Annotated in this window: 53 protein-coding genes (1 of these 53 only partly in view); 39 read left to right on the plus strand and 14 right to left on the minus strand. The window is 63.1% G+C overall.

The window, feature by feature from the left end; all coding sequences use genetic code 11:
- The 14 genes from JKL45_RS09860 to JKL45_RS09925 form a co-directional block, all read left to right on the plus strand.
- Positions 1-641, plus strand: the 3' portion of a protein-coding gene (locus JKL45_RS09860; RefSeq protein ID WP_201860958.1) for a deoxyguanosinetriphosphate triphosphohydrolase. Its footprint begins 568 nt before the window's first position; the window shows 641 of its 1209 coding nt (coding positions 569-1209); the start codon falls outside the window, past its left edge; the stop codon is at positions 639-641.
- A gap of 49 nt (positions 642-690) precedes the next feature.
- Positions 691-2451 carry an arginine--tRNA ligase gene (gene argS, locus JKL45_RS09865; RefSeq protein WP_201860959.1) on the plus strand — a complete coding sequence of 587 codons (1761 nt, stop codon included), beginning with the start codon at positions 691-693 and terminating at the stop codon, positions 2449-2451.
- Positions 2452-2559: 108 nt separating this feature from the next.
- Entirely contained in the window at positions 2560-3996 is a 1437-nt protein-coding gene (locus JKL45_RS09870; protein ID WP_201860960.1) for an SPOR domain-containing protein, read from the plus strand.
- A gap of 74 nt (positions 3997-4070) precedes the next feature.
- The gene (nagZ, locus tag JKL45_RS09875) at positions 4071-5090 is read left to right on the plus strand and encodes a beta-N-acetylhexosaminidase (RefSeq protein ID WP_201860961.1); all 1020 of its coding nucleotides are present in this window, start codon (positions 4071-4073) and stop codon (positions 5088-5090) included.
- A 40-nt stretch (positions 5091-5130) separates the two neighbouring features.
- Entirely contained in the window at positions 5131-5931 is an 801-nt protein-coding gene (locus JKL45_RS09880) for a segregation and condensation protein A (protein ID WP_201860962.1), read from the plus strand.
- A 1-nt stretch (position 5932) separates the two neighbouring features.
- Positions 5933-6652, plus strand: coding sequence for an SMC-Scp complex subunit ScpB (scpB, locus tag JKL45_RS09885; RefSeq protein WP_201860963.1), 720 nt, complete (start codon positions 5933-5935; stop codon positions 6650-6652).
- A complete protein-coding gene (locus JKL45_RS09890; protein ID WP_201860964.1) occupies positions 6649-7773 on the plus strand; it encodes an ABC transporter ATP-binding protein in 1125 nt (374 codons plus the stop codon). Before scpB ends, JKL45_RS09890 begins: the two co-directional genes overlap by 4 nt.
- A gap of 59 nt (positions 7774-7832) precedes the next feature.
- Positions 7833-8078: a twin-arginine translocase TatA/TatE family subunit gene (locus JKL45_RS09895; RefSeq protein WP_201860965.1), complete on the plus strand. Its 246-nt coding sequence runs from the start codon at positions 7833-7835 to the stop codon at positions 8076-8078.
- 71 nt (positions 8079-8149) lie between these two features.
- Positions 8150-8716, plus strand: a complete 567-nt coding sequence (gene tatB / locus JKL45_RS09900) for a Sec-independent protein translocase protein TatB (RefSeq protein ID WP_201860966.1) — start codon at positions 8150-8152, stop codon at positions 8714-8716.
- On the plus strand, positions 8713-9516 hold the full coding sequence (gene tatC / locus JKL45_RS09905; RefSeq protein WP_201860967.1) for a twin-arginine translocase subunit TatC: 804 nt from the start codon (positions 8713-8715) through the stop codon (positions 9514-9516). The genes tatB and tatC overlap by 4 nt, the downstream gene beginning before the upstream one ends.
- Before the next feature lie 98 nt (positions 9517-9614).
- Complete coding sequence (serS, locus tag JKL45_RS09910; protein ID WP_201860968.1) at positions 9615-10976, plus strand: serine--tRNA ligase; 1362 nt, start codon at positions 9615-9617, stop codon at positions 10974-10976.
- Positions 10977-10979: 3 nt separating this feature from the next.
- On the plus strand, positions 10980-11741 hold the full coding sequence (surE, locus tag JKL45_RS09915) for a 5'/3'-nucleotidase SurE (RefSeq protein WP_201860969.1): 762 nt from the start codon (positions 10980-10982) through the stop codon (positions 11739-11741).
- Between the two features lie 13 nt (positions 11742-11754).
- Entirely contained in the window at positions 11755-12441 is a 687-nt protein-coding gene (locus tag JKL45_RS09920) for a protein-L-isoaspartate O-methyltransferase family protein (protein ID WP_201860970.1), read from the plus strand.
- 281 nt (positions 12442-12722) lie between these two features.
- Positions 12723-13748 (plus strand): peptidoglycan DD-metalloendopeptidase family protein, encoded by a 1026-nt coding sequence (locus JKL45_RS09925; protein WP_312896936.1) that lies wholly within the window; start codon positions 12723-12725, stop codon positions 13746-13748.
- A gap of 85 nt (positions 13749-13833) precedes the next feature.
- Here the strand turns inward: JKL45_RS09925 and JKL45_RS09930 are convergent, their stop codons facing one another.
- The gene (locus tag JKL45_RS09930; protein WP_201860972.1) at positions 13834-14709 is read right to left on the minus strand and encodes an ATP-binding protein; all 876 of its coding nucleotides are present in this window, start codon (positions 14707-14709) and stop codon (positions 13834-13836) included.
- 202 nt (positions 14710-14911) lie between these two features.
- Here JKL45_RS09930 and yajC point away from each other — a divergent pair, with 202 nt between their 5' ends.
- The 5 genes from yajC to JKL45_RS09955 all read left to right on the plus strand — a co-directional run bounded on the left by yajC (position 14912) and on the right by JKL45_RS09955 (position 19124).
- A complete protein-coding gene (yajC, locus tag JKL45_RS09935) occupies positions 14912-15244 on the plus strand; it encodes a preprotein translocase subunit YajC (RefSeq protein WP_246498443.1) in 333 nt (110 codons plus the stop codon).
- Positions 15245-15330: 86 nt separating this feature from the next.
- Entirely contained in the window at positions 15331-16938 is a 1608-nt protein-coding gene (secD, locus tag JKL45_RS09940) for a protein translocase subunit SecD (protein ID WP_201860973.1), read from the plus strand.
- A 12-nt stretch (positions 16939-16950) separates the two neighbouring features.
- Entirely contained in the window at positions 16951-17889 is a 939-nt protein-coding gene (secF, locus tag JKL45_RS09945) for a protein translocase subunit SecF (RefSeq protein WP_201860974.1), read from the plus strand.
- A gap of 4 nt (positions 17890-17893) precedes the next feature.
- Positions 17894-18280, plus strand: a complete 387-nt coding sequence (locus JKL45_RS09950; RefSeq protein ID WP_201860975.1) for an Mth938-like domain-containing protein — start codon at positions 17894-17896, stop codon at positions 18278-18280.
- A 1-nt stretch (position 18281) separates the two neighbouring features.
- On the plus strand, positions 18282-19124 hold the full coding sequence (locus JKL45_RS09955; protein WP_201860976.1) for a phytoene/squalene synthase family protein: 843 nt from the start codon (positions 18282-18284) through the stop codon (positions 19122-19124).
- 297 nt (positions 19125-19421) lie between these two features.
- Here the strand turns inward: JKL45_RS09955 and trmFO are convergent, their stop codons facing one another.
- Both trmFO and JKL45_RS30465 read right to left on the minus strand, forming a co-directional pair.
- Positions 19422-20840: a methylenetetrahydrofolate--tRNA-(uracil(54)-C(5))-methyltransferase (FADH(2)-oxidizing) TrmFO gene (gene trmFO, locus JKL45_RS09960; RefSeq protein ID WP_201860977.1), complete on the minus strand. Its 1419-nt coding sequence runs from the start codon at positions 20838-20840 to the stop codon at positions 19422-19424.
- Positions 20841-20989: 149 nt separating this feature from the next.
- Complete coding sequence (locus tag JKL45_RS30465) at positions 20990-21565, minus strand: calcium-binding protein (protein ID WP_201860978.1); 576 nt, start codon at positions 21563-21565, stop codon at positions 20990-20992.
- Between the two features lie 226 nt (positions 21566-21791).
- On the opposite strand from JKL45_RS30465, the gene JKL45_RS09970 reads away from it, so the two are divergent.
- The gene (locus JKL45_RS09970) at positions 21792-22550 is read left to right on the plus strand and encodes a glucose 1-dehydrogenase (RefSeq protein WP_201860979.1); all 759 of its coding nucleotides are present in this window, start codon (positions 21792-21794) and stop codon (positions 22548-22550) included.
- A gap of 68 nt (positions 22551-22618) precedes the next feature.
- On the opposite strand, the gene JKL45_RS09975 is transcribed toward JKL45_RS09970, so the two are convergent.
- On the minus strand, positions 22619-22774 hold the full coding sequence (locus JKL45_RS09975) for a DUF1127 domain-containing protein (protein ID WP_196264018.1): 156 nt from the start codon (positions 22772-22774) through the stop codon (positions 22619-22621).
- Between the two features lie 475 nt (positions 22775-23249).
- On the opposite strand from JKL45_RS09975, the gene JKL45_RS09980 reads away from it, so the two are divergent.
- Positions 23250-24062, plus strand: a complete 813-nt coding sequence (locus JKL45_RS09980; protein WP_201860980.1) for a hypothetical protein — start codon at positions 23250-23252, stop codon at positions 24060-24062.
- Between the two features lie 78 nt (positions 24063-24140).
- Positions 24141-24464 (plus strand): hypothetical protein, encoded by a 324-nt coding sequence (locus JKL45_RS09985; RefSeq protein WP_201860981.1) that lies wholly within the window; start codon positions 24141-24143, stop codon positions 24462-24464.
- 45 nt (positions 24465-24509) lie between these two features.
- On the opposite strand, the gene JKL45_RS09990 is transcribed toward JKL45_RS09985, so the two are convergent.
- A complete protein-coding gene (locus tag JKL45_RS09990) occupies positions 24510-24794 on the minus strand; it encodes a porin (RefSeq protein WP_201860982.1) in 285 nt (94 codons plus the stop codon).
- 57 nt (positions 24795-24851) lie between these two features.
- Positions 24852-25403 (minus strand): DUF2231 domain-containing protein, encoded by a 552-nt coding sequence (locus JKL45_RS09995; RefSeq protein WP_201860983.1) that lies wholly within the window; start codon positions 25401-25403, stop codon positions 24852-24854.
- Between the two features lie 184 nt (positions 25404-25587).
- Here JKL45_RS09995 and JKL45_RS10000 point away from each other — a divergent pair, with 184 nt between their 5' ends.
- Positions 25588-26727, plus strand: a complete 1140-nt coding sequence (locus JKL45_RS10000; protein ID WP_201860984.1) for a GGDEF domain-containing protein — start codon at positions 25588-25590, stop codon at positions 26725-26727.
- Positions 26728-26746: 19 nt separating this feature from the next.
- Here JKL45_RS10000 and JKL45_RS10005 read toward each other — a convergent pair whose 3' ends face one another.
- Positions 26747-28483 carry a right-handed parallel beta-helix repeat-containing protein gene (locus tag JKL45_RS10005; RefSeq protein ID WP_201860985.1) on the minus strand — a complete coding sequence of 579 codons (1737 nt, stop codon included), beginning with the start codon at positions 28481-28483 and terminating at the stop codon, positions 26747-26749.
- 468 nt (positions 28484-28951) lie between these two features.
- Here JKL45_RS10005 and JKL45_RS10010 point away from each other — a divergent pair, with 468 nt between their 5' ends.
- Both JKL45_RS10010 and JKL45_RS10015 read left to right on the plus strand, forming a co-directional pair.
- Positions 28952-29362 (plus strand): hypothetical protein, encoded by a 411-nt coding sequence (locus tag JKL45_RS10010; RefSeq protein ID WP_312896937.1) that lies wholly within the window; start codon positions 28952-28954, stop codon positions 29360-29362.
- Between the two features lie 84 nt (positions 29363-29446).
- On the plus strand, positions 29447-29674 hold the full coding sequence (locus JKL45_RS10015) for a DUF6894 family protein (protein ID WP_201860987.1): 228 nt from the start codon (positions 29447-29449) through the stop codon (positions 29672-29674).
- A gap of 189 nt (positions 29675-29863) precedes the next feature.
- Here the strand turns inward: JKL45_RS10015 and JKL45_RS30640 are convergent, their stop codons facing one another.
- The 3 genes from JKL45_RS30640 to JKL45_RS10030 all read right to left on the minus strand — a co-directional run bounded on the left by JKL45_RS30640 (position 29864) and on the right by JKL45_RS10030 (position 33773).
- Positions 29864-31963, minus strand: coding sequence for a hybrid sensor histidine kinase/response regulator family protein (locus JKL45_RS30640; RefSeq protein WP_201860988.1), 2100 nt, complete (start codon positions 31961-31963; stop codon positions 29864-29866).
- A 184-nt stretch (positions 31964-32147) separates the two neighbouring features.
- Complete coding sequence (locus JKL45_RS10025) at positions 32148-32957, minus strand: class I SAM-dependent methyltransferase (protein ID WP_201860989.1); 810 nt, start codon at positions 32955-32957, stop codon at positions 32148-32150.
- Positions 32958-33032: 75 nt separating this feature from the next.
- Positions 33033-33773: a DUF4336 domain-containing protein gene (locus JKL45_RS10030; protein ID WP_201860990.1), complete on the minus strand. Its 741-nt coding sequence runs from the start codon at positions 33771-33773 to the stop codon at positions 33033-33035.
- Positions 33774-33951: 178 nt separating this feature from the next.
- Between JKL45_RS10030 and JKL45_RS10035 the strand changes: the two genes are divergently transcribed.
- On the plus strand, positions 33952-35028 hold the full coding sequence (locus JKL45_RS10035; RefSeq protein ID WP_201860991.1) for an NAD(P)H-dependent flavin oxidoreductase: 1077 nt from the start codon (positions 33952-33954) through the stop codon (positions 35026-35028).
- Positions 35029-35047: 19 nt separating this feature from the next.
- Here the strand turns inward: JKL45_RS10035 and uvrA are convergent, their stop codons facing one another.
- Positions 35048-38044, minus strand: coding sequence for an excinuclease ABC subunit UvrA (uvrA, locus tag JKL45_RS10040; RefSeq protein ID WP_201860992.1), 2997 nt, complete (start codon positions 38042-38044; stop codon positions 35048-35050).
- A 209-nt stretch (positions 38045-38253) separates the two neighbouring features.
- Complete coding sequence (locus tag JKL45_RS10045) at positions 38254-39588, minus strand: calcium-binding protein (RefSeq protein WP_201860993.1); 1335 nt, start codon at positions 39586-39588, stop codon at positions 38254-38256.
- Positions 39589-39813: 225 nt separating this feature from the next.
- On the opposite strand from JKL45_RS10045, the gene ssb reads away from it, so the two are divergent.
- From ssb to JKL45_RS10065, 4 genes are all read left to right on the plus strand, one after another.
- A complete protein-coding gene (gene ssb, locus JKL45_RS10050) occupies positions 39814-40335 on the plus strand; it encodes a single-stranded DNA-binding protein (protein ID WP_201860994.1) in 522 nt (173 codons plus the stop codon).
- Between the two features lie 226 nt (positions 40336-40561).
- A complete protein-coding gene (locus JKL45_RS30785; RefSeq protein WP_376771020.1) occupies positions 40562-40768 on the plus strand; it encodes a DUF6894 family protein in 207 nt (68 codons plus the stop codon).
- A gap of 302 nt (positions 40769-41070) precedes the next feature.
- Positions 41071-41850: a hypothetical protein gene (locus tag JKL45_RS10060; RefSeq protein WP_201860996.1), complete on the plus strand. Its 780-nt coding sequence runs from the start codon at positions 41071-41073 to the stop codon at positions 41848-41850.
- 21 nt (positions 41851-41871) lie between these two features.
- Entirely contained in the window at positions 41872-43881 is a 2010-nt protein-coding gene (locus JKL45_RS10065) for a cadherin domain-containing protein (protein WP_201860997.1), read from the plus strand.
- 70 nt (positions 43882-43951) lie between these two features.
- Here the strand turns inward: JKL45_RS10065 and JKL45_RS10070 are convergent, their stop codons facing one another.
- On the minus strand, positions 43952-45382 hold the full coding sequence (locus JKL45_RS10070; RefSeq protein WP_201860998.1) for a calcium-binding protein: 1431 nt from the start codon (positions 45380-45382) through the stop codon (positions 43952-43954).
- Positions 45383-45578: 196 nt separating this feature from the next.
- Here JKL45_RS10070 and JKL45_RS10075 point away from each other — a divergent pair, with 196 nt between their 5' ends.
- Positions 45579-46697 (plus strand): M20 family metallopeptidase, encoded by a 1119-nt coding sequence (locus JKL45_RS10075; protein ID WP_201860999.1) that lies wholly within the window; start codon positions 45579-45581, stop codon positions 46695-46697.
- Positions 46698-46713: 16 nt separating this feature from the next.
- Here JKL45_RS10075 and JKL45_RS10080 read toward each other — a convergent pair whose 3' ends face one another.
- Positions 46714-47352, minus strand: a complete 639-nt coding sequence (locus tag JKL45_RS10080) for a MarC family protein (RefSeq protein ID WP_201861000.1) — start codon at positions 47350-47352, stop codon at positions 46714-46716.
- A gap of 69 nt (positions 47353-47421) precedes the next feature.
- Here JKL45_RS10080 and JKL45_RS10085 point away from each other — a divergent pair, with 69 nt between their 5' ends.
- The 8 genes from JKL45_RS10085 (at position 47422) to tgt (ending at position 57310) form a co-directional block, all read left to right on the plus strand.
- Positions 47422-48276 carry a protein phosphatase 2C domain-containing protein gene (locus JKL45_RS10085; protein WP_201861001.1) on the plus strand — a complete coding sequence of 285 codons (855 nt, stop codon included), beginning with the start codon at positions 47422-47424 and terminating at the stop codon, positions 48274-48276.
- Between the two features lie 1387 nt (positions 48277-49663).
- Complete coding sequence (gene gyrA / locus JKL45_RS10090) at positions 49664-52354, plus strand: DNA gyrase subunit A (RefSeq protein WP_246498455.1); 2691 nt, start codon at positions 49664-49666, stop codon at positions 52352-52354.
- A gap of 338 nt (positions 52355-52692) precedes the next feature.
- Positions 52693-53193, plus strand: a complete 501-nt coding sequence (coaD, locus tag JKL45_RS10095; protein ID WP_201861003.1) for a pantetheine-phosphate adenylyltransferase — start codon at positions 52693-52695, stop codon at positions 53191-53193.
- A 31-nt stretch (positions 53194-53224) separates the two neighbouring features.
- Entirely contained in the window at positions 53225-53773 is a 549-nt protein-coding gene (locus tag JKL45_RS10100; protein ID WP_201861004.1) for a peptidylprolyl isomerase, read from the plus strand.
- A gap of 8 nt (positions 53774-53781) precedes the next feature.
- Positions 53782-54279 carry a UCP034077 family protein gene (locus JKL45_RS10105; protein WP_201861005.1) on the plus strand — a complete coding sequence of 166 codons (498 nt, stop codon included), beginning with the start codon at positions 53782-53784 and terminating at the stop codon, positions 54277-54279.
- A 116-nt stretch (positions 54280-54395) separates the two neighbouring features.
- Entirely contained in the window at positions 54396-54863 is a 468-nt protein-coding gene (locus tag JKL45_RS10110) for a peptidylprolyl isomerase (protein ID WP_201861006.1), read from the plus strand.
- Positions 54864-54986: 123 nt separating this feature from the next.
- Complete coding sequence (gene queA, locus JKL45_RS10115) at positions 54987-56063, plus strand: tRNA preQ1(34) S-adenosylmethionine ribosyltransferase-isomerase QueA (protein ID WP_201861007.1); 1077 nt, start codon at positions 54987-54989, stop codon at positions 56061-56063.
- A 65-nt stretch (positions 56064-56128) separates the two neighbouring features.
- Complete coding sequence (gene tgt, locus JKL45_RS10120; protein ID WP_201861008.1) at positions 56129-57310, plus strand: tRNA guanosine(34) transglycosylase Tgt; 1182 nt, start codon at positions 56129-56131, stop codon at positions 57308-57310.
- The last annotated feature ends 101 nt before the right edge of the window (positions 57311-57411 follow it).

Consider the following 57411-nt stretch of genomic DNA (forward strand, 5'->3'; position numbering starts at 1 on the left):
ACGCCCAGCAGGATCTGGAACTGGCCACTCATGCCGGTGGCGAGGCCCAGGCAGCGGCCATTGCCGATGATATCGCTTACGATGCCCACGATCTCGACGATGGCCTCAGGGCCGGACTGTTCCAGATCGAGGACCTGCGCGAGGTACCGTTCCTCGCAGGTCTCCTGGCCGAGATCGATGGCCGCTATCCCAACCTCGATCTCTCCCGCCGAATCCACGAATTGACCCGGCGCGTCATCACCCGCTTCGTAGAGGATGTGGTGGCGGAAGGGGAGCGCAGGATCGCCGCCCTGGCGCCACAGAGCGCAGGCGACATCCGGCAGGCGGGGAGCACCATGGTCTGCTTCTCGAAGGCCATGACGGAGGCCGATGCCTCGATCAAGCGTTTCCTCTATGCTCGCATGTACCGCCATTCGGATGTGATGCGGGTTCGGGCCCAGGCCGACGACGTACTGCGCGATCTCTTTCGCCGCTTCAAAGCCGAGCCGGAGCTCATGCCGGAGGAGTGGCAGGTCGACCTCCCAAGAGGCGACGAGCCGCGTCTTGCCCGCCGCGTGGCGGATTACATCGCCGGCATGACGGACCGGTATGCGATCCTCGAGCACCGGCGCCTGTTTGACGTGACGCCGGACCTGCGTTAGGCGGCTCCACGGATTTCCAGGGCCAAGGGCCCTTCAGAGACAAAGTACCATGAACATTTTTGGGCTGTTCGAGAAGCGGGTTGCGGAAGCGCTTGGCCGGTTGGCCGAAGGGGCTAAGATTCCCTCGGGGCTGGATGTCAGCCGCGTGGTGGTCGAGCCGCCGCGCGATCCGTCCCACGGCGATCTCGCCACGAACGCCGCCATGGTGCTGGCCAAGGAAGCGCGCATGAACCCGCGCGCCCTGGCCGAGCTGCTCGTCGCGGACCTCCAGGACGATCCGCGCGTCACCAAGGTGGAGATCGCCGGTCCCGGCTTCATCAACATCCGCCTGAACGCAGCTGTGCTGCACGAGGTGCTGCGCGCGGCCGTCGTCGATGGCAACGGCTTCGGGCGCAGCGGCCAGGGGGAGGGCACTCCCGTCAACGTGGAATATGTCTCGGCCAATCCCACCGGCCCGATGCATGTGGGCCATTGCCGTGGCGCGGTGTTCGGTGATGCGCTGGCCGGGCTGCTGGATTTTGCCGGCTACAAGGTCATTCGCGAGTACTACATCAACGATGCGGGTGCGCAGGTCGATGTCCTCGCCCGCTCGGCCTATCTCCGCTACAAGGAAGCTCTCGGCCATGAGATCGGCGAGATTCCGGAAGGGCTTTATCCGGGCGACTATCTCAAACCGGTCGGCGAGCTGCTCGCCAAGAAGCATGGCCAGAGCCTGCTCGACAAGCCGGAGGCCGAGTGGCTGCCGCTCGTGCGTGAGGCGTCGATCAATGCCATGATGGACATGATCCGCACCGACCTCGCGGTGCTCAACATCCACCACGACGTGTTCTTCTCCGAACGCTCCCTGCAGCTGGGAGCCGAGGATCAGGTGAAAGCCCTGATCGAGGATCTGCGCTCGCGCGACCTCGTCTATATGGGCCGTCTGCCGCCCCCCAAAGGGCAGAAGGACGAGGATTGGGAGGATCGCGAGCAGCTTCTGTTCCGCGCCACCGCCTTCGGCGACGAGGTGGATCGCCCGCTGCTGAAGTCGGATGGCTCCTACACCTATTTCGCCTCCGACATCGCCTATCACCGCTCCAAGTTCGAGCGCGGCTTCGCCTCGATGATCGACGTCTGGGGCGCCGATCACGGCGGCTACGTGAAGCGCATGCAGGCGGCTGTGAAGGCGGTCTCCGACAACAAGGCCGACCTCGACGTGAAGCTCTGCCAGATGGTGAAGCTGTTGCGCGGCGGCGAGCCGGTGAAGATGTCCAAGCGCTCCGGCGATTTCGTCACGCTCCGTGAGGTTGTCGACGAGGTTGGCCGGGACGCCACCCGCTTCATGATGATCTTCCGCAAGAACGACGCCACCCTGGATTTCGACCTCGCCAAGGTGGTCGAGCAGTCCAAGGACAACCCGGTCTTCTACGTCCAGTACGCCCATGCCCGCTGTGCCTCGGTGTTCCGGCAAGCCGGAGAGGCTTATCCAGGCGCGGACTTCTCGGCGGCTCAGCTCGAGAAGGCTGATCTCTCAATCCTGAGTGACGAAGCGGAACTGGACATCATCCACCGCATCGCTCAATTCCCCAGGGTTATCGAGGCGGCGGCGGAAGCACACGAGCCGCATCGGGTGGCTTTTTACCTCTACGATCTCGCCAGCGCCTTCCATAGCTTATGGAATAAGGGCAAAGACTTGCCGCAATTACGCTTTGTTAATCTAACTGATAAAGAGTCAACACAGGCGAGGCTCGCTCTCGTGCATGCCCTGAAAGGCGTGCTCGCATCTGGTCTCGCAATCCTGGGCGTCACGGCACCTGATGAAATGCGATAGTGTTTCCTCAAGCGGATCAACCGCTTAGAGGGTTGGTCGCATCGGGTCCTGTCACGTCGTGCCGGCGGAGCAACAGGTGCTCCTGTCGCGTAACTGGAGATCCGGCGAATGAGCGAATCACCGAAGCCCCGTTTTGCCATCGACCTCAATGAGATCGAGCGGCAACTCGCCCAGGCGGGCGCCCCGCAGAACCATCAGGCCCATGCCACGCGGAGCGATCCGTTGGCGGAATTGGCCCGTATTGTGGGGCAGGACGACCCATTTCAATCGATTTTAGCCAATGACGGCTCGTCCCGCCCGCGCCAGCAGGGCGCGTCGGTGGACGACCTTTTCGCCGTCCGCGACACTATGACGCCCGGAGGCCGAGAGGTCCCGGTACGGGGGTCCCATGCAGGCCAGGATCAGCACTCCTACCATCAGGATGCCTACCCCCAGGCCCATGCTGGCGCTCCCGAGTCGGCTTATGCTCATCAGCCCGCCCGTCAGGGTCAGGCTTATGAAGAGCAGGATTCGTACGGCAACGAGGCCTACGCTCAGGACTACTACTCGGATCAGGCCGCCCAGTACCCCGACCAGGGCTATGACGACGCCGAGCGGCTCAGCTATCCTCCGGTGGAGAAGACCCGCTCGCGCAAGGGTCCGGTTGCCATTGCGGCTGTGATCGGCGCTCTCGTGCTTGGCGGCGGCGGAGCCTACATGGCCTCGGGTTCGTCATCCATCACGGGTGGCGGCGAGCCGGTGTTGATCAAGGCGAACAACGAGCCCACCAAGGTTCAGCCGCAGAATCCGGGCGGGGTCGAGATCCCGAACCAGAACAAACAGATCTACGAGCGCGCCAACCAGGACGGCGCCACCAAAGTGGTCAACCGCGAGGAGCAGCCCGTCGACGTGCAGCAGGCCGTGCGCATGAACGGCAATGCCGTGGCGGACGCCACCGGCGGCACGATCGGCGCATCGGGCAAGCCACATCACACCGCGAGCCTGAACCTCGGCGAGCCGAAGAAGGTCCGCACGGTCACGATCCGTCCGGATGGCACCACGGCCGGCGAGGCACCGGCTCCCCAGCAGGCCGCTTCTGCTGCCATGACCCTGCCTCCTCAGGCTCAGCACGCTCCGGTTCAGGTCGCTTCCGCCCAGGTTCCGGCGGCGCAGCCCAGGCCGGTGGCCAGCACGCCAGTTGCAGCTCCGGCGACCCCGGCTCCGAAGCCCACGCCGGCCGCAGCAACGCCCACCAGCACCCCGGCCCCGCAGCAGGTTGCCTCGGTGCAGCCGACGGCACCGGTGGCCGCGGAGACGACCCCGACCGGCGGCTTTGCCGTGCAGCTCGGCGTCGCCACCTCCGAAGCCTCAGCCCAATCCGTGTTCGCTTCGTTCCAGCGCAAATATTCGGATCTGGGAGGCCAGCCTTCGATGATCCGCAAGGCCGAGGTGAACGGCAACACGGTCTATCGCGTTCGCGTCGGACCGATGTCGAAGGAGGAGGCATCCTCCCTCTGCTCCAAGCTGCAGGGCCAGGGCGGACAGTGCTTCGTGGCCAAGAACTGATTTAGCTTGGAACTGAACAAGCTTGGCAACCAAGAATTCTTGACCCTGCCGAGCAGGGGACGTAAGGCGCGGGTATGAACACCCGCGCCTTTATTGCTGGATGCTCCGGCTTCGAACTCACCCCCGACGAGGCTGCCTTCTTCCGGGAAGCGCAGCCCTGGGGCTTCATCCTGTTCCGCCGCAACGTCGACAGCCCTGAGCAGGTGAGGGCGCTTTGCGCCTCCTTGAGGGACACGGTCGGGCGGGCTGATGCCCCGATCCTCATCGATCAAGAGGGCGGCCGGGTTCAGCGGATGGGGCCGCCGCATTGGCCGAAATATCCGGCCGGGCGCACCTATGGGCAGCTCCATGCCAACGATCCGCTCGTCCAGCGGGAGATCGCCCGTCTCGGAGCCCGCCTGATCGCCCATGACCTGCGGTCCGTCGGGATCACAGTGGATTGCCTGCCCGTTCTCGACGTGCCGTCGCCGGGCTCCCACGACATCATCGGCGACCGGGCCTACGGCAAGACGGCTGCTCAGGTGGCCGTGCTCGGCCGGGCTGCTGCCGAGGGCCTGATGGCCGGTGGCGTCCTGCCGGTGGTCAAGCACATGCCCGGTCACGGCCGGGCAGGGGCCGACAGCCATCTGTCGCTGCCCGTAGTCGAGGCCTCCCGCGAGGAGCTGGCGCGGCACGATTTTGCGCCCTTCCGCATGCTCACCGACATGCCGCTAGCGATGACGGCCCACGTTGTCTACACGGCTCTCGACCCAGAAAATCCCGCCACCACCTCCCGCATCGTCATGGAGGAGATCATCCGCGGCCATATCGGCTATGACGGGCTGGTGATGACCGACGATCTGTCCATGCACGCCCTGTCGGGATCCTTCCGGAGCCGGACCGAGGCCGCCTTTGCGGCCGGCTGCGACATGGGCCTTCACTGCAACGGCAGCATGGAGGAGATGAGCGCGGTGGCCGAGGCTGCACCGGTTCTGGCGGGCGATGCCCTGCGCCGCGCTAACGCTGCGTTAGCGCGCATCACCCACGATCCGGAGCCTCTGGATCCTGTGGATGCCCGGGCGCGGCTCGATTCTGCTCTTGCGATGATCGCCTAAAGCCCGTGAAGCTTCGAGCCCGTTGAGTTGAGTACCATCCATGGCCAAGCCCTTACCCTTTGACGAAGTCGAGATGAACGAGCGCGCCGAGAGCGAGCCCGCTCTGCTCGTCGACGTGGACGGGTTCGAAGGGCCGCTCGACCTGCTGCTCGAACTGGCCCGGCGTCAGAAGGTGGACCTCCACCGCATCTCGATCCTGGCGCTTGCCGAGCAGTACATCGCTTTCATCGAGGCGGCGCGGCGGATGCGCCTGGAGCTTGCGGCCGATTACCTCGTGATGGCGGCTTGGCTCGCCTATCTCAAGTCCCGCCTCCTGCTGCCCGAGCCGCCTAAAGGTGAGGAACCGAGCGCCGAGGATCTGGCCTCCGCGCTTGCCCTGCGCCTGCGCCGCCTGGAGGCGATCCGCGAGGCGGCCAAAAAGATGGGCGAGCGCTCCTGGCTTGGTCGGGACGTCTTTGCCCGCGGCGCCCCCGAGCCGGTGATCATCCACCGGGATTCTCATTACGAGGCGAGCCTCTACGACCTGCTCAAAGCCTATGCCCAGCAGCGGCAGATCCAGTTCAATTCCAGGGTTTCCCTGCACAAGCGGAATGTCTGGTCCCTGGTCGAGGCCCGGGAGGCTCTGGAGCGCCTGGTCGGGCACCTGAGCGATTGGGTGACCCTCGACACCTATCTTGTGGAATTCATGGTCGAGCCCGCCATGCGCCCGACCGTTCTGGCCTCGGCTCTCTCCGCCACCCTGGAGATGGTCCGTGAGGGCAAGCTCACTATGCGGCAGGACGAGGCCTTCGCGCCGGTCTGGGTCAAGCCTGTGGCCGATCCAGCCGAGGCAGGAGTTTAGGATGCTGCCCGATATGCACGACGATGTCCCCGAAACCTTGGAGGATGAGGCTCCCGAGGTCAGCCACGTGCCCGATCACGGCGAGGCCATGCGCATCGCCGAGGCATTGCTGTTCGCCTCCGCGGCACCCTTGAGCGTCGAGGAACTGGGCGGCCGCCTGCCGGAAGGGGCAGATGTGGAGAAGATCCTTCAGGACCTCTCCGAGCTCTATGCGCTCCGGGGCGTCAACATCGTCCGGGTGGCGGGCAAATGGACCTTCCGCACCGCAAGCGACCTGTCCTTCGTTCTCGCCCGCGACGTGGTCGAGCAGCGCAGGCTCTCCCGCGCGGCCATGGAGACGCTGGCGATCATTGCCTATCACCAGCCGGTGACGCGGGCCGAGATCGAGGAGATCCGTGGCGTCGCCACCTCCAAAGGCACCATCGATACCCTCCTGGAAACCAGCTGGATCCGCCTGCGCGGCCGCCGGAAGGCGCCAGGACGCCCGGTCACCTACGGCACCACGCCGGCCTTCCTGGAGCATTTCGGGCTCGATGCCATCGAGGACCTGCCGGGCCTTGAGGAATTGAAGGGTGCGGGCTTCATCGAAGGCCGCGTTCCCTCCGACTTCTCGGTGCCGCTGCCCTCCGATGCCGATGCCCTGCGTGAGGACGAAGATCCCCTCGACGACGATCTCCTGCAGCCTCTGGACATGCACCAGACCGAGGCCGGCGAGGAATGACGGACAGGCCATCGGGCCCCGCGCGCGACCGGTTCCGTTTGCCCCGCTGGGGCCAGCGCGGCACGGCGGGCGCTTCGATCCCGGCGCAGCTCACCTTCGAGAATATCGTCCAGGCCTATGGCAGCCAGCGCGCCCTCGATGGGGTCTCGCTCACCATCGAGCCGGGCGAGATCGTCTGCCTGCTCGGCCATTCCGGCTGCGGGAAGACGACCCTGCTGCGCATCGCGGCCGGCGTGGAGGCTCCCACCTCCGGCCGGGTGCTCATGGACGGCCTGGAGGCGAGCGGCCCGCGGGCCTTCGTGGAGCCGGAGAGGCGCGGCATCGGGCTGATGTTTCAGGATTACGCCCTGTTCCCGCATATGACGATCCTGCAGAACATCATGTTCGGCCTGAAAGATCTCTCGGCCTCCGAGGCCGGGGTAGCGGCCCGCCGGGCCCTGTCCCGCGTCGGCCTGGAGCATTACGCCAACGAGTATCCCCACACCCTGTCCGGCGGCGAGCAGCAGCGGGTGGCGCTGGCGCGTTCCATTGCGCCCCGTCCCGGCGTGCTGCTCATGGACGAGCCGTTCTCCAACCTCGACCGGCGCATGCGCGATGCGATCCGGGACGAGACCATCGCAATCCTGAGAGAGACCGGAGCTACGACCATCGTGGTGACCCATGACCCGGAGGAGGCGATGCGGATTGCCGACCGGATCGTGCTGATGCGCGCCGGCGCGATCATCCAGCAGGGCGAGGCCGAGGAGATCTACCGGCGGCCGTCGAACCTGTTTGCCGCCCGGTTCTTCTGCGACTTCAACGAGCTTGAGGGTGTGGTGCGCAATGGCCAGGTGAGCTGCCCGGTCGGGGTCTTTCCGGCGCCGCATCTGGGGGATGGCCCGGCCATCGTCTGTGTGCGTCCCCAGGGGGTGAGGCTGAGGCCGGCGGGCTTCTGCCTGCCGGGGCGGGTGGTCTCGCGCCGCTTCCTCGGGGAGGTCGATCTGGTCCATATCGACGTGCAGGGTGTCGACCGTCCGCTCCAGGCCCGTGTTCACGATCCCGTGGACGTGAGGGAGGGACAGGATGTGGGCATCGATGTCGATACGAAGGATGTCCTTGTTTTCGCCGCGTCCGACGCATAGGTTGGCGGCGAGTTCTTCATCTGAAATGCCGCGCCCCGCGAGGGCGCAGGAGGATTGCCATGGGTGGCACGAGTATTTGGCACTGGATCGTTGTTGGTCTGATCGTCGTCCTGCTGTTCGGACGCGGCAAGATCTCCGACATGATGGGCGACGTCGCAAAGGGCATCAAGGCCTTCAAGAAGGGCATGTCCGAGGACGACACCCCGGCTAAGCCGGTGCAGCCGTCCGAGCCGGTGCGGACCATCGACCACCAGAACGGGACGTCCACCACGACCACCGTCACGACGGACCACAAGGTCGGCTAAGCTGTGAGGCGCGCCAGGATGTGGCGCGTCAGTACGCGTGAGTATCTAAGAGGCAGGTTCGAGGCCACGTCATGTTGGACATGAGCTGGGGTGAGATCATGGTGATCGGCGCCGTCGCGCTGATCGTGATCGGCCCGAAGGATCTGCCGAAGGCGCTGCGGACGGTCGGGCAGATGACCAGCAAGCTCCGTCGGATGGCGTCGGAGTTCCAGGGCCAGTTCAACGAGGCCATGCGCGAGGCCGAGCTCGACGAGGTCAAGAAGCAGCTCCAGAGCGTGAACGAATCCGTTCCGTCGCTCAACACGAGCTTCAACCCGATCCAGACGATCCGGGACGAGCTGAAGACCTCCATCGAGGCGCCTGTCGCGCCTCCGGAGAAAGTCCTTGAGCCGGAGAGCGGCTCTTCCTCTCCGGTTGCCGAGACAAACGTTCAGGCCCCGTCCGATGCCTCGGTGCAGGCCGTGGTCGAGGGGCGGACGCCGGCTCCTGCCGACCCGCTCGTAGACCTGCCGCTGCCGCCAACCGTCGATCCGGCAACGGAGATCGCCGAGTCCCTGCGGCGGGAAGCCGAATACGAGGCCCAGCAGGCTGCGCTCGCCCAACAACTCTCAGAAAAACCGGACGCGAAAGTCGGATGACCACTGCCGTTGAACAGGACGAGGTCGAGGCTTCGCGCGCTCCTCTGATCGAGCATCTCACCGAGCTGCGTTCGCGCCTGATCAAGGCGCTGATCGCATTCGTCTTGCTGTTCTTCGTCTGCTTTGCCGGCGCGAAATACATCTACAACGCACTGGTGTGGCCCTATGTCCTCGCCGTCGGCTCGCCCGAGAAGGCCCATCTGGTCTACACCCACGGCCTGGAATATCTGTTCACGCAGATTCAGGTCGCGGCCTTCGGGGCAGGCTTCCTGGCCTTTCCGGTCATTGCCGTTCAGATCTACAAGTTCGTCGCGCCGGGCCTCTACAAGAACGAGCGGCGGGCCTTCGTGCCATACCTGTTCGCAACGCCGGTTCTCTTCACCGTCGGGGCGGCCTGCGTCTACTTCATCGCCATGCCGCTCCTCATGCGCTTCTCCGTGGGCATGCAGCAGCTGGCGACCGAGAGCGGCCCCACCATCGAGTTCCTGCCCAAGGTCAGCGAGTACCTGTCGCTGATCATGACCCTGATCTTCGCCTTCGGCATCTGCTTCCAGCTGCCCGTGATCCTGACCCTGCTCGCCCGGGCCGGGATCATCGATTCGCAGTTCCTGAAGGACAAGCGGCGCTACGCCATCGTGATCGTCTTCGTGATCGCGGCTGTTCTGACCCCGCCCGACGTGATCAGCCAGTTCGCCCTTGCGGTCCCCACCTTGCTTCTTTACGAGGCATCCATCTTCTCCGTCCGCATGGTCGAGAAGAAGCGTGCGGAAGCCGAGGCCGCGCGCGCGGCGGAGGAATAGGCGTCAAAGCCTCCACAACCGGCCGCCATCCTTGGCACAAGTTGAAGGGCGGTCTTGTCATCGGGGCGAGGCTGTCTGACGAAGCAGGTCCTCATCCCATGCACGACATCCGTTCCATCCGCGAGAATCCCGCGGCTTTCGATCAAGGCCTCCGGAACCGGGGCATGGAGCCTCTATCCGAGCGCCTGATCACCCTCGACGACCAGCGCAAGAGTGCCATCTCGGCCCTGCAGGCGGCCACCGAGCGCCGCAATGCCATGTCCAAGGAGATCGGCCAGGCCAAGGCCAAGAAGGACGAGGCGCGGGCGAGTGAGCTGATGGCCGAGGTGGCCCGGATCAAGGAGACGATGCCGGACCTGGAGGAGGCCGAGCGCGTGGCCGAGAAGGCCCTGTTCGAGGCTCTCGCGGCCATTCCGAACATTCCGAAGCCGGACGTGCCGGTTGGCGCCGACGAGCATGGCAACGTGGAGCGTCACCGGGTCGGTGCGCCCCGGATGTCGAACAGCGCCAAGCAGCATTTCGAGATCGGCGAAGCCCTTGGCCTCATGGATTTCGAGACGGCCGCGAAGCTCTCCGGCTCGCGTTTCGTCGTGCTTAAAGCGGGCCTCGCGCGCCTTGAGCGGGCGCTGGGCCAGTTCATGATCGATCTCCACACCAATGAGCACGGCTACACGGAAGTGAACCCGCCGCTGCTGGTGCGCGATGAGGCCATGTTCGGCACGGCGCAACTGCCGAAATTTGAGGACGATCAGTTCTGGGCTTTTCCGGGCAACTCGCTCGAGCAGGTCGTTGCTGCTGCCCTTGAGGGCCAGCCGCAGGACGCGATTGCCAAGATGATCAAGGACACCCGCTACGGCATGATCCCGACCGCCGAGGTGACGCTCACCAATCTCGTGCGCGAGCAGATTCTTTCGGAGGAAGAACTCCCGCTGCGCTTCACCGCGCTCACCCCGAGCTTCCGCGCAGAGGCGGGCTCCGCCGGTCGCGACACGCGCGGCATGATCCGTCAGCACCAGTTCGTGAAATGCGAACTCGTCTCGATCACCACGCCGGAGACCTCGGCCGACGAGCATGAGCGCATGCTCACCAGCGCCGAGAACGTGCTGAAGAAGCTGGAGCTTCCGTTCCGCACCATGACGCTCTGCACCGGCGACATGGGCTTCTCCTCGACCAAGACCTACGACATTGAGGTCTGGCTGCCGGGGCAGGGGGCTTACCGCGAGATTTCGAGCTGCTCGGTCTGCTCGGATTTCCAGGCTCGCCGCATGAATGCCCGCTACCGCGCCGCCGGTGAAAAGCAGCCTCGGTTCGTGCACACGCTGAACGGCTCGGGGCTGGCGGTCGGTCGCACGCTCGTGGCCGTGCTGGAGAACTACCAGAACGAGGACGGCAGCGTCACGATCCCGTCCGTGCTGCAGCCCTATATGGGCGGTGTCACCCGCATCGAGCGTCAGGCTTAAAGCATGCGCATTCTCTGCACCAACGATGACGGCATTCATGCTCCAGGGTTGAAGACCCTGGAAGCCATTGCCCGCGAGCTATCGGACGATGTCTGGGTCGTCGCGCCCGAGACGGATCAGAGCGGTGTTGCCCACTCGCTCTCGCTCAACGATCCCTTGCGCCTGCGCGAAATCTCCAGCCGGCACTTCGCCGTCAGGGGCACGCCGACGGATTGCGTGATCATGGGCGTGCGCCACCTCATGCAGGATGCGAAGCCCGATCTCGTGCTCTCCGGCGTCAATCGTGGGCAGAACGTGGCCGAGGACGTGACCTATTCCGGCACTGTCGCGGGCGCCATCGAGGGCACGATCCTCGGCGTCCCATCCATCGCGCTCTCACAGGCCTACGGCCCGACGACGCGTGATGCGCCGCGCTGGCAATGTGCCGAGCATCATGGCCCCAAGGTGGTGCGCAGGATCCTCGAGGCTGGAATCGACAAGGGCATCCTCGTCAACGTGAACTTCCCGGATTGCGAGCCGGACGAGGTCGAGGGAACAGCTCTCGTCAATCAGGGTCAGCGCACGCAGGAACTGCTGCGCCTCGACGAGCGTCGGGACGGTCGCGGCAATCCCTACTTCTGGATAGCTTTCGAGCGCCGCCCCTTCACGCCCGGCAACGGCACGGATCTCTGGGCCATCGCCAACCGGCGCATCGCCGTGACGCCCTTGCGCATCGACATGACCGACGAGCCGACCCTGACCCGCTACGCGCAGGCCTTCGGCTGAGGATGCGGGCGTGATGAACCAGGATCTGCCATACTGGCCCGAAGCGGACGATGCCCGCGACGAGCAGGCGGCGATCGGGGCAGCGTCCTTCATCCTGTCGTTGCGCGCCAAAGGCATCCGCGACACGGCGCTGCTACGCGCCATGGAACTCGTGCCGCGCGAGGTCTTCGCCCCGCGCCGCTTCACCGATCTCGCCCGCACCGATGTCGCCCTGCCGCTGCCTTGCGGCCAGACCATGACCGGCCCTGCGACGGTGGCCGCCATGCTGCTCGCGCTGGGCGTGCAGCCCGGCCAGCGCGTGCTTGAGGTCGGCACAGGCAGCGGCTACGTGACGGCGCTTCTGGCGCGGCTCGGGGCGGAGGTAACGAGCATCGAGCGCTTCAACACCCTGGCGGCGGCGGCAGCACAGCACCTCGATATCGTCGAGGCAGGCAAGGTCCGCCTGGAAGTGGGCGACGGGCTTGCCACGCGGGTGCGGGACCGGTTCGATCGCATTCTGCTGAACGGCGCACGCCCGGAGCTTCCGGAAGCCTTGATGTCCCTCCTGGGACCCGGAGGTCGCCTCGTGGGAGCGCTGACTGTCGAGGGCATGCCGCGCCTCGTGAAGGTCGAGCGCGGTAATGAGGGAGAACTCACGCAGAGCCTTGGCGCCTCCTTGCGAATTTCGCCTCTCGTCACCGGCATTGCGGCAACTCTCTAGCGCATCGTGCGGAAAAGTGGAGCCCGGTTTTCCGCTCTCAACGATGCGCTAATCAAAGAAGGAGCATCGGATTGATCCAAAAAGTGCAAGTCCACTTTTTGGTCCGATGCTCGGCCGAATCGAAATTTTTTCGACAAGGTTACGAGAAAGTGCGCACCATCAACCGTTGCTTAACCTGAACAGGCTTTTAATCGCTCCATCGAGTTGCGTTCGGTTGGGGTTGAGTGATGCGTTTGCGTGTGAGTTCTGGACATTGGGCTGCGGTGTCTCGGATCGCTCTTGTGGCTTTGATCGGGAGTGCCGCTGCGGCATGCAGCACCGACAGCGCGCGGTTCGCGGAGAACCCCTTCTCCAATCCATTCGCCGCCAGCGAGCGCATGGATACCGGCGCCACGGCTTCTTCTCAGCCTCAGGCCTCTCCGTCCTACGCGGCCGCTCCGATGCCGACCGCTTCGGTCCAGGCTCAGGCCCTGCCGCCGGTGCAGGCTCAGCCCCTGTCGCAGCCCACCCGCATCGCCTCGGCTCCCGCTCCCGTCCAGCCGCGCCCCGCACCGGCCGTTCAGACTGCATCCGCCCAGCCCAAGTTCCGCCTGGTCGACACGTCGAAGGTGCCGGCCGCCACGACACCCGTCGCTGCCGCCGAGCCCGCCCGGCGTGTTCGCCCCGGCATGACCACAACGGCGCAGGCGCCAGTGCCTGTAGCTCCGGCTCCCGCGAAGTCCGCTCCGGTGCAGGTCGCCTCGGCCACGGCTGAGCCTCTCGTCTCGGCTCCGAAGCCGCTCGTCTCCGCGCCGAAGCCGGTGGTCGAGCAGCCCAAGGTTGCGGCTCTCACCCAACCCGAGCCCGTCAAGTCCATCGCTCCTGCGCCAGTGGCGCCGGCCCCGCAGCCGGAAGCTGCCAAGGCTCCCGCACCGGAGCCCGAGGCGACCGCCAGCGTATCGGGCGACTTCCGCTGGCCCGCTCGCGGCCGCGTCATCGCCGGGTTCGGCGCCAACGGCGGCAACGAGGGCATCAACATCGCGGTTCCCGAAGGTACGCCGGTGAAGGCCACCGAGGCCGGCACCGTGACCTACGCGGGCAGCGAAGTGAAGGGCTACGGCAATCTCGTCCTGATCAAGCACGAGAACGGCTATGTCTCGGCCTATGCCCATAACGGTTCTCTGAGCGTGAAGCGCGGCGAGCAGGTGAAGCGCGGCCAGGTGATCGCGACCTCCGGCCAGAGCGGCAACGTGACCTCGCCGCAGCTGCACTTCGAAATCCGCAAGGGTGCACAGCCTGTCGATCCGATGAAGTATCTCGGCGGCTGATCCCGCACAAAGGTTAGGTCGGCTTCGAACCTCGAAGCCGATCGAATGAAGGGACGGTGGGCTCAGCCACCGTCCCTTTGTCGTTTCAGATCGCTTTTCCCAAACGACCGGCCAGATCCTGGATGAACTGCCAGGCGGTGCGGCCAGAGCGGGCGCCGCGGGTGGTGGCCCACTCGAGGGCCTCGGCCCGGATTGCGTCGCGGTCGGCCTGCAGGCCGAGATGGTCGACATAGCCGAAGACCATGTCGAGATATTCATCCTGGCTACACTTGTGGAAGCCGAGCCAGAGGCCGAAACGGTCGGATAGCGAGACCTTTTCCTCGATGGCCTCTCCCGGATTGATGGCAGTGGAGCGCTCGTTCTCCATCATGTCGCGGGGCAGGAGGTGGCGGCGGTTGGACGTGGCGTAGAAGATCACGTTGTCCGGCCGGCCCTCGATCCCACCCTCCAGCACAGCCTTGAGCGACTTGTAGGAGGTGTCATCTGCGTCAAAAGACAGGTCGTCGCAGAACACGATGAAGCGGTGCGGATCGGCGCGCAGCAGGCCCATGAGGTCGGGCAGGGTCTCGATGTCCTCGCGATGGATCTCGATGAGCTTCAGGGGGCGGGAATCGCCGGGCCGGATATGATTGATCTCCGCATGAACCGCCTTGACCAGGGAGGACTTGCCCATGCCCCGAGCGCCCCAGAGGAGGGCATTGTTGGCCGGCAGCCCCTTGGCGAAGCGCCCGGTGTTCTCCGCCAGTTGGTCTCGCACCCGGTCGATGCCCCGTAGGAGGCTCATCTCGACCCGGTTCACCTTCGGTACAGGGGAGAGCCTGCGCCCGGCTGCGTGCCAGACGAAGGCGTCCGCAGCCGTCACATCGGCGTGAGCCGTGCCGGTGGGAGCAAGGCGCTCCAGGGCGTCGGCGATGCGGGTCAGAAGTGCCAAGGTTTCAGGAGAATTGGGGTCTGTGGGCATTTAAGGCTCGGGCCATGAGGGCGGAGAGCGACTGCTTAGCGCAAAAAGCGTCAATGGGTCCATGGAAGGAGCCTTGGGAAACGCCTCTAACTTCATTGATTTCGCGGAGTCGATGGGTATAGTCCGCCACGCTTTGTAGTCCCGTCCGGCGCGGGTAGGCCCCAACAGTGCCTGCCACGCGCCTTTATCCATGGAGAGCCGCTTGTTCATTTCCCCCGCTTTCGCCCAAGGGGCTGTCGGAACTGACACGTTGAGCATGATCGGAAATTTCGTTCCGTTCATCCTCATTTTCGTCATCATGTGGTTCCTGATCATTCGGCCCCAGCAGCGCCGGGTGAAGACCCACCAGGAGATGATCAAGAACGTGCGCCGCGGCGACACCATCGTCACCTCCGGTGGTATCATCGGCAAGGTGACCAAGGTGACCGAGGATGCGGCCGACATCGAGGTCGAGATCGCCGACGGCGTGAAGGTGAAGGTGGCCCGGGCCATGATTTCCGACGTCCGCTCCAAGAGCGAGCCGGTCAAGGCCTGATGGGGACGAGGCCGGCCCTCCTTGTGCGGATGGGCCGGTTCGCCGCAGCGCGCTGCGGCAAAAGAGTGTGAAAGGTTGAGCTGACGATGCTGCGCTTCTCCAGATCGAAGATCATCGCCACGGTGGCGATTATTGTGATCGGCCTGCTCCTGGCGGTTCCGAGCACCATGAACCGCGAGCAGCGTCAGGCCTTCCTGAATGCCGTCCCGAGCTGGGTGCCGTCCTGGCTCGTCCCGTCCCGCGCCATCGTTCTGGGCCTCGACCTGCAGGGTGGGTCCCACGTTCTTCTCGAGGTCGATGCCCAGGACCTGATGCGCACGCAGGTCACGACACTGCGTGACGACGTCCGCCGCATCCTGCGCGACACCCGTGTTTCGTCCCAGAACGGCATTCAGACGGTTCAGCGCGGCGTTCAGATACGTGTGCCGGAAGCAGCCGACCGTGACCGGCTGCTGCCCCGCCTGCGGGAGCTGGCTCAGCCCACCGGCAATGCCATTCTCGGTCAGGCCGGTGGCAACACCATCGACATCAACACGACCCCCGACGGCGTGATCACGCTGACCTATTCGGAGATTGGCACCACCGAGCGGGTGCGCCGGGCCGTCGATCAGTCCATTGAGGTCATCCGCCGCCGTATCGATTCCACCGGCACCACCGAGCCGAGCATCCAGCGCCAGGGCGCCGACCGCGTGCTCGTCCAGGTTCCGGGCCTTCAGGATCCGCAGCAGCTGAAGGCGCTTCTCGGCGAGACCGGCAACCTCGAGTTCCGCCTGCTCGCTCAAGCCGGCGCCACCGACGTGGACATGCTGCCCATGCAGGATGCCGGCGGCCAGCGGGTTCCCGTCGAGCGTCGGATCATCGCCGAGGGCGGCGACCTGACCGATGCGCAGCCGGCCTTCGACACGCAGACCAACCAGCCCATCGTCAATTTCCGCTTCAACATCCGCGGCGCGCAGCGCTTTGGCCAGGCGACGACGGAAAACCTCGGGCGTCAGCTTGCCATCGTCCTCGACAACCAGGTGATCTCGGCGCCGACGATCCAGTCGCCCATCACCGGCGGCTCGGGCCAGATCTCCGGCAGCTTCACGGTCGAGCAGGTGAACAACCTCGCCGTGTTGCTCCGCTCCGGCGCCCTACCGGCCAAGCTGACCATCGTCGAGGAGCGCACCGTCGGCCCAGGCCTCGGACGTGACTCGATCCAGGCCGGCAAGATGGCCACCTACGTGGCGGGCATCTTCGTGATCATCTTCATGTTCGTCACTTACGGCCTCTTTGGCCTCTTTGCGAACATCGCGCTCCTTGTCCATGTGGGCCTCATTTTCGGCCTCATGTCTGTGCTGGAAGCCACGCTGACCCTGCCGGGCATCGCCGGTATCGTGCTCACCATCGGCACGGCGGTGGATTCCAACGTGCTGATCTACGAGCGCATCCGCGAGGAAGTCCGTGCAGGCCGGTCCATCGTCTCGGGCATTCAGGCGGGCTTCGACCGGGCGTTCGCCACGATCGTGGACTCGAACAGCACCATGGCCATCGCGGCGGTGATCCTGTTCTTCCTGGGCTCCGGCCCCGTGCGCGGCTTCGCGGTCGTGTTCATTCTCGGCATCCTGACGACGGTTCTCACCGCCGTGACCCTGACGCGCATGATGATTGCGCTCTGGTACCACTGGATGCGTCCCAAAGTTCTTCCGTTTTAAGGAGTGCGTATCGTGCGCCTCGTTCGCCTCTGGCCCGAAAACTCCCATTTCGACTTCATGCGCTTCCGGCGCTTCTCGTTCCCGCTGTCGGCTGTCATCTCGATCCTGACGGCCGTGATGCTCCTGACCGGCGGCCTCAATTTCGGCATCGATTTCCGGGGCGGCACGCTCATGGAAATCCAAGCCAAGTCGGGCCAAGCCAATGTCGGTCAGATCCGGCAGACCGCTGAGGGCTTCGGCTTCGGCGACGTGGAGGTGCAGGAATTCGGCACCGCCGGCGAGGTTTCGCTGCGCTTCCCGATCCAGGAGGGTGGCGAAGCCGCGCAGGCCAGCGTGGTGCAGAAGGCACGCGACACGTTCGGCACCGATTATGAGTTCCGTCGCGTCGAGACCGTCGGACCCCGTGTCTCGGGCGAACTCGTGCAGTCCGGCACCATCGGCGTGGTGCTCTCGGTGATCGCGGTGCTGTTCTATCTCTGGTTCCGCTTCGAGCGCGAGCTGGCGGTGGCATCCATCATCGGCACCCTCCACGATATCGTGCTGACCATCGGCTTCTTCGTGATCACCGGCCACGAGTTCAACATGACCTCGATCGCCGCGATCTTGACCATCGTGGGCTATTCGCTCAACGAAACCGTGGTGGTGTTCGACCGAACCCGCGAGCTGATGCGTCGCTACAAGACCATGCCGGCCGAGGAACTGCTGAACCTGTCGATCAACCACACCATGTCCCGGACGGTGATGACGGCAGCGACGACCGCGCTGTCGCTCCTGGCGCTGGTGCTGTTCGGCGGCCAGGCGATCCAGGGCTTCGCGCAGGTCATGCTCTACGGCGTCGTCATCTGCACGTACTCGGCCATCTGCATCTCGTCTCCCATGCTGATCTATATCGGCCTGCGCGGGTCTGAGAGTGTGAAGGTTCCGGAGGGTAGGGCAGCCGCAGCGGAGTAAGCCGATGAGCTCAGGCCGCCTCTATGACGGGTTCCTGCCGGGACGCTATCAGTTCGATGCTTACGGCAATGGCGGCTTCCGCTTCGCGGACATGTCCCATCGGGGCTCCCTGCTCGCATTGCCTTCAGGAGTCAGGGCGTGGCCGGTCGCGTCCATGGCTGACCTGACGGACGAGGTGCTCGATCCGATCTTCGCCGAGGGCGATGCGCTCAAACTCCTGCTGTTCGGCACGGGCCTCGATATCGCAGCGCTTCCAGCGGCGTTCCGGACGCGGTTTCGCGAAGCGGGAATTGGGCTCGACGTCATGCAGACCGGGGCGGCTGCCCGCACCTACAACATCCTGCTCGCCGAAAACCGCAAGGTTGGCGCCGCGCTCATCGCCGTCGCTTGAGATGGCGGAAGCAATATCCAATTTCGCCCATTGCGAAGCTCTCGTGCGCGAAGCCGATCCGGATCGCTATTGGGCAGGCCTCTTCGCGCCTGCCGACAAGCGTCCGCATCTCTACGCACTCTATGCCTTTAGTTTCGAGATTGCTCGGGTCCGCGAGGCGGTGCGCGAGGCGCTCGTCGGCGAAATTCGCCTGCAATGGTGGCGCGACGCTCTTCAGGGCGAGGCACGGGGCGATGTGCGGGCTAATCCCGTCGCTGCGGCGCTCGACGACACCATCGTGCAGTTCAGGCTTCCGCGTCAGTCGCTGGTCGACCTGATCGATGCGAGGATCTTCGATCTTTACGAGGATCCGATGCCGAGCCTCAACGACCTGGAAGGCTATTGTGGCGAGACCTCTTCGAGCCTGATCCAGCTCTCAAGCCTCATCCTCTCCGACGGCACGAACCCCGGCACGGCCGATGCGGCCGGACATGCTGGCGTCGCCTATGCCATCGCGGGCCTGCTGCGCGCTTTCCCGATCCATGCGCGCCAGGGTCAGGTCTATGTGCCGGCCGATATTTTGACCAAGCATGGCGTGGTGCGCGAGGACATCGTCACGGGCCGTGGCGGACCGGGCCTTAAGGGAGCGCTCGCCGATCTGCGCGCCGTCGCCCGCAGGCATCTCGAGCAGGCGCGCGCCTTGCGAGGCACGATCCCGATTGCCGCGAAGCCCGCGTTTCAGCCGATTGCACTGGTGGAGCCTTATCTCAAGGCCATGGAGCGCCGGGATTACGATCCCTTCCACACCGTGGTGGAACTGCCGCAATGGCGGCGGATCTGGTCGCTCTGGCGCGGGCCGTTTTAGCAGATTTTGCGTCATCCCGGACGGAGCGTCAGCGGAGATCCGGGATCGCTAGAACTAGCCTAGCACTGTCATTCCGGGGCCGCGTAGCGGAGCCCGACCCGAAGGGCCGCACCGAAGGCGTGGAAATCCATAACCGCTAACGCCACAGAAAAGTGCACGACGCTGTTCGTCTTCTCTAAGACGTTGTGTTTATGGATTCCCGCCTGCGCGGGTATGACAGCGTTGAGGTTCGAGTGCTCTGTTCTGCATACGATCCCGGATCGCCTATGGCGTCCAGGATGACAGTCAGTAAGGGCTCTACTCCGCAGCCTGAGGCAGCACAGTGCCCGCCATCCAAGCCCCCAGATCAGCCCGCGCCCGGTCCGTCAGCGCCTTCTTCCGGGCAACGGCCTTGGCCGGTCCGCGCAGGCGCTTGCCGTCTTCGGCTTTCGGCGTGAAATCCAGCGGCGGGAAGAGGCCGAAATTGACATTCATAGGCTGGAAGGAGCGCGGCCCCTCATCGATGGTCTCGATATGGCCGCCGGTGATGTGGTTGATCAGCGCGCCGAGCGCCGTGGTGTGGGGCAGTGGCTGAACAGGGCGGCCGAGCCGCTCTGCGGCGGCGAAGCGGCCGGTCATCAGGCCCACCGCCGCGCTCTCCACATAGCCCTCGCAGCCGGTTATCTGGCCGGCAAAGCGCAGGCGCGGCATCGCCTTCAGGCGCAGGGTCGGGTCGAGGAGCTTGGGCGAATTGAGATAGGTGTTGCGGTGAATGCCGCCGAGGCGTGCGAACTCGGCATTCTCCAGGCCCGGGATCATGCGCAGGATCGCGCTCTGGGCGCCGTATTTCAGCTTGGTCTGGAAGCCCACCATGTTGAACAGGGTGCCAAGCGCATTGTCCTGGCGCAGCTGCACGATGGCGTAGGGTTTCTTGTCCGGATTGCGCGGGTCGGTGAGGCCCACCGGCTTCATGGGGCCGTGGCGCAGGGTCTCGCGACCGCGCTCGGCCATGACCTCGATGGGCAGGCAGCCGTCGAAATAGGGGGTGTTGGCCTCCCATTCCTTGAACTCGGTCTTGTCGCCCGAAATCAGCGCATCGATGAAGGCCTCGTACTGCTCCTTGTTCATAGGGCAGTTGATGTAGTCCTTGCCCGTGCCGCCAGGTCCGACCTTGTCGTAGCGCGACTGGAACCAGGCGATGTCCATGTTGATGGACTCGCGATAGACTATGGGCGCGATGGCATCGAAGAAGGCGAGCGACGTCTCGCCCGTCAGCTCAAGGATAGCCTCAGCCAGAGCCGGCGAGGTGAGGGGGCCGGTGGCGACGATCACTGAGGACCACTCCTCCGGGGGAAGCCCGCCGATCTCGCCCCGCTCGATGGTGACGAGGGGGTGAGCCTCGAGTGCCGCCGTCACGGCCGCCGAGAAGCCATCGCGATCAACCGCCAGGGCGCCGCCGGCGGGCACCTGGTTGGCGTCACCCTTCGACATGATGAGGGAGCTTAAGGAGCGCATCTCCTGATGCAGCAGGCCGACCGCATTGGTCTCCGCATCGTCCGAGCGGAAGGAGTTGGAGCAGACGAGCTCGGCAAACCCGTCCGTCTTATGCGCGTCGGTGCCGCGCACCGGACGCATTTCGTGCAGAACGACGGGAACGCCCGCTTGGGCGATCTGCCAGGCTGCTTCCGAACCGGCGAGGCCGCCGCCGATGACGTGGATGGGTTCGATGGTGCTCATGGGCTTGAAGTAGCGAGCGCGGAGTGGGCAATCAACCACAATCTCAACCTGGAAAAGTCAGACTTATGGGGCCAATTGACACGAGAGGGCGCGGCCATCTTGCGGCCGCGCCCTCCTGAAGTTCCCGCAGTTTGATGTCTGGTCGGTTCTTAGAAGATGAAGAAGCATTCAGCCGACAGAGCCGCGCCGGCTTTTAGCTGCGCGAATTGGATCGCTTCCCCAGCACCATTCCCGTCGGCATCGTAATACAGGGCACCCGACGTTTTGTCGTAGACAAGGCGGTCATCGGCGTCCTTGGCGCTGTTGCCGATGCAGAAGTTCGACGCATCAAGCGTGCCGCGATCCCTGGCGCCCGGCTCCACCGGGAGCTTCGACCCGACCTCAAGCTCTTCGAAGACATAAGCGTTGAGCATGATCTTCTCGCCGATCTTGCTGTTGAAGTCGGTGATGCGATCTATACCGGCTTCGTCAAGGTCATTGCTGAAGAGGAAGGTGTCGACACCCGCACCGCCTTTAAGAACATCATTGCCGGCGCCGCCGTTTAGGAGATCCTTGCCGGCGCCTCCATTCAGAACGTCGTTCCCGCCAGCGCTAGACAGGTGATCATCGTGCTTGGTCCCGGTGATCTTGTCGTCGGCGGAGTCGGCTTTGAAGTAGAAGCCTTCTCCTTCAAATGTAATCCCAAAAGGGTGATAGCCCTTCATGCTGAACTTCCTAACAGACATGCTTTTCTCCTTGCAGATATGAGTTTTCACTTTCGGCAAACAAACATTCTTCTGCGAAAGCAAACACGAAATAACGTTGCAATAATACCTATCAAGGAGATTGATTAGGTAAGAACATGGGCATGCATGGTCATCTCGTTCTGTCTGTGCGAAATGTCACCAGAACAGTTTAGCGATCCAGGTGGCTGTCTAGCTGGCACCGGCTCATATTCAGGGGATTCTTGATATGCCTGCTCTACGTCCGGTGGTCCTCATTACAGGCGGAAGCCGCGGCATAGGGGCTGCGGTGGCGCAGCTTGCAGCCGAGCGCGGTTATGATGTCGCCATCACCTATCGTTCGGAGCAGGAGGCCGCCGAGAAGGTTCTTGCCGCCTGTCGCAGGGCTGGGGCGAAGGCGGTGGCCTGCCGGGGCGATGTGGTCAATGAGGCCGAAGTGGTTCGCTTCTTCGACGAGGCCGAGGCGGCCTTGGGACCTATCTCCCATGTGGTCAACAATGCAGGGATTACCGGCAAGTCCGGCAAGCTGGCGCACACCTCCGCCGACACGATCCAGGCCTGCATCGACATCAATGTCCTGGGTGCCCTGTGGGTGGCGCGCGAGGCCGCGCGCCGGTTGCCGAAAAGCCCCGGCCAGGGTGCCAAGACCATCGTCAACATCTCGTCGGTGGCAGCCTCCCTCGGCAGCGCCAACGAGTATGTCTGGTATGCCGCCTCGAAAGGCGCCATCGACTCCCTGACGATCGGGATGGCGAAGGAGCTGGCTCCGGAAGGGATCCGGGTCAATGCCGTCTCGCCGGGTATGACGAAGACCGACATTCACGAGCGCAGCACCCAGGATGCCGGCCGTCTGGAGCGGCTGCGGCCGCATATTCCGCTCGGCCGGATCGGTGAACCGGGGGAGGTTGCCGAAGCGGTGCTGTTTCTGATGTCAGACGCTGCGTCTTACATCACCGGCGCCAACATTCCGGTCTCCGGTGGGCGCTAGAGGCGTCCAGACAAGCAAACGCCCGCCAGAGGGCGGGCGATGGCCTTATGCTGCAATGCAGCAGAGATTTACGCGACAGCGTGCTCGCGAGCGATGTTCTCGATCTGAAAGCGCGAGATGCCGAGATCGTCGAGCTCGCGGTCGGACAGCAGAGAGAGCTCACGAACGGTATCGCGATAACGCATATAAGCGCGGAACTTAGAGAGAATGTAAGACACGAACATGGGGAACTCCTCATCAGTGACCGACCCCTGTGGTCGGTGGCTTTTGTTCTTGCGTGTGCAGTGCGGATATAAGTGTGTGCGGTGCCGAAGAGGAGTGGTAATAATGTAGGGCAGTTATGCTTTAGTAGCATAGCGAGCTAATGCCAGGTTAACGGAAGTGCTCACTGGACATGCCTTCCATATAAGGATCGAGTTGCTTGGCACGATCTGCAGGCAAGTATGCTGCCGCCACAGCGCTGTTCGCTGCTTGCCAGGGTAGGACCGAACCATGGCTCCTAGCCTTCCCCAGATTGAATTGAGCTCTAAGGGTAAGATCCGATGCTTTGCTAAGCATAGATGCGCCTCTGTAGCATTTTGAACGAATGTTCATATTGCGCTATGACTTGGCGACTGTCCGAAGTTGCTTAGTTTTCGCTGGAACAGTCTCCGAAGGTCTGCGTTCACCCCGCACCTTTACAGTAGTGGAGATGGTTCCGTGAAGAAAATCGCTCTTGGAGCCGCCCTTCTCTTATTGAGCAGCGCGGCTTATGCCCAGACATCGACCCAGACCAACACCAGCACGACCTCTCAATCGCAGTCCTCGGATTCGAACAACCTGCTGCGCAATCAGTCCGGCACCAGCAGCCGCACCGAGACCACCGGTGCAACCCGCAGCGAATCCTCGGGTACGCAGACCAATGTCCGAACCCGTGAAGAGGGCAGCACCCGTGTCGGGGTCGGCATCGAGACCCGTGAGCGGTCCGGAGTTTCCGTCCGCTCCCGCACGGTGCGCGAAGTCGAGGAGCCGAGCGTGTCCGTCACCCGGCGCCGCACCGTGACCTCCATCGAGGAGCCGGATACCGAGGTGCGCCGCACGGTGGTCGAGAAGAAGCCCACCAAGAAGGTCGCGGTGAAGAAGACGAAGACCAAGAAGGTCGTTTCGAAACAGCGCCGCTACCAGGTTGTCGACGAGCCGGTGGAGGTCCGTCGCCGGACCGTGCGCCGCTACGAGGAGGTCAACGAGCCGAGCGTCTCCGTGAATCGCCGCACGACGATCCGCAGGACGCAGGAGACCTCGCCGAGCGTTGGCGTGTCCGTGGAGCAGCGCCGTTCCAATGACGTGAATGTCTCAACCAGCCGTACCCGTTCAAGCGCCCCGGAAACGACCGGCACCGTCTCGACCCGCAGCCGTACGGACGTGAACAGCAACTCGACCGGCAATACGTCCGGTTCGGGCAACTCCTCCACGACCGTTCGTCCGCAGCAGGGCGGTTCCTCCTCCGGGAGCAGCACGAGCACCAGCGAGTAATCCGTCGCAGACAGGCCGGAGGGCTGAGCGTTTGGATCCGCTTACCTCCGGCCGCCGAACCCGAATGGGAGAATATCCATGAAGAAGGTAATCATCACGCTCAGTGCGGCCCTCCTGGCTGCAACCTCTTTCGCCGGTGTTGCCGAAGCCCGCCCCGGTAAGGGCAAGGGTCACGCCTATGGGCACCAGAAAAACCACAAGGCACAACGGTACGTCGTGCAGGGGCGCAACAATAACAACGCTGCCATAGCGGCCGGTGTGACGGGCGCCATCCTCGGTGGCGCACTCGCGGCAACGGCCCGGCCGGCGTACCGTACTTACGAGCGGCCTGCTTACAGGACGTATGAAGCCCCGCGGCGCACCTATTATCGTGAAGAATATTACGACAGCTCCGACTACTGATCAGCCAAGGCAGGGGCGCCTTCGGGCGCCCCTTTTGCACGGCATCTACCGGCGCAGGTTTCCGACAGCGATGACAGCGCGCAAGGGGCCGTACTCGGTCTGCTTCCTCACATCGATCTGCACGCGTCCACCTGACTGCGTTCGGTAAGAGCCGGACCCGCTTTTCCGCCCTGACCCGGCAAGGGCATCGGCCCGGACAGTGCCGCTGATCCGCACGCATGTATCCGAGGCCTGCAGCATGGCAAAGCCGGGAGGGCAGGGCGAAGCGGCCTGCGCCTGGCTTGCCAGCGCCAAGCCGAACACAGCAAGGACGGTTGGGGAGTGCTTCATGGTGAAACGGAGCTTATCCGCTCCGCCTCGAGAGGCAAGGTCGTTATGCCGATGACGTCAGAGGCCGCCGGTCCCGCTGCGGCGACCGTACTGCTCGGCTACATCCGGCCGGTCGACCTCCACGTGGAACTGCTCGGCCTTGGGGCTGTAGTCCTGGATCGCCCCGATACCGTACCGGTAGGCCATCTCACCGCCGAGCCAGCCGCTGAACAGCAGCAAGGCCGTCTGGATGCCGGACAGCCAGATGCCCCATCCCTGGACCCCCGCGGCCGGGTCATCCAGACGTACGCCTACATTCACGAGGGCAAGAGCGACAACGACCAGATTGGCCACCATGTGAGCCCAGGAGACCCACACATTGCGCACCCGGTCGATGGTCACGAAGTCGATCATGCCTGGCACCGCAGCCACGAGAGCGGTGACGATGCCGGCGATGAGAAGCCAATAGGAGGCTTGGGCCCAGAACAGGTCTTGGGTCACCAGGAAGACGATGTCGGTTCCCAAAGCTCCAATCAAGAAGGCAACCGGGAAGACGATCAGCATGTGATGAAGCGGATGTCCGGCAATAGCCGCCGTGCTCTGCACCCCATGACGATGATACCGACCCATGACGCTGCTCCTGTTAATGCCTGGCTTAAAGAAAATGCTTCGGCCAAGCCTTCGTTCCGGTCTCCGGGTTATCGGCCGCACCTGCTGCTGCTGGACATTTCCGCTGCGATGAGGGATAGCGTGGCCCGAATTCCGCAGGGGAATGTCCTGTGGGACCCATTCCTGCGGCAGCCTGGCCAACCGAATGACAGCTGCTCCGATGGTTCTCGATCCCGCCACTCTCACCGTCGCCTTCATCCTGCTGTCGTCTGTGCTCGGCACGCTGCTGATCTTCTCGTGGACCCTGAACCGCCGCCTGAGCGCCCTGGCGTGGTGGGGAGGCGCCTTCTGGCTCATTGCAGTCGGGATCGGCTGGGCCAACCTCGGGAAGGGGCCGCCGGGTTATGCGGTTCTCCTGCTAGCGAACGCGCTGGGCATCCTCTCCTATGGCGCAATCTACATCGGATGCAGGGTTTTCAACGGGCGCCCGGCTGTTCTCCTCCACGGTGGTGCCGGCGTCGTGGTCTGGGCTTGCGCCTTCCCGTTCATCTACGATTCGCAAGGGTACCGGCTCATTCTGGCCTCCGGGCTGACGGCGGCGTACGCGGCCTTGTCGGCCTGGGAGCTGGGGCGTCACCCCCTGCAGCCGCTCGCCTCGCAGCGCGTCGCGGTCGTTCTCCTGTGCGGGCTTGCGGCGTTCAACCTCTTGCGTGGAATGCTCGGCGTTTCTCTGACGTCGGTTCCCTGGATCGATGGCTTTGCCCGGCGCTGGTCATCGGAAATGGCGCTCTTCCTGGTGGTGTTCGGGCCGACGCTCGCCTTCATGTTCCTATCCATGACGAAGGAGCGCCTGAAGTTCGAGTACAAGCAGGCTGCTCATGTCGACGATTTGACCGGCATTCCCAATCGGCGCGCCTTCCTGCAGGCCGCGTCTGCACTGCTCAATCGTCTGAATGACCGACCCGCGAGTTGCCTGCTGTTCGATCTCGACAATTTCAAAGCCATCAATGATCGCTACGGCCATGCCGTCGGCGACCGCATTCTGGGCGTCTTCGCCAGCACGCTTTCTGATCATCTGCCGAAGGGAACCTTTGGCCGGTTGGGAGGAGAGGAGTTCGCCGCAATCGTTCCCACCGGCGCCCGGGACGCTGCCATGCTGGCAGAAAAAATCCGCCATGCCTTTGCCGAAGCCGGCAAGGCTGCCCTCGGGACATCCGAGGAGGTAACCGTCAGCATCGGATGCGCAACAATCCCCCGTGCCATGGCCGACGACCTGCTGCGGCGTGCGGATGAGGCTCTCTACCGCGCCAAGGAAAGCGGCCGGAACGCGGTCGTGGTGGCGTGAAGCGCTTTCTCAGATGGCCTCAGACCACAAAGAACTCATGGTGGCTCAGGGCGAGCCCCTTTTTGAACTGGGCAAACTCCACTGCCTTTCGAGACCCGGAACCGTCGGAATCGTAGGATAGGATACCGGTCTTCTTGTTGTAGTTGATGTAGTCGTCCGAGTCCTTGGGCCGGTTGCCCGCATTGAAGAAGTCGGCGTCCAGGTTGCTTGGCCTGCTGAGGCTGCCTGAACCGAGCTTCCGGAAAATGGCATTGTCGAGCCGGATCGAGTCATCCTTCGCCCTGTATTGAGCGACGAAGTCGAAGTTGACCTGCCGATCCGTGGTGGATGTACCAAGTCTGGTGTCGAAGACGAAAACATCGCGTCCGGTGTCGCCAAACAAGGTATCGTTCCCGCGTCCGCCATGGAGCCTGTCGTTTCCGGTGCCACCGAAGAGCCAGTCTCGCCCATCGCCGCCATACAGTCGGTCATGACCGCTATCGCCCAGGACGTAATCGTTGCCGCCCATAGCTCGGATTGTATCGTTGCCGGACCGTCCGCTCAGGTCTTCGTCAAATGAGGTGCCGCGGAATACATTGGACCCGGCCGTGCCGATCCATTTCTGAACCAGGGTGAAGATTGCTCCCGAGTCCATTCCGGAAATGGTGTTGCCGAAGAGAGTGATATGGGTCGGACCGCCGGCCGTGTTCGTCCGCTCCTCCCTGATCCCGTAGCGGGCATCGATGGCGCCGTCCGAGTAGATCGTGTTGTTGAGGATCTGTGTGTTCACGGAATAATAGGTTTGTCCCGTGGTCGTATCCAGCCGCATGCGGATGCTGATCTCGTCGAACTGGTTGTCGGCACCCTGGGCGTTGTTGAAGATGCGGTTGTTCTGCACGATCGTGTCGGTCGATCCCTCGATCCGCACGCCGTTGCTCAAATTGCCGTAGATCGTGGCACCGTTGATGATGACGTTATCGGCCATGTTGAGAAGGACGCCTTCCTTCTGGTTGCCATAATATTGGCCGCCGACAATCTCGATATTGCTGGGCCACGGTATAGCCTCCGATCCACGCTGCACCACCACGCCGGTGGCTCCGTTGCCGTAGGCGATGTTGTTCTCGAGCAATAATCCGGTGGTGGTGGTTGTGATGTTGAAGCCGTGCCGGTCGTTATCGTAGGCGATGTTGTTCCTGTAGATGCCAGCGACGATGTAGTCGGCCACGAACCCATCGAGCCCATTGCCGTGGGAGACGCTGTTCTCGATGACCAGGTTCAATGTCTGCTCGTGCGGGTCGAAGCCATAGCCCGAGCAATCCAGGATCTCCACGCGCGACACATGGATGTCGGCGTCCTGTTCCGTGCTTCCAGGCCTCACGCCCGTATAGAAGCCGTCGATCTTGCCGGTGGTCGCATCGCGATTGCCGTCGATGGAAAGATCGAAAAGGCCGACATGGGACGTGACTTCGTTGAATGGCGTGCGCACCACGCCGGTAATGTCGCCCGCCCATCCGTCGGCCACCTTCAGAATCGTCCGGCCCATGCCGGCGCCCTGAAGCGCCGTGCCTGTGAGCAGCGAGACGGCGCCGTCGCTCTTATCGCCGGTTCCTTTGACGAGCAGAGTGCCGGTGGGCAGAACGACGGTGACCTTCCCCGCAGACGGGTTCTTTAGATATTCCGCTTGGGCCGCTTTCACGGCTGCATTGATCGCCGTACTATCGTCAAGACTGTCGTTGGCGATCGCGCCGTGATCCCGAGCGTAGATGGTGGTCGCCATGCCGAATATCCTTCGTCAGGAAAGGGAGCCCGCATGCTTTAATACATTTGCGAGAGATTGGATCGGATATTCCAGACAGGATCATAGCATTGGGGGTAATCATCTGGTCTACCAAAGACAAATCATGAGCATCATATCTGTGTCACTCGCTCATGAAGTCTGATCAGTGCATGGCTATTGTCACGCATACTTTGTGGGCGGCTTCCGATATTCCTACTTTGCCTGTCTTGACCATGCGTGCGGGTTGCCTCCTTCGCTGGTTGCAATGGCTCATTTGCAAGACTTTTGGCGACCTTGCGGTCTTCTATCGGAGCTCTGAGGCAACGGAAGGCTGTCTCCCCTCAAGAACGAAGACCTGGTCGAAGAAAATTTTCGATATGGAAATGAAATATGTGTATTACTTTGGGTTAAGGCCTCTTTGGTCAGATTATGAGACGGTTTGCCGGGTTAATCATCGCGGGGGCGTTTGTGACAGACGAGGAAATTGAAGCCGTTGCAGAGGAACTGGCCAAGGCGGGCGGCGTCTCTTGGTACCCTGGACGGACACGTGGGGCGCTTCTGAGGCCGGTCAGCGAGCGATATCGTGACCGGGCGAAGCTCGCGATTGCTGCGCTCGATCGCGTCAGGACTGGACATGACGCTGCGGCGCCGGAGCCGCCATCGCAGACATCGGCTGCTCCCCGGCATCCCGACCAGATTCAGGTCGGGAGCATTGTTGTTTATCGTCCGCCCGGCGATCAGAGGGCGATCACTTGCCGGATCGAGCGGCTTGAGGGGGGCAGCGCTTATCTGGTGCCTGTGCCCCGGCCGGATATCGGGTGGGTATCGTTAGACAGCCTGCAGCCGGAAGGCACGGATGCCTCCACGAAAGACCAATAGGGGGTGGAGCCGCAAGGTCTCTTCACTTTGTCGGCAAAACCCGCTAGCAGTTTCCATCCTTTCCGAGCGGGTGGATGGCCTGACATGCGTTGCTTCTTCCACCTCGTGAGCAATCATGACGAGATTGTCGATAACGCAGGCCTTGAGGTCCAGGACCTTGAGAGCGCTAAGGCACAGGCTCTTATTGCCATTGAAGAACTGAGAGCGGAAATTGGCAATGAGGCCGATGACTGGTCCGGATGGCGGCTGGAAATCGTCTGCCCCCTTGGGACGCTCCTCCACTCTGTGCAGCTCACGGAAACAGTGCATTGACCTGCGGCATGCGTTCGGCCGAGCGCATGCTGTTGCGCCGCAGCTGTGCTATGGTCGCTGCCTCTCCGGCAGCTACGAGCCCGAGATGCAGGCTCTTTGCCCCCTGGTGAGCCACATGACCGTGTGCCGATGAGCTGAAAAGAGAGGCGCCGCGCCGATGAGGCCCGCGCCGTTTTTTACAGCAAAGCTCTAGGCGCTGGCCTTCAACGCCACCACACCCAAGATCCTGTCGATGGCCGCGTTCAGTTCCGCCGTGTCATAGGGCTTGCGAAGGATGGTGAAGCCTTCGTCCATGGCGGTCTGGGCGACCGCGCTGTAGCCGGTGGCCAGCAGGACCGGGAGGGACGGATGCTGGCTGCGAACAATCCGTGCCAGATCGACGCCATTGAGATCGCCGGGCATTACGATGTCGCTGAAAATGAGATTGAAGGCTGCACCTGACTGAAGGGCAGCGAGCGCCTGACGAGCATCGGCCACATGGGCGATCCGGTATCCTGCCTCCTCAAGACTGGCGCGGGTGACTTCGGCGATGTCGAGATTGTCCTCGACCAGGAGAATGTGGCCATGGCCGCCCCGGATCGACGGCTCCGTGGTCTGAATGCTGCCGCCGGCTGCTGCCTCCAGGGTGCGCGGCAGGTAAAGTGTGATCGTGGTGCCGCGTCCGGACTCGGCCAGGGCGGTCGCCGTGCCGCCCGATTGTCTGGCAAAACCATAGACTTGGCTCAACCCGAGACCAGTTCCCTTGCCGACATCTTTGGTGGTGTAGAACGGCTCGAACACATGTGGGAGAACATCCTCCGGAATGCCGGAGCCCGTATCCGAGAGGCTGAGCGCGATGAAGTCGCCCTGGAGGCTAGCGACCTCCGGATCCCGCAGGCTCAGGTTTCGGGCCTCAATCAGCAGCCGTCCGCCGCCGGGCATCGCATCGCGGGCATTGACGGCGATATTGAGGATGGCGAGTTCGAGTTCGTTGGGATCGACCTTGATGTTCCACAGGCCCGGCGGCAGCCGCATGTCGACGGCGATGTCGCCGCGCAGGGATGAGCGAAGCATGTCCTGCAGGTCGAGGAGGTAGCGGGACAGGTTGACGACTTCAGGGTCATGCGTCTGCTGACGCGAGAAGGACAGGAGTTGGCGCACGAGGCTTGCGCCGCGTCCGGCGGCCGTGTCGATTGCGTCGAGGGACCGTTTCTGCCGCTCCTCCATGGGGTAACGCCGTAGCCGGTCCACGTTGCCTTTGACGACCATCAACAGGTTGTTGAAATCGTGCGCGACACCTCCGGTCAGATGGCCCACGGCCTCCAGTCTTTGCGCCTGCTTGAGAGCGGCCTCCGCCATCTCACGCCTTTCGACCTCGGCATGAAAGCTGCGGGTGCGCTGCAGGGCGAGAAGGCTGATGGCAAACAGGCCCAAGGTCGCCGGCAGGCCGAAGGCAAGGAGTTGCCCCATCCGACCCCAGAGCTCCTGCCACATGCTGGCGGTTTCGATCCCGGTGGTGACATAGACAGGGTACCCCGGCACCTTGCGATAGCCGATGCGGCGTTCGATGTCGTCGAGTTGGGATACCGTCGTGATGAATCCGGATTGCGTGTTGCTTTGAATGGCCGGCATAAGCCTGTTTCCAGGCGTGAGCTGAAGAGGCTCGTTGCCGCGTGAAGGGTAGCGCGCCAGGAACTCCCCATCCGATCGGATCAGGCTGATGGAATCCGCAAGTGCTCGGGAGATCCGCCCATAATACTCCCGGAAGTGCTCGGGGCGCACCGACACTGCGATGATCCCGTCGAAGCTTCCATCCTGAGTCGGACGGCGCTGGCTTACCACGAAGAACCGTATGTCGCCGATCTTCGAGGTGATGGTCTTGCCGATATAGGTGCCGGAGTCCTGTTCGGCCTGCACCTTGAAGTAGTCGCGCTCCGAGTTGTTGAGATCGCGGGGCACGGGCAGGATCGTGCTCGACACGAGCGGGCGTCCAGCCTTGTCGAAGACCCAGATCGCCTCAATTTGCGGGAGGGCATCCTGGGTGCGCCGCAGGCGGCTTTGGAGACGGGCCTCATCGGTCAGGATCTGCTCAGGCGTGAGGCCGCGCAGCACCTCGTTCGTCTCGGCCATCGTGCGTTCGATGGTTTGGAACGCCTTGAGGCTATGCTCCTGAACCACATCCAGAGCGCGCACGATGCGCTCGTCCGAGTATTGGCGGATCCGGTGGTAATCGTCCCAGGCCGTATAGGCGAAAAACAGACCGGGTCCGAGCAGGCTCGCGACCAGCAGCAGTTGCAACGGCCAGAACACGGTACGGCTCTTCGGCGCTACGCGACCCACAAACGAAGACCTTCCTTGCATGGCTTTGCGAGAGTCTCTCGAAGTTGAGCGTTCGTCCGGCTCGGGAAGTCACTGTCGGGTTGCCAATCCGCCGGACGGTGAGCCTCGCCCGGCAGATATAGTAGTGCAAAGGGGTTTCAAGGGTGGCTGTCGACTATCTCCACGCCGTCACGAAGACAGCGCTCATGCGGTTCTCAAACGATGCAGTGCCGAAATGGCCGGAGAGCGCCTCCGTTGCTCTGGCCGTGATCTCGTCGAGCCGCTCAGGGGCGCGGGCCTCGATCTCTGCCCGCAGAGGCGTACCCTGGCAGAGACCGACGGCCGGCTCCTGCGGGGAGGGCGCTCGGCTGACCTTGTCCACTACGCCGATTTCGACATTCTCGAAGCCTGCCTGCTGAACCTCACCACGGATCCGGTCAGGGTCGAAATAGCCGAAGGGCACGCGTTCGATGAACCGGGGCGGGTCATCGGGAAAAGCCTTTGCGACGGTCTCGGACACGATGCGGCTGACCGGGTTGAGGTCGAGGGAGTTCCAGACATTGAACAGGAAGCGCCCACCTGGTTTCAGCACGCGCAGTGCCTCCCGGTAGCCCGAGAGTTTATCGGGGAAGAACATCACGCCGAACTGGCATACCACTGCGTCGAAGCTGCTGCTTTCGAAGGGCAGGGCTTGAGCATCCGCCTGGAGCCAACGCACATTCGGAGCCTGCAGCCTGGTTTGTGCATGGTCGAGCATGGCCTGGTTGAGATCGGTCGCGGTGATCTCGACCTGCGGCGGCAGGGTCTTCGCCATGGCGCGGGTCACGATGCCCGTTCCGGCCGCCGTCTCCACAATGCGACCCTCGGTGATATCCGTCAGCCGCCCCGCCAGATCCTGGGCAAAAGGCTCGAACATGAGGGGGCCGAGATACTGCTCGTACAGGGTCGGAATGGAGCCTTTGAAGGCTGAGTCTGTGGCGGCCATCGTCTCATCACCGGGGAAAGCCAGGATGATTGCCCCTTTGAGGAAAGCCGGCAAGGTCGCAGAAGTAGCAGTGCGCTACTTCAGCAGCCACGCGAAGGCCCGCGTCAGGTTTGCCGTTCCATCCCGGTCGAACCAGCGGCCGTGGCTGAAGATGACCCGCTCCGGGTTCCAGGCGACGATCCGCGAGACGGCTTCCTGCGCCTCTTTGCGGCGAAGGCGAACGACGAAGCGTAAGTAAGCCGGCGCCTTGCCGTTGGGAGCGTCGACACCGCTGAGTCTCGCGAAGAGGCGCGTTCCCAGCGGCAGCTTCTCCGGCTCAAGGTTCTGGATCAGGTCCGTCAGGACGAGGGTGCGCGTGGGCCGGTGCAGGAACGCCATTTCGCGAAAGCCGGCGCCGCCAGGGACGATGATTTGCTCGATCTCGCCGCCCCAGTCGTCCGGCGGTGAATCCGTCAGGTCCCGATCAAACCGGATGCCTGCTTTTCGCACCTGCGGCCGCTGCCGGAGGTTTGGCGCTGCGGAGGTCTTAGCAGCCGGGCACCCACCTTGCCAGGCTTTGAGGTGGGTCCAATGCGCGATGTTGGGCGCGACGAGATGGCGGATGGGCCCGAGCGTCTCGATCTCGCGCCGCAACTCCGCATTGTACCGCGTCGGCGAATGCAGCCAGACATCGCCGTTGCCCAACCGGATCACCGTCATCCGCACCGGCAGGCTCAACCCCATGGCCTCCTGCGGCCCGCTGTCAACGATCCAGAGGTTATTGGCGACGGGCTTGAGCACATCGAGGGGAGGGTAGGTCACGTCTTGCTCGGGCACGTTCGCCTGCTTCCTATGGGGAGGTTACGTCTTCTTATGTGAAACGCTTCTCTTCCTAAGAAGCTCCACCTGATGGGCAGAAGGCCTGCCGACGTGGGCAGGTTGTGCTCTTGTGCAGGCTTTCCATCGAGCCTAGCACTGGAGCATCGAATTCTCATAGTGCAGGAGAGGTGCAGCCATGTGGACCGACCGACGCATTCTGGATCTGCTGGGCATCGAGATTCCCATCGTTCAGGCACCCATGGCGGGAGCCAACCTGTCAGACATGGTCATTGCTGTCTCGGAGGCTGGCGGGCTCGGCTCTCTCCCTTGTGCGTTGCTGAGCCTCGACAAAGCGCGGGAGGAGCTGGTCAGGATCCGGCAGCGCACGTTTAAACCCATCAACGTCAACTTCTTCTGCCATTCGGTGCCCGAACCTGACGCCCAACGTGAAGCGGCCTGGAAGCAGCGCTTGAGAGCTTATTACCTGGAGAGCGGACTCGACGCGGAGGCTCCCTATCCCCCGTCGGCGCGAGCGCCCTTCGATGAGGCGTTCCTTGAGCTTGTCGAGGAGTTCAGGCCGGAGGTTGTGAGCTTCCATTTCGGCTTGCCCCAGCAAGGCCTGCTGAAACGGGTGAAGGGCACGGGCGCCAAGGTCTTGTCCTCCGCGACCACTGTCGACGAGGCGCGCTGGCTGGAGGACGGGGGATGTGACGCGATCATCGCACAAGGCTTCGAGGCCGGAGGTCACAGGGGCATGTTCCTGTCCGACGATGTTTCGACCCAGGTCGGTACCATGGCACTGGTGCCGCAGGTCGTGGACGCCGTGAAAGTGCCGGTGATCGCGGCCGGGGGCATTGCCGATGCACGCGGCATCGTTGCGGCTCTCGCCTTGGGCGCATCCGCAGTCCAGATCGGAACGGCCTACTTGTTCACGCCGGAAGCGACGATCCCGCCCTTGCACAGGCAGGCTATCAGGAGCGCAAAGGACGACCGGACCGCGCTGACGAACGTCTTCACTGGACGTCCTGCGCGGGGCATCGTGAACCGGATCATGCGCGAGGTCGGACCGCTCTCGGAAATCGCCCCGGACTTCCCGCTTGCTGGTGGCGCGCTTGCGCCCTTGCGCCAGAAGACCGAACCGCTCGGTTCGAACGACTTTATGTCCCTTTGGTCCGGTCAAGCCGCTGCCTTGAGCCGGGAGTTGGCGGCTGGTGAACTGACTAGGACGCTGGCCCAGGAGGCACTGGCTAAACTCGGAATGCGCTCCGCGTGAACAAACGGCCTAAGCCGCCTTACTCAGCCGCCTGACGCGTCACCTTCTTGTCCTTCTTCGGAGCTTCTTTCTTCGCCGGCTCCTTCTTGGCAGAAGCCTTCTGCGGCGCTTCCTTCTTCAAAGGCCTGCGCTCCAGCACTTCCTTGAGGAAACGACCGGTGTGGCTGTCCTTCGACTCGGCGATGTCCTCAGGCGTGCCCTGGGCGACGATGCGGCCGCCGCCGCTGCCGCCTTCGGGGCCCATGTCGATCACCCAGTCGGCGGTCTTGATGACCTCGAGGTTGTGCTCGATCACCACCACGCTGTTGCCCTGGTCGACCAGCTCGTGCAGCACTTCCAGAAGCTTCGCTACATCGTGGAAGTGGAGGCCTGTAGTAGGCTCGTCGAGGATGTAGAGGGTGCGGCCGGTGGCGCGCTTGGACAGTTCCTTCGAGAGCTTCACGCGCTGCGCCTCGCCGCCGGAGAGCGTGGTCGCCTGCTGGCCCACATGCACGTAGTCGAGGCCGACGCGGGCGAGCGTCTGCATCTTCTCGCGGATCGACGGCACGGCCTTGAACAGCTCGCGCGCTTCCTCCACCGTCATGTCGAGCACGTCGGCAATGGAGTTCTCGCGGTACTTCACTTCCAGGGTCTCGCGGTCGTAGCGTTTGCCCTTGCACACGTCGCAGGTGACGTAGACGTCGGGCAGGAAGTGCATCTCGATCTTGATCACGCCGTCGCCGGTGCAGGCCTCGCAGCGGCCGCCCTTCACGTTGAACGAGAAGCGGCCTGGCTGATAGCCGCGGGCCTTTGCTTCCGGGAGTCCTGCGAACCATTCACGGATCGGCGTGAAAGCGCCGACATAGGTGGCCGGGTTCGACCGCGGCGTGCGGCCGATGGGCGACTGGTCGATGTCGATGACCTTGTCGAGATGCTCCAGGCCGTCGATACGCTCGTGCGGGGCAGGGTGCTCCAGCGCGTTGTTGAGCTTGCGGGCGACCGCCTTGTAGAGCGTATCGATCACAAGCGTGGACTTGCCGCCGCCGGACACGCCGGTGATGCAGGTGAAGGTGCCGAGCGGGATATCCGCCGTCACGTTCTTCAGGTTGTTGCCCTTGGCGCCCACCACCTTCAGCATGCGCTTTGGATCGCGCTTGCGGCGCTTGCCCGGTACCTTCACGGCCAGTTCACCCGTGAGATATTTGCCCGTCAGCGACTTCGGGTTCGCCAGGATCTCGTCGGGCGTGCCTTCCGCCACGATCTGGCCGCCGTGGATGCCGGCGCCGGGGCCGATGTCGAACACGTAGTCGGCCTGGAGGATCGCGTCCTCATCGTGCTCCACCACGATCACCGTGTTGCCGAGATCGCGCAGGCGCTTCAGCGTGCCGAGCAGGCGCTCGTTGTCGCGCTGGTGCAGGCCGATGGACGGCTCGTCGAGCACGTAGAGAACGCCCGTCAGGCCCGAGCCGATCTGGGACGCCAAGCGGATGCGCTGGCTCTCGCCGCCCGACAGGGTGCCGGAGGCGCGGGCGAGCGTCAGGTATTCCAGGCCCACATCGACCAGGAAGGTGAGGCGCTCGCGGATTTCCTTGAGAATGCGGCCGGCGATCTCGTTCTGCTTCTTGGTCAGCTTCTTCGAGAGATCCGCGAACCAGACCTGCGCGTCCTTGACGGAGAGCGCCGTGGCATCGCCGATGTCGGAGCCGGCGATCTTCACCGCCAGGGCTTCGGGCTTCAGGCGCTTGCCGCCGCATTCCTCGCACGGCGTCTCGCTCATGAAGCGGCCGATTTCCTCGCGCGCCCAGTCGCTCTCGGTTTCCTTGTAGCGGCGCTCGAGGTTGGGGATCACGCCCTCGAAGGGCTTACGCACCTCGTAGGCGCGCATGCCGTCGTCATAGGCCATACGGATGTTGTCGCCGTCCGAGCCGTAGAGGATCGCCTCGCGGACCTTCTCCGACAACTCGGTCCAAGGCTTCGTCATGGACGACTTGTAGTGCCGCGTGATCGCTTCCAGCGTCTGGCCGTAATAGGGCGAGGTCGACTTCGCCCAGGGCATGATGGCGCCGCGCTTGAGGGAGAGCGTCTCGTCCACGACCAGCGCCTCGTCGATCCGCATCTCGTGGCCGATGCCGCCGCAGGTGGGGCAGGCCCCGAAGGGGTTGTTGAACGAGAACAGGCGCGGCTCGATCTCCGGGATGGTGAAGCCGGAAACCGGGCAGGCGAACTTGGACGAGAAGACGATGCGCTTCGGCTTGCCCTTCTCGTCCTTCTCGTCGGCGTATTCGACGACCGCGATGCCGTCGGTGAGCTCGAGAGCGGTCTCGAATGAATCCGCCAGGCGGGCGGCGATGTCGGCCCGCACCACGATGCGGTCCACCACCACGTCGATGTCGTGCTTGAATTTCTTGTCGAGGGCAGGGGCCTCATCGATGGCGTAATACTCGCCGTCGATCTTCAGGCGCTGAAAGCCCTTCTTCTGGAACTCGGCGATTTCCTTGCGGTACTCGCCCTTCCGGCCGCGCACCACGGGAGCGAGCAGGAAAAGCCTCGTCTTCTCCGGCAACTCCAGCACCCGGTCCACCATCTGGGAGACGGTCTGGCTTTCGATGGGAAGGCCGGTGGCGGGGGAGTACGGGATGCCCACGCGCGCCCAGAGCAGGCGCATGTAGTCGTAGATCTCGGTGACGGTGCCCACCGTCGAGCGCGGGTTCTTGGAGGTGGTCTTCTGCTCGATGGAGATGGCGGGCGAGAGGCCGTCGATCTGGTCCACGTCCGGCTTCTGCATCATCTCCAGGAACTGGCGGGCATAGGCCGACAGGGACTCCACGTAGCGGCGCTGCCCCTCGGCATAGATCGTGTCAAAAGCCAGCGACGACTTGCCGGAGCCGGACAGCCCCGTGAACACCACCAACTGGTCCCGGGGGACCATGAGGTCGACGTTCTTAAGGTTGTGCTCCCGCGCCCCGCGCACGGAGATCACGCGCGCATTCGGATCGCCCGCCTTGGCGCGGTTGAACAGGTCGTCGAGTTTAGCCATTGCCGAGCTTAAGCCTTCTGAGGAACACCAGCCTCGCCAGGCCGGCTCCCGCATATGTGATGCCCCAGCCGCCGGCGCAATGCGGCGGATGATTCCAGGGATGCGATCCTAGAACAAAGAGGGTACGAAGTGCAAGGCCAGTGGTCGGTGCTGTCTCCAAAAATAAAAGGCCCGCCAGTGGCGGGCCTCTGATTGATCGGGAGCCAACCTCAGATCACGAAAACGAAGTCGGAGGCCTTGAGGGCGGCTTTGTTAGCCAAAGTTGCCACGAGATCGAGATCGTCTACAGTCCCAATCCCGTCGGCATCGTAGTAAAGCTTGCCGTCGTCCGTGTCGTAGAGGAACTGCGCCAGGGTCGAGGTGGCCTTCGGGTCGGCTCCGACAACGAGCAGGTTTGCCCGATCGAAGGCGAGAGGCACCGTTTTTTGCAGAACGGGATCCCAAGTCCTGAAGCTGTAGGCATCAATGATGAAGAAGTCGTCTTTCCCCGTAAAGTCGGCAATGATGCAGTCCGAATACTCATCTAAGGCGAACTGATCATCGCCCCTACCACCAATGAGGGTCACGTCGCCGTCGCCGCTTAGGATGTCATCGCCCGCACCGCCGTTGACGACGATCCCATTGGCTGCATTCTCGGCATTGGATCCGGAGGCGTAAAGGTCGTCGTTGCCTGAACCTCCGTTGATCAAGCCGGACTTGCCGTAACCACTGATCGTATCGTTACCCTTCGAGCCTGTGATAACGCTCCCCACATCCATCTTGAAGACATCGACGTCAACCTTTTCGAACTGTCCAGCCTTGATGTCGAGATATCCGATATTAGCGGCAGATTTGCCGGTAACTTTGGAGAAGTTAAGAGAATACACCGTGTAGTCGGTCGGCCCACCGCGGGCTTGAAGGATAAGCGTGTCCACGCCCTTGCCGCCAAGGGCATTATCACCGCCATCAACAACGACCCTGTCATTGCCGTCGCCGCCCAGCAACTTGTCCTTGCTCGGGGCAACCGGATTAGCGGGATCCGTGCTGGGGGTAGGGTCAGTGCCGTCGATAAAGTCGTCCCCGGCGCCACCGGACAGATAGTCGTTGCCGGCTTGGCCGTATAGGTTGTCATCCCCCTTGCCGCCGTCGAGGCGGTCGTTTCCCTCGCCTCCAGTCAGTTCGTCGTCATCGTCGCCGCCATAAAGCTTGTCATTCCCGTCTGCCCCATAGAGGTTGTCCCTGCCGGCGTCTCCATAGAGGCTGTCGTTGCCTTCATCACCATTGAGGAAGTCTCTGCCCTCGCCACCATAGAGCTTGTCGTTGCCGAGGCCGCCATTCAGGTTGTCTCTGCCAAGCCCGCCGAGCGCCTTGTCCGAGCCGAGGCCGCCATAGATGGTGTCGTCACCGTCGCCCCCGGTCAGGCTGTCGATGCCGTCGGCCCCAAAGATATAGTCGTCGCCAGCGCGGCCATCGATAATATCCTTGAACTTCGAACCGAAGAAGAAGTCGTCCGACGAGCTTCCCTTCAGGGCCTTCCTCTTTGTAGTAATGCGATAGGTTGTCATGTCAGCCTCCATAGTCCCCGAAAAATTGACACGTTATCACGTTAAAATCAACTGGTGCTTGTGCTCGCTTGAGGCTTTCACGACATGGGCAGAGCGGGCTTTTCAGAGGGAGGATAGTCGCAGCGGCCGTAAACTGGGGACGGGCCTGTGCAGAACTTGGCCCGCGGCTTGCCTCAGGCTCCCTCCGGCCCCACAACAGCCTCATGTGAATGAGGAGTGGCTCCGATGGCGGGCAGCGTGAACAAGGTGATTTTGGTAGGCAATCTGGGGCGCGACCCTGAGGTTCGGCGCCTGGGCAGTGGGGATCCGGTGGTGAACCTGCGGATTGCCACGTCCGAGACCTGGAAGGACAAGGCGTCTGGCGAGCGCAAGGAGAAGACCGAGTGGCACTCGGTGGTGATCTTCAACGAGAACCTGGCCCGGGTGGCCGAGCAGTACCTGAAGAAGGGCTCGAAGGTGTACCTGGAGGGCCAGCTGCAGACCCGCAAGTGGACGGACCAGCAGGGGGTGGAGAAGTACTCCACCGAGGTGGTGCTGCAGCGTTTCCGCGGTGAGCTGACGATCCTGGACAGCCGCGGCGGCGGCTCATCCGAGTTCGGCGAAGAAGAGCCGGGCCAGGTCAGAACCGGCGGTGACTTCGGTGGACGCTCGTCCTCTCAGGACCGGCGCCCGGCGCCGTCCTCGGGCGGAGGAAGCAGCGGAGGAGGCTCCCGCTACAACGACCTCGACGACGACATTCCGTTCTAGAATCTAGCTTTCGGCGATTTTGCGCATCGGGAGAGGCGGCCGGCTGGCAGCCTTTTCATTTCGTCACAAGCGCCAAAATCCGCCCGAATATTTGGCAGAATGGAAAACTCACCTTGCGTCAATGCACGGAAGCTGCTCATTTAGAAATCGGCGCCGGCGCGGCGTAAATCCGGCGTTTGAAGAGTTTTTCCAGGGCTGTTTTTGAGTGCATTGCTTCTTTCATCTCGTGCACACGCATGAACGGATCCTCGATGAGACAGGCATAGAAGTCTCGGATCTGGACGCCGCCCATTATCAAGCTATCAAAGCGATCCAGGAGCTTCGTCACGAAGGCGAGGACGAAGAGGTTGATTGGCGCGGATGGCAGCTGCAGGTAACCGATGCGTCGGGAAATATCCTGCTGACGATACCATTGGATACGGCGCAGCATTGAGATTACTTCAAAGTATGCATGAGATACAGTTCTCAAGCCTAGAAGAATACACTTATGATTATATTCAGTCAGAGCTAAAAATACTAGCTGATTATAGATAAAATGAGATGGTTTATCTAAGTTACTAAGGATAGATGGCTTGACAAAGTGTTCCCGCCTTCCTTGAAGAAGCTGTTCTCTTCATCCAGTCGAGTTTAAGTTATCTATAAATCCAAGTTATGTGGCGCTGCATACGGACCCACTTTGCATGATACATTATAAAGTTATATAAGGGATCGAATTATGCTCAGGGGACACTCGAAATGCCAAATCTATCATCATGGGGCGAGCGGCTTAATATAGGCACCAATGGAGAACGCTACGAACTCCAGGTAACAGCCTTGAAGAATGGGACGTTTGTCGCTGTATGGTCGGAGTACGGCACAGATTTTGACATCAGAGCGCAGATCTTTATGGCCGATGGCACGGCTATAGGTCAGGACTTCCAAGTCAATACATCCGATGTGAAGTATGATGGATCGAATGCTCCTTCGACTCAACGCTTTCCGGATGTCAGTGCCCTCGCCGACGGCGGCTTCGCTGTAGCCTGGGTCGATTATACAGGCGGCGCGATGTCAGGCAAGGACATCAGGGCGCGGGCTTTCAATGCGGACGGAACAGGCAGAGGCGACGATTTCATCGCAAGCAAGGCATTTATCGGGGACCAGACTTCGCCTCATATAACCTCCTATGGGAACGGGGGCGGTTTTATCGTCTCGTCTAGGGGTTTTGGACTCGACCAAACTATAGGTGTTAGCAACACGGTATTTGACGCAGCAGGAAACTCTACTGAGTTCTGGCTGGCCGGCAATTTCGAATCCCACTCGGCTTCCGCCATCATTGATTCCCCTCCAGGTGCTCGATACGCCGGCATGTTCATCTCAGCAGTCCTTGATGCTGATAAGCGGGAGATTAAAGTAAACGCGATTTCCAACAACGGCAGCGCAGATGGTTGGACCATCGGAACAGAGAACAAGCCGAGTGGCGTATATGTAACCGCTCTTTCAGGAGGGCGCTTCATCATTACATGGAAGCAAACGTAAGGCTCCAGCCCCTTCAGGGAGGTGGTCAAGGCCATCATCTATGGGGCAGACGGCAATGCTGGCCCAGTATTAGATCTCGCCACAGGCACTTCCCCTGAATATAAAATTGAGAATTCCGTCGTTGCAGCGCTTCCTGACGGCGGCTTCGCTTTGGCCTATTTAGAAGGCGGGGACATTAGGGCTCAATCCTATAGTGCGAATGGCACCATCAACGGCAATCACGTTGTCATTGATGCAAACATTCCCTACGATGTGAAGAACCCGCCCCTACCTCCCACAATCACGACTCTGGCCGATGGACGTTTTATAGTTGGTTGGGGGACTATTGGGCAGGGTGCTGCACCACTTGTTCAGGCGCAAATCTTCGACGGCCGCTTTACGCCTGTGGTGGTGAACGGGACCTCGGGCGACGATCACTACATCGGGTCCAACCAATCCGGCGATATTCTGCGCGGAGAAGGCGGGAACGATTTCCTCCGGGGTGAGGGCGGCGACGACATTCTCAATGGCGGAACAGGAGCGGACCGCCTCGATGGCGGCGAGGGCAACGACATCGTCTCCTACTATGTCGAAGGCAGCACAATTGGGATCATCGCCAGCCTGACCAGCGCGATCGATGGCGACACCTACATCAGCATCGAGGGGCTCCGGGGCGGCCTCGGCAACGACAGCCTCACCGGCAGCGATGGCAACAACACCCTGCAGGGCGGGCAAGGTCACGATACGCTCGTGGGCGCCGGCGGCGAGGATACCCTCGTCGGCGAGGGCGGCAACGATGTCCTCTATGCCGGCGCCGGCAAGGACAGCCTGTGGGGCGACAATCAGGATGGCAGTGTTGCGAGTGGCTGGAACAAGGTCAGCTATGAGAATGCCACGGGAGGCATCCGCCTCGACCGAACAGAAGCTAACGGGTCGAAGAACAAAGGCTGGGCCGAGAACGACGTCTATTCCCACATCAATGCCTTTGACGGAACCAAGTTCGCTGACGCCATGATCGGCGCCGGAGGCACCGACGAGTTCTATGCCGGAAACGGCAACGATAGCCTGGAAGGCGGCACCGACAATGACTTCCTCTTCGGCGAGGCGGGCAACGATGTGCTGACGGGTGGGGCCGGCAACGACGTCCTTGACGGTGGCACAGGCATCAACACGGCCATCTTCTCCGGCAATAGTGGGCAGTATACGATTGGTCCCAAAGCCGCCGACGGCGGCATCACGGTCACAGGCCTCGACGGCACCGACGTGGTCAGGAATGTGCGCCTGCTCCAGTTTGGCGACAAGGTGGTGGCCCTGAGCAATGCCGCTCCCACCGGCCTGTCCCTGTCGAAGGCCAGCACGGTGGAGAATGCGACGATCGGTGTTGTGGTCGGAGACCTTGCGGCCAAAGATACCGATGGCGACGCGATCCGATACAGCCTGGCGGCCGGCTCGAGTTCGGTCTTTGCCATCCGCGGCAACAGCCTGGTGGTGGCAGGCCCGCTCGACTTCGAGACCCAGCCCAGCCATCAGGTGACGATCCTGGCCAAGGACGATTTCGGCGGCAGCACCAGCCTGACGGTGACCCTCACCGTCGGCAACGCCATGGACACGACGCCGTTCACCATCCGCGGCACGGCCCAAGCGGACGTGCTCAGCGGCGAGAATGGCAACGACACAATCTACGGCAGCGGTGGCAAGGATGTGCTCACCGGCCATGGTGGCAAGGACGTGTTCGTGTTCGACACACGACTAAACAAGCGCACGAATGTCGATCAGGTGACGGACTTCCGTTACCAGGACGACAGCTTCTACCTGGACAACAAGGTGTTCACCAAGCTGGGGTCAGGCACGTTCTCCAAGCCGAAGAAGTTCAAGAGCGATATGTTTGTGCAGAACAGCAAGGCCAAGGATGCGGAGGACCGCATCGTCTACGACAAGAAGACGGGCAAGCTGTACTACGATGAGGACGGCACCGGATCGAAGGCGCAGATCCAGATCGCCACGCTCACTAACAAGAGCAAGCTTACTTACCAGGACTTCTTCGTCATCTGAGTTCGATCTTGTAGAGTAGCGCCTGGAGCACAAAGAAAAGGCCCGGAAAATATCCCAGGCCTTTTTATGTTCAGAGAACGAAATCGACAGCTGAGAGCTGCGCCTTCAAAACTTTCTCGAGTCTGATGTAGTGGCTCGTCCCGGAGAGAAAGACGACGGAATAGTCTGTTCTGTCGGCGATGTTCAGATCCGCGAAAGAACCGAGGCGCCAGGCGCGCAGATCGATCTGATCCTCTCCCGGGCGGAAATACTGGATCGTGTCCCTGCCGGAGGAAAGGTCGAAGGCGAAGAGGTCACGGCCGCCGCCTCCGTCCAGGGTGTCGTTCCCGCTGCCGCCGTTCAGATAATCCGCCCCGGTGCCGCCATAGGAGGAATCGCCAATCAGGCGATCGTTGCCGGAGCCGCCGAACAGGGTGTCGTTGCCATAGGTGACAGAGGCGCTCGTGACCTCCGCGTCTCCGTAAAGGATGTCATTGCCCGAGCTGCCGTTCAGATAATCGTCTCCACCCCGGCTCTGATCGTTCAGGGACACGGCATCGCCATAGAGCGTGTCCTTGCCTGTGCTTCCGTAAAGCGAGTCGTTTCCACCTGCCGAGGCGCCGAACATGCTGTAGGCATCGCCATAAAGGAGGTTGTTGCCGCTCTCGCCAGCCAGGTAGTCGGCACCACCGATCGCATAATCGGACATCGTGTAGGCATCGCCATAGAGACGGTCGTTGCTGGAGCCGCCATAGAGCTTGTCGCCGCCGCCGACGGCGAACTCGCGCATGGAATAACCATCGCCATAGAGAGCGTCTTCCGAGCTGCCGCCCTTGAGGATGTCGGCGCCACCTGTCGCAGAGTTGATGAGCGAGCGTCCGTCGCCGTAGAGAATGTCCGCTCCGCTGTCGCCGCTCAGCGTATCCGCTCCACCGATGGCGCGCGCGGCCATGCTGTAGGAATCGCCATAGAGCCTATCGTCGTTGTTGCCTCCGGACAGGAGATCCGCGCCGCCCCTGGCTGAACCGGTCAGCTTGTGGGCATCGCCATAAAGCGAGTCGTTGTCGCCTTCTCCATAGAGGCTGTCGGAGCCCCCGAGGGCATTGGACGACATGGTATAGGCATCGCCGAAAAGCAGGTCGTTGTCGTAGCCGCCATACAGCTTGTCGGCGCCGCCCCTGGCCGAGCCTGACATGGTGCGGGCGTCGCCGTAGAGCTTGTCATAGCCGTACTCACCCCAGATCCTGTCCGATCCACCCCTGGCCGAGTAGCTCATGGAATAGGCATCGCCGATCACCGTATCGCCATCCGCCCCGGCCCAGAGCGTATCGGCACCGCCGCGCGCGGTCAGCCTCAGTGTTCTTGCATCGCCGTAAAGATAATCCGCTCCGCTGTAGCCGTGGATCGAATCTCCTCCCGTAGTACCTGAGCTGCGAGTGCCGCTGCTATCGCCGTAGATGGTGTCGGAAGTGCCGCTGCCTTCGAGAAAGTTTCTGCCCAATGAGCCGATTTTACGAGCCATTCTTATTGCACCTGATTCTTACTGCTTCGCTGAGGGGCGTACCTTATTTGCTTGTTACAAAGTTTCCATAGCATCCCGCTGCGTCATATAGACATAGGTTCTTAGAATCATATGACGGACCGCTGCGCATGCGGGCTTGATGTTTCCAATGAGGGATGCTTAGCCAGCAGAGACGATCCCCCGGCACGAGGATATGATGAACCGCTCCTCCCCCTCTCTCGATACGCTTTTCACCTGGATCCGGACTGAGAGCCCGACCTCCGACCGGGCCGGCGTCAATCTGATGATGGACCTCGTGGTCGCGCAGATGCAGGACGTGCCGGTAGCGGTCGAGCGTATTCCGGGCACGGACGGCTTGGGTGACGTGCTGGTGCTGCGGGCCGGCCCCCAGACAGCGGAGCCCGGCATCCTGGTGATGTCGCATCTCGACACGGTCCACCCGGTCGGCACCATCGAGAGCGACCTGCCGCTGCGGATCGAGGGCGATCGGCTTTACGGGCCTGGCATCTACGACATGAAGGGCGGCGCCTGGTTCTGCCTCGAGGCGTTCAAGGACGTGGCGCGCCGGGGCACGGCAGCGCGGCCGATCACCTTCCTGGTGACGCCGGACGAGGAGATCGGCTCGCCGATCACCCGGCCGATGATCGAGGATCTCGGTCGCCGCTCGGCTTACGCCCTCGTGACCGAACCCGCCCGCGATGGCGGCCAGATCGTCACCGCGCGCAAAGGGGTAGGGCGCTTCGACGTGCATGTGGAGGGGCGGCCTGCCCATGCAGGCTCGCGCCATAAGGACGGCCGCAACGCCATCTACGAGGCGGCGCGCCAGATCCTCGCCGTCGAGGCCATGACGGATTACGCGCGTGGCATCACCACGACGGTCGGCATGGTGTCTGGCGGCACGGCCGTGAACACCATTCCGCAGCATTGCCGTTTTCCGGTGGACCTGCGGGTCGAGACGGTCGCCGATGGCGAGGCCGTGACGGCAGCGCTCCTCGGGCTGAAGCCTCAAAATCCCGATTTCAGGGTCTCCGTCACCGGCGGCATGAACCGGCCGCCCTATGAGCGCAGCGAGGCGACTTCCAAACTCTTCGACCACGCCAAGTCGCTCGCGGCCGAAATCGGCTTCGACCTCGTCTCCGCGCCCCGCGCCGGCGGCGGCTCCGACGGCAACTTCACGGCGGCGCTCGGCATCCCGACCCTCGACGGCCTCGGCATCGACGGCGATGGCGCTCACACCCTCCAGGAATACGGCCTGATCTCCTCCATCGCACCGCGCCAGAAGCTCATGACGCGCCTGCTGGAGACCCTGCGCTGACGAACGACGTCCGCGGCTAGGCCGCCCAGCCGCGGATCAGCGCCAGCACGCCGTCGATGATGAACTGCACGGCGAGTCCCGCCAGGATCACGCCCAACAGCCGGGTCAGGACCACGTTGCCCGTGACACCGAGCCACCGGGAGACCCGGTCGGCGGCGGAGAACACCACGAGGCAGATCAGGATGCCTAACGCAATCAGGATGAGCAGGGCCGAGAGATAGGCGATGTTGCCGTCGGCGCGGCCCGCGAGCAGGATCACGGCCGTAATGGCTCCAGGCCCGGCCATGAGCGGAATGGCGAGCGGGAAGGCCGCGACATTGCGGATATGATCCTCGGTGATGGCGATGTCGGCCGTGTGCTGCTTGCGCTCGTTGCGGCGCTCGAACACCATCTCGAAGGCGATCCAGAACAGCAGCAGGCCGCCGGAGATGCGGAAGGCCGGAATGCCGACGCCAAGGAGGCGCAGCAGAACCTCGCCCCCGAGGCCGAAGAAGGCCAGAATGCCGAAGGCGATCAGGCTCGCCCGCACGGCCACCCGGCGCCGCTCCGCTGCGTTCATCCCCCGGGTCAGCGAGACGAAGATCGGCGCAAGGGCCGGCGGGTCGAGGGTGACGAGCATGGTCACCAGGGCGGCGGAGATGTAGTCGAGGAGCATCGGCTGGACCTTCCTTCAAGCTTTGCGTTATGGCGTTGCCAGGGATGTTTGGCGAGGGGGCGGGGCGCGATGTTCACGGTTTTGGATCGGATCAGCTGGCCGGGGCATTCGGACAAGCCCAACGAGGACATCTGTGGCCTCTCGGGCGATTGGGCCTGGGTGATCGACACCTCGATCTTTCCCGGCACCTCACCCGTCATGCACGAGGCAAGCGATGCCGCTTGGCTTGCGAAATTCGCCGACGAGCGGCTCTCAAACCTTGCGCCTCACGCCGACGACGGCCCGCCCCTGATCCGTCACGTCATGGAGGAGGCCCGTACGGCCTACCGGGCCGTCGCGCCCGCAGACCGGCATGAGGATTTCGTCACCTGGCCGCTCGGAGCCATGACTCTGGTCCACCGCAGGGACAATGTGCTCGATGCCTGGACCTTCGGCGACACCACGGCCTATGTGCGACAGCCGGACGGCACAGTCCGGGTGCTGGGGGATGCTCCAGGCCTGAGGGAGGCGGAAGCCGCCATGGCCGCCGATTTGATGCGGCAGGCAGGCTCCAGGCCCACGGCCATCCTCGCAGAACCCGTCTTCCTCGCTTGGCTCGGAGGTCGCCGCGAGCGCCAGCGCAGGAGCGGCATCCCGCCGGCCCTCCTGAGCCTCAACCCGGATGCTGCCGACCGGCTGCGATGCGAGACGGCCCCCTGCGAGGACGGCACAGCGATCCTCCTCGCCTCGGATGGGTTCTCGGTTCTGGTCGACCTTTATCGTGCGATGGATGCCGAGGCGCTCATGGAGGCGGCGGTCGCTTCCGGTCTTGGACCCCTGGCGAGGCTGGCGCGAGAAATCGAGACCGAGCGCGATGCGGACGGAACGCTCTATCCCCGCTTCAAGCTGAGCGACGACACAACGGCGATTTTGCTGAGGGCCTAGCTCGACCCCACCCATTTTGGCCGGCCGTGATGAGCGGGTGTCATCCTGGCGCACGAATGCGCGGGGAGGGAATCTATTTGCTTGCGAGGTGCTATGGATTCCCTTCCTCTCCGCTGACGCTCCAGCTGGGAGTGACACCCACACCGCCTCGTCCCTCTTCCGCGGCGTGATACCTACATCGTCATCCCCGGACCTGTTCCGGGGATCCACGTTGTGTGTCTCTCCGCCCTCATCCTGAGGAGGTCGCGGAGCGACCGTCTCGAAGGAGGTTCCAGAGAGCACTGGAGCCTCCTTCGAGATGCAGACTGCGTCTGCTCCTCAGGATGAGGATTGAGGTTGCTTGAGCGGGTGCAGGACGTGGATGGCCGGGACGAGCCCGGCCATGACGGAGGGGATGTTTGTTCCTACTTTGTTCTTGACTTTGGTCCTAAGCTGAGCTATAAGGTTGCTTAGATCTGTTCCTGAGAGGGGCGCGCTCGCGAGGCGTCGCAGTGTGGGAGCAGGCACGGTCCCGCCGCAGGGCTCGCAAACCTGTGATCGCGGGTGGCCGATCCTGGCATGCCTCCAGGTCCGCTGAAACAAACCGTGCGTGACGAGCAGTCTGGCTCTCACATTCACCACACATCATCGAGCCGGGCTGCCCGTTGCGCCACCCTCGATCAACCTTCAGGCTCGCAGCTCACGCTGCAGGCCCACAGGTGCTGGCTCTTTGACACCCTGTCACCCGCATCATCCCGGACGGCATAGCCGATCCGGGATCGCAAGACGAATGAAGCACCATCATCCCGGGGTTGCGCAGCAGAGCCCGGGATCCATAACCGCCGACGAGGCAGAACGAGGCGCAACACTTCCCGCTCTCCTTGAGACGTTGGCCATTATGGATCTCCGCCTGCGCGGGGATGACAGCATGCAGGTTCCGGCGCTACCTCCTGCACACGATCCCGGATCAACTCCGACGTACGGGATGACGGTTCGTGAAACAGCAGAGTTCAATTAAATCAGACGTTTAGGGGGAGCCTTTGAGGCCGTTTCTCGGCCGGTCCTCAGCCCTGCGAAATCGCCACAGGCGCGTGCCAGCTCACCGCGGCGCTTCATCCGTCAATAAGTTGCTGAAACGTAAACGGATTTCGCTCCTGTCCTTGCCTCTGGAAAACCCGTCAAAAAGCTTGAAAAACGTGGCATTCTCCCCCATGTAAGAGCCTGATTTCAATTGGATTCGCGGGCCTGCCGGACGGCTTGACGAAGCGGCACCATAAGCCGCCTCTCGCGAAAGGGCAGACCGTTTTAAGAAAGACCAACCTTGACCGATCCGAACGATATCCGCTCCGGCGGCCCCGGCGGGGACCAGCCGGCCAGCGACATCAAGCTCATTTCCATCGTCGACGAGATGAAGCGCTCCTATCTCGATTACGCCATGAGCGTGATCGTGAGCCGCGCTCTGCCCGATGCGCGCGACGGCCTCAAGCCCGTGCACCGGCGCATCCTCTATTCGATGCATGAGAACGGCTATACGCCCGACAAGAAATATGTGAAATCCGCCCGCATCGTCGGCGACGTGATGGGTCAATACCATCCGCACGGCGACAGCGCGATCTATGACGCCTTGGTGCGCATGGCGCAGGACTTCTCGCTCCGCCTCATGCTTGTGGATGGGCAGGGCAATTTCGGCTCCGTGGACGGCGATCCGCCGGCGGCCATGCGCTACACCGAGTCCCGTCTCGCCAAGGCGGCGATGCCGCTTCTCGACGACATCGATAAGGACACGGTCGATTTCACCCCCAATTACGACGAGTCCAAGGACGAGCCGTCGGTTCTGCCGGCGCGCTTCCCGAACCTGCTCGTCAACGGCGCCGGCGGCATCGCGGTCGGCATGGCCACCAACATGCCTCCCCACAATCTGGGTGAGGTGATCGACGGCTGCCTGGCGTTCATCGACAATCCCGGCATCTCCGCCGAAGAACTGATCGAGATCATTCCCGGTCCGGACTTCCCGACCGGCGCCTTGATCCTCGGCCGCTCCGGCGCCAAGTCCGCCTACACGACGGGCCGCGGCTCCGTCATCATGCGGGCGAAGTCAGAGATCGAGGAGGTCCGCAAGGACCGCGAGGCGATCATCTTCACCGAGATCCCATATCAGGTGAACAAGGCCTCGCTGATCGAGAAGATCGCCGAGCTGGTGCGCGAGAAGAAGATCGAGGGCATCTCGGATCTTCGCGACGAATCCGACCGCGACGGCATGCGCATCGTGATCGAGATCAAGCGCGACGCCATGGCCGACGTGGTGCTCAACCAGCTCTACCGCTACACGCCGCTGCAGACGAGCTTCGGCTGCAACATGGTGGCGCTCAACGGCGGCCGTCCCGAGCTGATGACGCTCAAGGACCTGATCCAGGCCTTCGTCGACTTCCGCGAGGAGGTCGTGTCCCGCCGGACCAAGTTCCTGCTCAACAAGGCCCGTGAGCGCGCCCACGTGCTGTGCGGCCTTGCCATCGCGGTGGCCAATATCGACGAGGTGATCCGCCTCATCCGCACTTCGCCCGATCCGAATACGGCCCGCGAAGCGCTCATGGGCCGCGACTGGCCGGCGCACGACATCGCGCCGCTGATCGCGCTCGTGGACGATCCGCGCCACCGCATCAACGACGACGGCACCTACCGTCTCTCCGAGACGCAGGCCCGCGCCATCCTCGACCTGCGCCTGCAGCGCCTCACGGCTCTTGGCCGGGACGAGATCGGCGACGAGCTGTCGAAGCTTGCGGCCGAAATCTCTGACTACCTTGAGATCCTGCGCTCGCGCGAGCGCATCATGGGCATCATCAAGGGTGAGCTCGCGGAGGTGCGCAACACCTTCGCGACGCCGCGCAAGACGCAGATCGTGGATTGGGATTCCGATCTCGACGACGAGGACCTGATCGCCCGCGAGGACATGGTCGTGACCGTGTCCCATGCCGGCTACATCAAGCGCGTGCCGCTCTCGACCTACCGGGCGCAGCGCCGCGGCGGCAAGGGCCGCTCCGCCATGACGACGCGCGACGAAGACTTCGTCACCCGCCTGTTCGTGGCCAATACCCACACGCCGGTGATCTTCTTCTCGTCCGAGGGCCAGGCCTACAAGGAGAAGGTGTGGCGCCTGCCGCTGGCGGCTCCCAACGCCAAGGGCAAGGCCCTGGTGAACATGCTGCCCATCAAGCAGGGCGAGCGCATCACCACCATCATGCCGCTGCCCGAGGACGAAGCGTCCTGGGACAAGCTGGACGTGATGTTCGCGACCTCCCGCGGCACGGTTCGCCGCAACAAGCTGTCGGACTTCGTTCAGGTTAATCGCGGCGGCAAGATCGCCATGAAGCTTGATGAGGGCGAGCACATCGTCGACGTGCAGATCTGCTCGGAGAACGACGACGTGCTGCTCACCACGGCGAAAGGCCAGTGCATTCGCTTCCCGGTCACGGACGTGCGCGTGTTCAAGGGGCGCGACTCGATGGGCGTGCGCGGCATCAACCTGGCCCAGGGCGACGACATCATCTCGATGGCGATCCTGCGCCACGTGGAGGCGACCGGCGAGGAACGCGCGGCCTATCTTAAGATGCGCCGCGCGGTCACCGGCGAGCAGATGGGCTCGGATGCCGACGCTTCAGATGAGGCAGAGGAGGCTTCAGCCGAGAACGTCTCGCTCTCGCAGGAGCGCTACGCCGAGATGAGCGCACAGGAGCAGTGCATTCTGACGCTCTCCGAGAAGGGCTATGGCAAGCGCACTCTGTCCTACGAGTACCGCATCACGGGGCGCGGCGGCAAAGGCATCACGGCCATGGCGGTCAACAGCCGCAATGGCAAGCTGGTGGCTTCCTTCCCGGTCGAGAGCTCCGATCAGATCATGCTCGTCACCGATGGTGGTCAGCTGATCCGCGTGCCCGTGGAAGGCATCCGCGTCGTCGGCCGCAACTCGCAGGGCGTCACCGTCTTCTCGACCAAGGACAAAGAAAAGGTCGTTTCCGTCGAGCACGTCGAGGGTGAGGAAGACGAGAACGGCGAGAGCGTCGATGACGCTGCGACCGAAGGCGGCGCGGCTGCGGAAGAGTAAGAGCTCCCGGTCGATCAAAGAAACACAACCCGCCGGTGTGAGCCGGCGGGTTTTTTATGAGCTTCGCTTTTTCAGTGTTATTCCGGGCCACGCGGCGGAGCCTGGAATGACAGCACGAGCAATCAGCCTGATGCCGCAAGCTTAGCCGAGGCTCGCCAGAGCCGCCGGGCTCAGCACGGCGATGGCGGTGGCGAAGACGATGCAGAGACGGAAGACCATGGTGGCGCTCCTGAGACCTTGACTTTAGGTTAGCCGGAATATTCCATGCTTCCCTTCAGGCCGCGGTGTGCCAACGCACGGCTTGCCGGGCGGCTCCAATCCGGCTACGCCTTGGCCTCATGACACGCACCGCCCTCTATACCGGCAGCTTCGACCCCGTCACCAACGGGCACCTGGACGTCCTGCGTCAGGCCTGCAGCGTGGCGGACAGGATCGTGATCGCCATCGGGGTCCATTCCTCGAAGGCGCCGGTCTTTCCGGCCGAGGAACGGGCCGACATGCTGCGTGAGGTTTGCGGGCCGATGCTGCAGGCGAGGGGCGTTGCCCTCGATGTGGTGACGTTCAACGACCTCGCCGTCGATGCCGCCCGGCGCCATGGCGCGGGCCTGATCGTGCGTGGCCTGCGCGACGGCACGGATTTCGACTACGAGATCCAGATGGCCTCCATGAACGCCACCATGGCGCCGGAAGTCCAGACTCTCTTCTTACCGGCATCTCCTGCCGTGCGCCCCATCACCGCCACGCTTGTGCGGCAGATCGCCGGCATGGGTGGCGATGTCTCGGCCTTCGTGCCGGGGCTTGTCGCCGAGCGCCTGAAAGCCAAATTCAGGCGGCCATAGAGTTCATCATCCAAAAGGGAGATATCCATCCATGAAGCGTTTGCTCGCATCCGGAGCACTCGTGCTCGCCGGCCTCGTGCCAGTCGCCGCCCAGCAGGCCGCCGACCCGCAGAACACGGTCCTCCTCGACACCAAGGACGGACGCATCACCATCCGCCTGCGCCCGGATCTGGCTCCCAAGCACGTGGAGCAGATCAAGGCCCTGACCAAGCGCGGCTTCTACGATGGCGTCGTCTTCCACCGGGTGATCGATGGCTTCATGGCCCAGACCGGCGATCCGACCGGCACCGGCACCGGCAAGTCGGAGCTGCCCAACATACCGGCCGAGTTCACCAAGACCCAGTACAAGCGCGGTTCGGTCGGCATGGCCCGGTCCCAAAGCCCGGATTCGGCCAACAGCCAGTTCTTCATCTGCTACGACGGCTGCGGTCCGCTCACCGGCCAGTACACCCTTTTCGGTGAAGTCGTTTCCGGCATGGACGTGGTCGACAAGATCAAAAAGGGCGATTCCGCCGCCAACGGTATGGTCCGCAGCCCCGACAAGATCGTGAAGATGCAGATCGCCGCCGACGCGAAATGATGCGTGTCTTGCGGTCATACGGAACGTCGCTCGCCGTATTTCTCCTGGGCCTGAATCCGGCAATGCCGGCCCTTGCCCAGGGGTTGTTCGGCGATCCCGACGAGCGGCGCGAGCCTCCTCCGTCCCTGCCGCAGAGCTTCAGTGGCATCATCCGTCCGCCGAGCGGCGAGGAGATTCCGAAGGAGGTCAACACCCTCAACGACATCGTGCGCGCGATGCAGGCCTGCTGGCGTCCGACCGGCATCCGCTATTCCGGCCAGTCGGTGACAATCCGCATCAGCTTCAAGCGGAACGGCGAGGTGCTCGGCAAGCCCATGATCACCCACTACCGGGAGGGGGAGCCGGACGCAGCGAACCGGGACGCCTTCACGCAGGCCGTGCGGGAGGCCCTGGTGCGCTGCTCGCCCATGCCGTTCACGGACAGGCTCGGGGCGGCGGTGGCCGGTCGTCCGTTCACCTTCCGCTTCGTCGACTCCCCGGCCACAGACAAATCACAGAACCTTTGACGCAAGGGGCGGCACCGAAGGTCCATATCACCGAGCAGCGGGCCTGACTTTTGGCCCGCTGCTCTAGTGACCGGCGACCGCATCCCCTAAATACAAGCCATTCCAAGGAGAATCACATGGCAGATCCAGAAAACACCCTCATCATGGAAACCACCAAGGGCCGCGTGGTCATCGAACTGCGCCCCGACCTCGCTCCGGGCCATGTGGAGCGCATCAAGACCTTGGCTCGCAAGGGCTTCTATGACGGCGTCGTCTTCCACCGGGTGATCGATGGCTTCATGGCCCAGACGGGCGATCCGACCGGCACCGGCAGCGGCGGCTCCGACCTGCCGGACCTGAAGGCCGAGTTCAACTCGGAGCCGCATGTGCGCGGCACCTGCTCCATGGCGCGCACGAATGCCCCGCATTCGGCCAATTCGCAGTTCTTCATCTGCTTCGACGATGCCCGCTTCCTCGACAAGCAGTACACCGTCTGGGGCAAGGTGACCGAAGGCATGGACAACGTGGACAAGATCAAGCGCGGCGAGCCCGTGCGCGATCCGGACAGCATTGTCTCCATGAAGGTTGCGGCGGACGCGGCTTAAAACAATCAGGTGTCATCCCGGGGCCGCATCGCGGAACCCGGGATTGCTCGCCATATGTGGCGCCATTCTCGTCACACGATCCCGGATCGCCTGCGGCGTCCGGGATGACACTCCAAAGTAACCATGCGCGTCGACCTCTTCGATTTCGACCTTCCTGAAACCAGCATCGCGCTTCGCCCGGTGGAGCCGCGCGATGCTGCGCGCATGCTCGTTGTCCGCCCCAAAGCCGGGCTCGAGGACCGCATCGCCCGCGACCTGCCGGACCTCCTGCAGCCGGGCGATGTGCTGGTGCTCAACGACACCAAGGTCATCCCGTCGAGGCTCTATGGCCTGCGCGTGCGCCAGGAGACGGCTGCGCGCGTCGAGATCATGCTGCACAAGCGGGAAGGCGCCGACCGCTGGCGCGCCTTTGCTCGCCCGGCCAAGAAGCTCAATGTGGGCGATCGCATCCGCTTCGGTGAGGATACGGAGAGCACGGCCTGCGAGCTCGTGCGGCTCGATGCCGAGGTGGAGGAGAAAGGCCAAGGGGGCGATGTGGCTTTGCGCTTCTCTTTCGCCGGTGCGTACCTGGACGAGGCCATCGCCCGTCTCGGCGAGCTGCCTCTGCCGCCTTATATCGCGGGAAAACGCCCGACCGACGATCAGGATCGCGCCGACTACCAGACCGTCTATGCCAAGGATGAGGGCGCCGTTGCGGCTCCCACGGCCGGCCTGCATTTTACTGAAGATCTCTTCCGCCGCCTCGACGAGCGTGGCGTCAGCCGGCAATTCGTGACGCTCCATGTGGGTGCTGGCACCTTCCTGCCGGTGAAGGCGGAGGACACCGCCGAGCACCGGATGCACGCGGAGTGGGGCTCCGTCTCCGAGGAGACCGCGCGGGCGCTGAACGAGGCGCGAGCCAGGGGGGGGCGGATCGTGGCGGTCGGCACCACGTCCTTAAGGCTCTTGGAGAGCGCCGCCCGCGAGGACGGCACAATCGCGCCCTTCTCCGGCGACACCGCCATCTTCATCACGCCCGGCTACCGCTTCAAGGCGGTGGACGTGCTGATGACCAACTTCCATCTCCCGCGTTCGACCCTGTTCATGCTCGTCTCGGCCTTCGCGGGGCTCGATAGCATGAGGGCAGCCTATGCCCATGCTATTGAAACCGGCTATCGCTTCTACTCCTATGGCGATGCGAGTCTGCTGTTTCGGCGTTGATACCCATGTCATATCCGGCGCGAGGAACGCGCGGGAGGGTGACCTATTCTCAGGCAGGATTCTGAATGACCACCGAGACCTTCACCTTCAGCGTCAATAAGACCGACGGGGCGGCGCGCACCGGGGAGATCCGGATGCCCCGCGGCGTCATCCGCACGCCCGCCTTCATGCCGGTCGGCACGGCTGCGACCGTGAAGGCCATGTATCCCGATCAGGTGAAGGCGCTCGGGGCCGATGTGGTGCTCGGCAACACCTATCACCTCATGCTCCGCCCCGGCGCGGAGCGGGTGGCCCGGCTCGGCGGGCTGCATCAGTTCATGAACTGGCCCTATCCGATCCTCACGGATTCCGGTGGCTTCCAGGTCATGTCCCTTTCCGCCCTGCGCAAGATCGATGAGACCGGGGTTACCTTCCAGTCGCATATCGACGGCTCGACCCATGTGCTGACGCCCGAGCGCTCCATCGAGATCCAGGGCCTGCTCGGCTCCGACATCCAGATGCAGCTCGACGAATGCGTGAAGCTGCCGTGCTCGGACGAGGTGGCCGAGAAGGCCATGCGCCTGTCCCTGCGCTGGGCGGAGCGCTGCCGGGTGGCGTTTGGCGAGCAACCGGGCAAGGCCATGTTCGGCATCGTTCAAGGCGGAGCGGTGGAGCGGCTGCGCATCGAGAGCGCCAGAGAACTCGCGGCCCTGGATCTGAAGGGCTATGCCATCGGCGGTCTCGCCGTGGGTGAGCCGCAGGAGGTGATGCTGCGCATGATCGAGACGGTCGAGCCGCATATGCCGGGCGCCAAGCCTCGCTACCTCATGGGGGTCGGCACGCCGGACGATATCGTCGAGGCGGTGCGCCGCGGCGTCGACATGTTCGACTGCGTCATGCCCACCCGGGCCGGACGGCACGGTCAAGTATTCACCCGCCACGGACGGATGAACCTGCGCAATGCCCGCTTTGCCGAGGATACGAGCCCCCTCGATCCGGAATCGAAGTGCACAGCCTCCAATACCTATTCCCGGGCCTATCTCCACCATCTCGTGCGCTCAAACGAGATCCTGGGTATGATGCTGCTGACCTGGAACAACCTGGCCTATTATCAGGAACTGATGGCGGGTCTCCGCAAGGCCATTACCGATGGCCGTCTCGATAGCTATATCGGCGAAGTCAAGGAAGGCTGGGCCAAGGGCGAGCGGGACAGCAAGGCGGAAGTGGGACAGCACGCCAACAACATGGCCACGGCATCCGAAGGCTAAGCTTGCCCGGCAGAGGGGCGTTTCCGCGCGAAAGTGTGTCCGGGTAATGGCCATGGCAGGGGGCGGAGGCTGAGGAATAAGGCCCTGAGGCGGGGCTTTTC

Source organism: Microvirga soli (assembly GCF_016734765.1).
Taxonomy (GTDB): Bacteria; Pseudomonadota; Alphaproteobacteria; order Rhizobiales; family Beijerinckiaceae; genus Microvirga; species Microvirga soli.

Bases quoted from the DNA above. Each gene is read 5' to 3' on its own strand.
- JKL45_RS09975 (WP_196264018.1), bottom strand. From the start codon at position 22,774: ATGTTCGTGTCTTACATTCTCTCTAAGTTCCGCGCTTATATGCGTTAT.
- JKL45_RS10110 (WP_201861006.1), top strand. From the start codon at position 54,396: ATGGCAGATCCAGAAAACACCCTCATCATGGAAACCACCAAGGGCCGC.
- gyrA (WP_246498455.1), top strand. From the start codon at position 49,664: ATGAAGCGCTCCTATCTCGATTACGCCATGAGCGTGATCGTGAGCCGC.
- JKL45_RS10085 (WP_201861001.1), top strand. From the start codon at position 47,422: ATGTTCACGGTTTTGGATCGGATCAGCTGGCCGGGGCATTCGGACAAG.
- JKL45_RS09970 (WP_201860979.1), top strand. From the start codon at position 21,792: ATGCCTGCTCTACGTCCGGTGGTCCTCATTACAGGCGGAAGCCGCGGC.
- JKL45_RS10070 (WP_201860998.1), bottom strand. From the start codon at position 45,382: ATGGCTCGTAAAATCGGCTCATTGGGCAGAAACTTTCTCGAAGGCAGC.
- JKL45_RS10060 (WP_201860996.1), top strand. From the start codon at position 41,071: ATGCCAAATCTATCATCATGGGGCGAGCGGCTTAATATAGGCACCAAT.
- JKL45_RS09880 (WP_201860962.1), top strand. From the start codon at position 5,131: ATGGCCAAGCCCTTACCCTTTGACGAAGTCGAGATGAACGAGCGCGCC.
- JKL45_RS09920 (WP_201860970.1), top strand. From the start codon at position 11,755: ATGAACCAGGATCTGCCATACTGGCCCGAAGCGGACGATGCCCGCGAC.
- uvrA (WP_201860992.1), bottom strand. From the start codon at position 38,044: ATGGCTAAACTCGACGACCTGTTCAACCGCGCCAAGGCGGGCGATCCG.
- JKL45_RS09950 (WP_201860975.1), top strand. From the start codon at position 17,894: ATGAGCTCAGGCCGCCTCTATGACGGGTTCCTGCCGGGACGCTATCAG.
- JKL45_RS09895 (WP_201860965.1), top strand. From the start codon at position 7,833: ATGGGTGGCACGAGTATTTGGCACTGGATCGTTGTTGGTCTGATCGTC.
- JKL45_RS10080 (WP_201861000.1), bottom strand. From the start codon at position 47,352: ATGCTCCTCGACTACATCTCCGCCGCCCTGGTGACCATGCTCGTCACC.
- JKL45_RS10025 (WP_201860989.1), bottom strand. From the start codon at position 32,957: ATGGCCGCCACAGACTCAGCCTTCAAAGGCTCCATTCCGACCCTGTAC.
- JKL45_RS10075 (WP_201860999.1), top strand. From the start codon at position 45,579: ATGAACCGCTCCTCCCCCTCTCTCGATACGCTTTTCACCTGGATCCGG.
- trmFO (WP_201860977.1), bottom strand. From the start codon at position 20,840: ATGAGCACCATCGAACCCATCCACGTCATCGGCGGCGGCCTCGCCGGT.
- JKL45_RS09930 (WP_201860972.1), bottom strand. From the start codon at position 14,709: ATGCCCACAGACCCCAATTCTCCTGAAACCTTGGCACTTCTGACCCGC.
- JKL45_RS09985 (WP_201860981.1), top strand. From the start codon at position 24,141: ATGAAGAAGGTAATCATCACGCTCAGTGCGGCCCTCCTGGCTGCAACC.
- surE (WP_201860969.1), top strand. From the start codon at position 10,980: ATGCGCATTCTCTGCACCAACGATGACGGCATTCATGCTCCAGGGTTG.
- JKL45_RS30465 (WP_201860978.1), bottom strand. From the start codon at position 21,565: ATGTCTGTTAGGAAGTTCAGCATGAAGGGCTATCACCCTTTTGGGATT.
- tatC (WP_201860967.1), top strand. From the start codon at position 8,713: ATGACCACTGCCGTTGAACAGGACGAGGTCGAGGCTTCGCGCGCTCCT.
- secD (WP_201860973.1), top strand. From the start codon at position 15,331: ATGCTGCGCTTCTCCAGATCGAAGATCATCGCCACGGTGGCGATTATT.
- queA (WP_201861007.1), top strand. From the start codon at position 54,987: ATGCGCGTCGACCTCTTCGATTTCGACCTTCCTGAAACCAGCATCGCG.
- tatB (WP_201860966.1), top strand. From the start codon at position 8,150: ATGTTGGACATGAGCTGGGGTGAGATCATGGTGATCGGCGCCGTCGCG.
- JKL45_RS09990 (WP_201860982.1), bottom strand. From the start codon at position 24,794: ATGAAGCACTCCCCAACCGTCCTTGCTGTGTTCGGCTTGGCGCTGGCA.
- nagZ (WP_201860961.1), top strand. From the start codon at position 4,071: ATGAACACCCGCGCCTTTATTGCTGGATGCTCCGGCTTCGAACTCACC.
- coaD (WP_201861003.1), top strand. From the start codon at position 52,693: ATGACACGCACCGCCCTCTATACCGGCAGCTTCGACCCCGTCACCAAC.
- scpB (WP_201860963.1), top strand. From the start codon at position 5,933: ATGCTGCCCGATATGCACGACGATGTCCCCGAAACCTTGGAGGATGAG.
- JKL45_RS09955 (WP_201860976.1), top strand. From the start codon at position 18,282: ATGGCGGAAGCAATATCCAATTTCGCCCATTGCGAAGCTCTCGTGCGC.
- JKL45_RS10000 (WP_201860984.1), top strand. From the start codon at position 25,588: ATGACAGCTGCTCCGATGGTTCTCGATCCCGCCACTCTCACCGTCGCC.
- JKL45_RS09995 (WP_201860983.1), bottom strand. From the start codon at position 25,403: ATGGGTCGGTATCATCGTCATGGGGTGCAGAGCACGGCGGCTATTGCC.
- ssb (WP_201860994.1), top strand. From the start codon at position 39,814: ATGGCGGGCAGCGTGAACAAGGTGATTTTGGTAGGCAATCTGGGGCGC.
- argS (WP_201860959.1), top strand. From the start codon at position 691: ATGAACATTTTTGGGCTGTTCGAGAAGCGGGTTGCGGAAGCGCTTGGC.
- JKL45_RS10035 (WP_201860991.1), top strand. From the start codon at position 33,952: ATGTGGACCGACCGACGCATTCTGGATCTGCTGGGCATCGAGATTCCC.
- JKL45_RS09890 (WP_201860964.1), top strand. From the start codon at position 6,649: ATGACGGACAGGCCATCGGGCCCCGCGCGCGACCGGTTCCGTTTGCCC.
- tgt (WP_201861008.1), top strand. From the start codon at position 56,129: ATGACCACCGAGACCTTCACCTTCAGCGTCAATAAGACCGACGGGGCG.
- JKL45_RS10100 (WP_201861004.1), top strand. From the start codon at position 53,225: ATGAAGCGTTTGCTCGCATCCGGAGCACTCGTGCTCGCCGGCCTCGTG.
- serS (WP_201860968.1), top strand. From the start codon at position 9,615: ATGCACGACATCCGTTCCATCCGCGAGAATCCCGCGGCTTTCGATCAA.
- JKL45_RS10045 (WP_201860993.1), bottom strand. From the start codon at position 39,588: ATGACAACCTATCGCATTACTACAAAGAGGAAGGCCCTGAAGGGAAGC.
- JKL45_RS10005 (WP_201860985.1), bottom strand. From the start codon at position 28,483: ATGGCGACCACCATCTACGCTCGGGATCACGGCGCGATCGCCAACGAC.
- JKL45_RS10015 (WP_201860987.1), top strand. From the start codon at position 29,447: ATGCGTTGCTTCTTCCACCTCGTGAGCAATCATGACGAGATTGTCGAT.
- JKL45_RS09870 (WP_201860960.1), top strand. From the start codon at position 2,560: ATGAGCGAATCACCGAAGCCCCGTTTTGCCATCGACCTCAATGAGATC.